The sequence below is a fragment of the Spongiactinospora sp. 9N601 genome (genome assembly GCF_044326295.1).
Classification (GTDB): domain Bacteria; phylum Actinomycetota; class Actinomycetes; order Streptosporangiales; family Streptosporangiaceae; genus Spongiactinospora; species Spongiactinospora gelatinilytica.
Map to the genome: position 1 here is coordinate 1 of NZ_JBIRBB010000020.1, position 57179 is coordinate 57179.

Sequence of the window (57179 nt, forward strand, 5' to 3'; positions counted from 1 at the left end):
GAGGACTTGACCACAACAAACACGCTTTCTTTTTGTGCTGTGTGTGGTGCTCGCGTTCACTGTGTGATTCTGAGACTGCAACCAGGTCATGGCCCGTGTGTGTGGGTTGTGTCGGGTTGGTGGTTTTACAGGGTTGCGGTGGTTATGGCGGTGGGGAGACACCCGGTTACATTCCGAACCCGGAAGTTAAGCCTGCCTGCGCTGATGGTACTGCACTGGGGACGGTGTGGGAGAGTAAGTCGCTGCCGCACAATCATTGAATAGGGTGAGAGGTCTTTGGTTGGGGTGTGTCCTTTTGGGGACGCGCTTCGACCAGGGACCTCTCACTTTTTTTATGCCCTACTACCCCACCCCCACCACCGTCTACACTGGACTCATCGACCTACGGAAGGACGCGCATGGTGGGGCGGCGAGCTAGTCGCGCCGAGCTGGGGCATTCCGAGGACCACGTCCTCGCCTGATCCCCTCGGCCGGCTCGGCGTGTGCCCGCCCACCGATCCTTTCGGACGAACGTCACCGGTCAGGTGGCGAGGAGATTCCGGTGTTCGTCCGGCTCCACCCATGTGAGGCCGTTCCATGCGTTCCCCGCAGATCCGGGACACATTCCTGGACTACTTCACCGCGCGCGAACATCGGCTCGTGCCGTCCAGCTCGCTGATCCCCTCCGAACCCACCCTGCTCCTCACCAATGCCGGAATGAACCAGTTCCAGCCCTACTATCTCGGTACGGCGGAGCCGGAGTACAGCAGGGCGACGTCGGTGCAGAAGTGCGTGCGTACCAGCGACATCGAGAACGTCGGCCGGACCACCAGGCATGCCACGTTCTTCGAGATGCTGGGCAACTTCGCGTTCGGCGACTACTTCAAGACCGAGGCGATCGACTTCGCCCACGACCTGTTCGTCAACGGCTACGGCCTCGACCCGGACCGGCTGTGGGTGACCGTGTACCTCGACGACGACGAGGCCGAGCGGCACTGGCGGTCGCTCGGTTTCCCGGCCGAGCGGATCCAGCGGCTCGGCATGAAGGACAACTACTGGTCGATGGGCGTCCCCGGACCGGCGGGGCCGTCCTCCGAGCTGTGTTATGACCGAGGTCCGGCGTTCGGCCCCGAGGGCGGGCCGGCGGTGAACGACGAGCGGTACATCGAGTTGTGGAACCTCGTCTTCATGCACACCGTGCGCGGCGAGACCCGAGGGACCGGCTCACCCAAGGAGGATTATGAGATCGTCGGCGAGTTGCCCCGCAGGAACATCGACACCGGTCTCGGTATGGACCGCCTGGCGATGATCCTCCAGGGCGTGGACACGGTGTGCCAGACCGATCTGCTCGCGCCGACGCTGCGCACGGTGGAGGAACTGGCGGGCCGCGGCTTTCCAGGGCGGGACGGGTCGCCGGAGGCGCTGTCCTTCCAGGTGGTGACGGAACACGCGCGGACGGTCGCGTTCCTGGTGGCCGATGGCGTGCTGCCGGCCAACGAGGGGCGCGGCTATGTGCTGCGCAGGCTGATGCGCCGCGCGGTACGGCACGCGCGGCTTCTCGGCATCGAGGGGCCCGTCCTGTCCGCGGTGAGCGCGAGCGTCGTCGGCAACCTCGGCGGCGTGTGGCCGGAGCTGTCCGCGCAGGCGGAGCTGATCTCCAGGGTGGTGAGCGCGGAGGAGGAGTCGTTCACGCGTACGCTGCGGGCCGGTTCGCGGCTGCTGGACGCGGCGATCGAGCGGGTTCGCGGCTCGTCGGCGTCCGTGCTGCCGGGGGAGACGGCGTTCGAGTTGCACGACACGTTCGGGTTCCCGGTCGAGCTGACCGTGGAGGCGGCGCGGGACGCGGGACTGCGCGTGGACGAGGACAGGTTCGCCGAACTGCTCACCGAGCAGCGGCGGCGGGCGCAGACGGGCGACCGGGCCAGGACGGCGGAGGCGCTGCGGCGGGTCGACCTCTACCGCTCGCTGTCCGCGCGGCACGGCCGTACCGACTTCGTGGGGTACACCGATCTGACCGCAGAGGGCACGGTCGTCGGGCTGATCGTCGGCGGCGCGGCCGTCTCCGGCGCGGGGGAGGGGCAGGAGGTGGAGCTGGTACTGGACCGTTCGCCGTTCTACGCGGAGGCGGGCGGCCAGGTCGGTGACACCGGCACGGTCCGTACGGCGGGCGGTGCGGTGCTCGCGGTCACCAGCACCCGGTACGGGCTCGACGGGCTGCACGTGCACACCGCGAAAGTGATCTCGGGCGAGGTCCGCGCGGGTGAGCCCGCGGAGGCGTCCGTGGACGGGCCGCGCCGGGCGGCGATCGCGCGTTCCCACTCCGCCACGCACGTGCTGCACGCCATGCTCCGCCGTACTCTGGGCGACCACGCCCGCCAGCACGGCTCGCTGGTGGAGGCGGGGCGGTTGCGCTTCGACTTCGCGCACTTCTCCGCGGTCGGGCCGGAGCTGCTGAACCAGGTGGAGGAACTGGTCAACGAGCGCATCCTGGACGATCCGCAGGTGCGGGTCTGGTACGCGAGCCGGGCCGAGGCCGAGGCGGCGGGCGCGATCGCGTTGTTCGGCGAGAAGTACGGAGAGACCGTGCGGATCGTGGACATCGGCGACTTCTCACGTGAACTCTGCGGCGGTACTCATGTCACCCATGGCTCGCTCGCCGGGCCCGTGAAGATCGTCGGCGAGTCGTCGATCGGCGCGAACCTGCGCCGGATCGAGGCACTGACCGGGTACGACGCGCTGCGCCGGCAGAGCGGCGAGCGTCACCTGCTGACCGAGCTGGCGGCGATCCTGGGCGTCGCGCGGCCGGAGGCGGCGCCCGAGCGGTTGCGGCAGCGGCTGGACGCGCTGGCGTCCGCACGGCGCGAACTCGGGCGGTTTCATCGGATCGAGGTCGAGCGTACGGCGGCGCGGCTGTCGGAGCAGGCCGTGCGGGTGGGCGGTGACGGCTCGCGCGGAGGGTGGCTGGTCGCGGCCCGCGTGGGCGGTGACGTGCCCGCCGACCTGCGGACACTGGCCGAGGCGGTCCTCGACCGGCGCGGGGGCCGTCCCGCGGTGGTGGTGCTCGCGAGCGGCGACGCGGACCGGGCCCGGCTCGTCGCGGCGGTGAGCGCGGACCTGTACGCGGCGGGCGTACGGGCCCGGGACATCCTCCAGGAGGCGGGCGGCACCATCGGCGGCGGCGCGGGCGGCCGTGGCGCGATCGCCAACGCGGGCGGCCCCGGCGTCCACCACCTCGACCGCGCCCTCCACACCGCGAGCGAAGCCGCCCGCGCCCATCTCCACAAGTCGATCACCCCATCCCCCTGAGCCGGTCACCTGATCCGCTCAAGCCCGATCGGGCTCCGCCTACGGTGAGCGGCGTACCCGGGAGCCGGGCACCTCGTCTGCCCGAGCCCGGCCGGGCCGTGTACGGCGAGTGGTACACCCGTGAGGCGGGGCGGTTCGGGGAGGGGGAGTTTTCCAAAGGGAAAGGGCATGAACCCGGGGGTTGGGGTTCATGCCCTTTTGGGGTGGTCCGGCTTAGCGAGCGGTGATGAAGAGGGCGTCGCCGACGGTGCGTTCGCGGCCGTCGGAGGGGCGGTTGACGACCTTGTGCTTGACGACCATGGCCGTGGAGCCGCCGCCGTCCAGGTTGATGGCCTGCTTGGCGCCGAGCCAGCGCATCAGCTTGGCCGCCTCCACCATCGACGCGCCCACCGCCTCACCCGGCTTGCGGCCGTCGATGGTGGCCAGGATGAGCCCGCCGGTGCGGGTGATGCCCGCGAGGGTGCGCGGGTGGCGGCGGAGGATCATGTTGACCGACGCGTGGCCGTCCGCCTTGGCGGTGATCTTGACATTGCCGTTGCGGACCAGGCCGACCGCGCCCCCGATGATGTGGGTGTCCGGCGTGAGCGGCACGGCCTTGCCGGTGCGCTGGTCGATGACCTTGGTGTTGCGGGTGAGCGTCCAGTCGGTCCAGGCGTGCTGGTTGATCCAGTCGGCGGTGGTGCCGCGGCCGTGCAGCACCCATGTGCCGCGCGGCACGGTGCCGCCCGCCGCGCGTACCTTGACGACCTTGCCGGTGGCGGCCTCGACGACCGCCTCCGCGCCGCCGTCCGCGGCCGTCTTCTCCCCGAACTCCTCGGTGTAGACGACCAGCTCGTCGGCCGCCGCCGCCCGGTTGATCCCCTGAACGGCGGAGCCGCCGCCCTCTCCGCCCGAGACGCTGATCTGGGTCTTCAGCTCGGTGATGCGCGCCGTGCCGCCCTTGAGGATCAGCGCGCTGCGCCCGGCCACCGCCTCGCTGAGCAGCCTGCCGCCGACCACGGAGATGCCCACGGGGTCGCCCTGAAGCTGCTTCGGCGTGTGGATGTTGAAGAACCCGCCGTTGACCCCGGCGATCGCGTTCACCTGCCGGGACATCGACGAGGTGGTCTCCCGCTTGGCCACGCTCTTGCCGACGCTCGTCACATAGGAGCCGCGGAAGCGGCGGCCGTCCACCATCAGGACCTGCATGCTCCACGGGCCGGTGGTGTCGAAGCCGTCGTCGCCGAGGTAGTCGGCCTTGGCGCGGATGTCGTCCTTCTTCAGCTTGGTGACCAGCTTGTCGGCCTTGGCGCGCTCTTTGAGGGTCCAGCGGCCGATCCGGACCGAGAAGTACTCCCGCTCGGGGTCGTCGGCCACGCCGGGGCGCACGAACCGCGTCACGATCGGTGTCTCGCCGACCGCCTGGACCTCGGCGGCCTTGGCATCGGCGTCGGCCTGGGAGCCGTGGTCGCGGCCGTTGGGCATCAGGACGGTGACCGTCCAGCCTTCGGTGGCCTTGCCGTGGCTGACCCGGAACAGGTCGATCCCCGGTGCCACTGCGCTGTGCGCGCGGGCGGGTACGCCGCGCAGCCCGAGAGGGAACTTGGCCGTGGGGAAGCCCACGGACGCGGGCGCCGCCGATGCGGCCGGTACGGCGGCGACCACGAGAACGGTGGCGGCCGACAGGCCGATGAGGATACGACGCGTCATTGTGTTGTCTCCGGCACAGGTTGGGCTGAGGGCGTTGATCGTCGGTCAACCATGGTGCCGATCTTTGACCCGGAACGTCAGTGGAACACGCCAAAAACGCCGAGAAAGGTATGGCAATTCGCCTACACCCACGGGGTTTCAGGTCAGCGGAGCTCTCGCCGGAAGGATTCGAGTGCCAGCAGCGCCACGTGGAGTGACAGGCAGGAGTCCACGTCGTCGAGGTCGGTGTCGAGGATGCGTTCCAGCCGGCGCAGCCGGTCGTAGAAGGCGGGCCGGGAAAGGTGCGCGCGCTGCGCCGCGACCGCCTTGTTGCGGCCCGCTTCGAGGTAGACGCGCAGGATGCGGGTGAGGTCGCCGCCGCGCTGGGCGTCGTGGGCGAGCAGTGGGGCCAGCTCGCGTTCGGCGAAGGTCTGGAGCCGGGCGTCGTCGCGCAGCAGGTGGAGCAGGCCGCGCAGGCGCAGGTCGGTCAGGCGGTAGAAGACCCGGCCGTCCGGCCGCCGTACCGCGACGTCGGCCACCTGCTCGGCCTCCAGGAAGCTGCGCCGGACGTCTTTGATCGACTCGACGGTCGAGCCTGCGGCCAGCACGAAGGCCGGGTTGAAGGCGATGCGCAGGCGTTCGGCGAGCGCGGTGAGCGCGGCCTCGGCGACGCCGCGCGGGGGCAGCGGGAGCAGTACCGCGACCCTGTCGTCGTCCAGGGTGCCCACCAGGGCGGGCAGGCGGACGTCGCGGCACGCGCCCGCGGCGGCCTCGGCGAGGTCGCCGAGCTGTGCCTGGCCGTCCAGGGTGGTGCCGCCGGGCTCGGTGAGCCGCAGCACCACGCTGACCAGCTTGCGGCCGGTGAGCGGCACGCCCACCGCCCGGGCGCGGGCGGCGGCCTCCTCGGGGTCGGCGTAGGCGTGCGTGAGGATGCCGGTGATGATCGAGCCGTGCGCCTGGCGCTCCAGGCTGCGCTGGTGGCGTTCCAGCAGGCGGCCGAGGGCCAGCGTGGTGGCGGCGCGCTCGGCGAGCACGATGTCGCGCGGGCCCGGACGTTCGTCGCAGAACAGGATGAGCCGGCCCCAGTCCTGGCCGCGCGCGCCCACCATGGCCACGAGCCAGCCCGAGGTGGCGTCGTAGGCGGTGCGCTCGGCGGGGGCCACGGCCCGCGAGCGCGTCTCCCAGGTCGCGAGCAGCGTGCCGGTGTCGCGACCGGCGCTCTCGCAGGCGAGCACCTGGTGGGCGAGGTTCTCCAGCAGCGCCGGCTTGCCGGAGATCCGCGCGACCTGGCCGAGTACCTCGGCGGGCGACGCGCCCTCCACCGACAGTTCGGTGAACACCTCGTGCAGGTGCTCGGAAGCGCGCAGCTCCTCCAGTTGGATGTCGATGATCCGGGCGTGCACCGACTCGGTGATCTGCACGAACGGCGTCTCGCGGGCGAGCGTGACCAGCGGCAGGCCGTGCTCCTCCGCGGCGGCGACCACCATGGCGGGCAGTTCGCCGATGAACCTGCGGCCCAGCTCGACGATCAGCCCGGACGCGCCGACCTCGGCCAGCGCGCCCACGTAGTCGATCAGCCTGCGCGGATCTTCGGGTAGCGCCACCCCGGTGGTGAGGACGAGTTCGCCGCCGCGCAGCAACTGCGCGATGTCGGTCACCTCGCCCACGTGCACCCAGCGGACCCGGGTGTCCAGCCGATCCGCGCCGGCCACGACTCGGGGGTTGCCGCGGCGCACCGGTTCCAAGGCCAGGATGTCGGCGATGGTAGGGAGCACGCGCCCGACACTATCTGATCAGGCTGTAAATCTGGATGGTGTACGGCTTACATGGTGGGGGCGAAGCGACAGGAAATCGGCCGTCAGGGCATGCGACCGGCGATGCCGTCCAGTACGCAGCGCAGGCCGAAGTCGAACCGCGCCTCCAGCGCGCTGCCCGTGTCCGGTGGGAGCCGCCGTTTTTCGTAGATCGCGCGCAGCCGGGGCAGGTCGGCCATGCCCGCCCGGAGCGCGGGCTCATGCTGCTCGGTCCACTCCTCGTAGGTGAGCCCGGAGGTGTTCACCGTGTCCCGCCAGGTGGCGTCGGCTCCGGAGATGCCGATGACGTAGGCGATCACGGTGGTGACGGTGAAGTCGATGTCCTCGTGGTCGAGGCCGGCGTCGTCGAAGATGGTCGCCATCCGGTCGGACATGCGCAGCGCGTTGGGGCCGATGTTGGGCCGCCCGCCGAGCAGGCGGGCCAGCCAGGGGTGGCGCATCAGGGCGCGGCGCAGGCTGTGCGCGAACACGGCGGTGGCCTCGCGCCAGTCGATCCCGCCGCCGACCGGGACGGCGATCTCGCCGAACGCCTCGTCGATCGCCAGGTCCAGCAGGTCGGTCTTGTTGGCGACGTACCAGTAGATGGAGGTCGCGCCCATGCCGAGCTTGGCGCCGAGGCGGCGCATGCTGAGCGCGTCCAGGCCCTCCGCGTCGAGGATCTCGATGGCGGCGCGGACGATCTGCGCGCGGCTCGGCTGACCGCGCCCTGGCCTTGCCGCGGCGGGCCGTGCCCGCTCTGCCGCCTCGCGTACCCAGACCGAGATGTACTGCGGTTTCGCGGTCACCGGGCCCTCCTTCCCCAGCGAGTATTCTAAACCCGCTCGCACAGCGTGCGAGACTTATCGTACGCTGTGCGAGTGAAATCGAACACTGTACGAGAGGCGCCCGGCGAGGCGCCGCAACGCGACCCCCGCCGCTGGTTGATCCTCGGAGTGCTCTGCCTGAGCCTGCTGGTGCTCGTGGTCGACAACACCGTGCTCAACCTCGCGATCCCCGCGCTGATGCGCGACCTCGGGGCGACCAACGGGGACATCCAGTGGATCATCGACGCGTATGTGCTGGTGTTCGCGGGCCTCCTGCTCACCTCCGGCAGCCTGTCCGACCGGTACGGCAGGCGCCGCTTCCTGATCATCGGCCTGATCGTCTTCGGCGGCGCGTCCATGGTCGCCACGCTCGCGGCCGAGCCCTGGCACCTGATCGCCGCCCGTGCGCTGATGGGCGTGGGCGGCTCCATCCTGATGCCGAGCACCCTGTCGATCCTCATCACCGTCTTCGACGCCGACGAGCGCCGCAAGGCCATCGCCGCCTGGAGCGCCGTGGCCATGATCGGCGTCATCGCCGGACCGACCCTGGGCGGTTTCCTGCTGGAGAACTACTGGTGGGGCTCGGTCTTCCTGATCAACGTGCCGGTGGCCGTCGTCGCGGTGATCGCCGCGGTGGCGCTGATGCCCGAGACACGCGGCCCGGCGCGGCCGATCGACCCGCTGGGCGTACTGCTGTCCACCGCCGGGATGACCGCGCTGGTCTATGTCGTGATCTCCGGGCCGCACGCGGGCTGGACGACTCCGGCCTCGCTGGCCGCGACCGCCGTGGCCGTGGTCGCGCTGGGCGGGTTCGTGGTCTGGGAGGCGCGCAGCCGGCATCCGATGTTGCCGCTGGAACTGTTCCGGGACAGGAACTTCAGCGGGTCGTCGTTCTCCATCGTGCTGCTCTCGTTCGGCACCGGGGCGCTGCTGCTGATGCTCACCCAGTACCTCCAGTTCGTGCTGGGGTACGGGCCGATGCAGGCGGGTGTGGCGCTGGTGCCGTACGCGGTGGCGGGCGCGGTCTTCAACGCCGTCGGCGCGGGGCTCGGGCAGCGGGTGAGCAACCGGCTGCTGATCGTCGCGGGGTTGACCGTGATGGCGGGCGGCTTCGCGGTGCTGTCCTTCACCGGTCCGGTGGACGGCTACGGCACGATGATCACCGCCCTGATCGTGATGGGCCTGGGCTCCGGGCTCGCGGGCCCGGCCGCGTACGCCACGCTGATGGGCGCGGTGCCGCCGGAGCGCGCGGGCGTGGGCTCGGCGATGAACGACACCGTGCAGCAGGTGGGCATGGCGCTGAGCGTCGCCGTCCTGGGCAGCGTGCTGGCGGGTGTGTACGCGTCCGGCATGCCGGGCGGCGCTCCCGCGCCCGCCCGGGAGTCGATCGCCGGAGCCCTCGCGCTACAGGACGCGGCGCTGGCCGAGGCCGCGCGCGAGTCCTTCGTCTCGGCGTTGTCGTTCGGTTCGTGGGTGGGGGTGGGCTCCTGCCTGGCCGCCGCACTTCTGGCCCGCCTGGTCCTCCGCCCCCCGGCACCCCCCACCCCGGCCGAACCGCCCCGGCAGGACGCCATGCAGGGCTGACCCGCCCTGGCCGGATGCCGTGCCGGGTCGAACCGCCCCGGCAGGACACCCATGCAGGGCTGACCTCGCCTTGGCTGGATGCCGTGCCAGGTCGAACGGCTCTGGCAGGACGCCATGCTGGGCTGACCCTGCCCCGGTGGGACGCCACGTGGGGCCGACCCGCCCTGGCGGGAGGCCGTGCCGGGTCGAACGGCTTTGGCAGGACACCCATGCAGGGCTGACCTCGCCTTGGCTGGATGCCGTGCCGGGTCGAACGGCCTTGGCAGGACGTGGCCCTGCCCCGGTGGGACGCCACATGGGGCCGACCCGCCCTGGTGGGAGGCCGGCCGGGTGGAACGGCTTTGGCAGGACGCCATGATGGGCTGGCCCTGCCCTGGCGGGGTGCCGGGCCGGGCTGGTCTTGCCGTGGTGGGCTGAGCCGCCTCGCGGGGGGCCGGTGCGCGGTAGGCTCCCGCACGTAGGCGGCGGAAGGGGCCCCAGGTGAGGCGTGGCAGGCGGATGGGGGCGTTCGTGTGTGCCGGTGGCGTCGCGCTCGCGGCGTGCGGCGGGGCGGGCGTGGCCACCGCCGATCCGCCCCGGGTCTCCGCCCTGTCCGCCACCCTCTCGCGTACGCCTTCGCCGTCCCCGACCCCCACTCCCACTCCCACTCCCACGACATCGCTCGGCGAGGGGGAGGGCCTGCTGGCCGTGCTCTCCTACCACGGATACACCGAGTGGGGCGGCAACGACCCGAAGGTCAACTGGGTCGCGCCGTTCGAGCGGGAGACCGGTTGCAAGGTGACCACGCTCGACCACGTGCGCACCGCCGAGGAACTGCACAAGGCGTACGACGCCGCGTCCTACGACGTGGTGGCCGCCGGTCCCGAGGCGGCCGGGCGGCTGATCGCCGAGGGCAAGGTGGGCCCGGTGAACACCGCCCTGCTGCCCGACTACCACGACATCCCCAAACGGCTGCGCACACTGCCCGCCTACAACCGCGGCGGCAAGGTCTACGGCGTGCCGTACCTGTGGGAGGCCACCCAGCTCGTCTACAACGCCGAAGGCGAGCGTCCGCGCGGCGTGGACGCGCTGTTCAAGTCCGGCGCGGCGGCCATCGAGGACGATCCGCTGAGCATCGCCGTGGCGGCGCTCGCGCTGCGCCGGACCGAGCCCGATCTCGGCGTGGACGACCCCTTCCAGCTCACGCCCGCGCAACTGGACCGGGCGCTCGCCCTGCTCGCCGACCGTGCGGACAAGGGACGGACCTACTGGACCGACCCGCTCGACGTGGTGTCCGGTTTCGCCGACGGTTCGATCTCGTTCGCGCAGACCTCGCCGTACGTGGTGAGCCTGCTGCGCAGGGCCGGACGGCCGGTACGGGCGGCTTCGGCCGATCCGGGCCCGGGCCGGGCGGACGCCTGGATGCTGGCGGCCGAGCCGCAGCACCCGAGCTGCGCCTATCAGTGGCTGCGGTGGACGAGCGCGCCCCGGGCGCAGCGCGACGCCGCCGCCTGGAACGGGCTGGCCCCCGCCAATCCCGGCGCGTGCACGGGCCGGGCGGGGCGGGTGTGCGCGGCGCTTCACGTGGGCGATGAGAAGTGGCTGGACAAGGTGGCCTTCGCCGCCCGGCCGTCGGCCGACTGCGGGCGCGGCGGCCCGGCGAAGTGCACCGACTACGCCGAATGGCAGAAGCGCTGGCAGGAACTGGTCGACTGACGCCGCTCACGACAGCGCGGCCCGGCGTCTGCCGGGAACGGGCGCGGGAAACGGGCAGGGCGCCGTCGCCGGGGCGGGCAGCAGCGCGTCGGCGCACTCGCCGCAGGCCAGTACGGCCACGCCGTCCGGCAGCCGCCCCACCCGCATGCGCGGTCTCGGCCACTTCTTGTGGCAGACCACGCACGCGTCGCCGTTCCGCTGGGCGCACGTCAGGCCGTCGGGATCGAACAGCCGTGCCGTCGCGGTAGGACCCCCGTCCATCACGCTCCCCGAGGTGATCGTCAGTGCCATACGGGAACCGTTATAACCCTGTCTCGCTCACTGATCGCCTAATCGGGCGTCAAGGTGCGGTAAATCACCGGCGTCACGCTTGGCGTAGGGCAATAAATTAGGACACCAGGTATATAAGCCTGATGTCCTAATTGCCGGGCAAACCAGGGGAGACCCGGGAAGAGTTGGGAAGACTTCGGGAAGATCAGAGGTCGCCGAAGACCTTCTCCAAAATGCCGAGCCCCTCGTCCAGCAGGTGGTCCGGGATCACCAGCGGCGGCAGGAAGCGCAGCACATTGCCATAGGTGCCGGCGGTCAGCGTGAGCAGCCCCTCGGTGTGGGCGCGCCGCAGTACCTCGCCGGTCGTGGCCGCATCCGGCTCCTTGGTGCCCGGCTTGACCAGCTCGATGGCGACCATCGCGCCCCGGCCCCTGACGTCGCCGATCACGGGGTGGCGGTCGGCCAGCGCGCGCAGCCGGGGCAGCATGATCGACCCGATCCGTCTGGCCCGCTCGACCAGCCCGTCGTTCTCGATCGTCTCCAGCACCCCCAGCGCCGCCTCGCAGGCCAGCGGGTTGCCGCCGTAGGTGCCGCCCAGCCCGCCGACGTGGACCTGGTCCATCAACTCCGCCCGGCCCGTCACCGCGGCCAGCGGCAGCCCGCCCGCGATGCCCTTGGCGGTGGTCACGATGTCCGGCACGATGCCCTCGTGCTCGCAGGCGAACAGGTCGCCGGTCCGGGCGAACCCGGTCTGCACCTCATCGGCGATGAACACGATGCCGTTGGCCTTGCAGAACTCCGCCAGCCTGGGCAGGAACCCGGGGGCCGGCTCGATGAACCCGCCCTCTCCGGCGATCGGCTCGATCACCACGGCCGCGACGTTCTCCGCGCCGATCTGCTTGTTGATCGCGTCGATGGCCTGCGCCGCGGCCTCGGCCGCGCAGTTGTCCGGGCCGGTCGGCCAGCGGAACGGGTAGGCCAGCGGCATCCGGTAGACCTCCGGCGCGAACGGCCCGAACCTGTGCTTGTAGGGCATGTTCTTGGCGGTGAGCGTCATGGTCAGCAACGTCCGCCCGTGGTAGCCGTGGTCGAAGACGACCACCGCCGGCCGGCCGGTGGCGTGCCTGGCCACCTTGACGGCGTTCTCCACGGCTTCGGCGCCGCTGTTCACCAGGAACGTGCGCTTCTCGTGGTCACCGGGGGTGATCCGGTTCAGCGCCTCGCACACCTCGACGTACGACTCGTACGGCGTGACCATGAAACACGTGTGCGTGAAGTCGCCGACCTGCTTGCGCACCCGCTCGGCCACCCGCGGATTGGCGTTGCCCACGCTGGTGACCGCGATGCCCGAGCCGAAGTCGATCAGCGAGTTGCCGTCGGCGTCCACGACGACGCCGCCGCCCGCGTGGGTGACGAAGACCGGCAGCGTGGTACCGATGCCCGCGGGCACCGCCGCCTGTTTGCGGGCCAGCAGCTCACGGGACCGGGGGCCGGGGATCTCGGTGACGACGCGGCGCTCCTGGGGAAGGGACGGGCCGCCCTGCGTGATGGTGCTCATACCCGTGACGGTACGTGTGGCCGGGCCCGGTGCCGATGCTGCACTATGGCAGACTGATACGGCCTGGGTTATCCAGATAGTACAATCCGCCCGGGCGCTCCAGGGAGAGATCGACACGTGGCACCGACACTGCGGCGCGTCGTCGCCCACGCCCCGCTTCGGCTGCGCGCCCTCGGCGACGAGGACCTGCTCGACCGGCCGGTCCGCTGGGTGGCGGTCAGCGAGCTGGAAGACCCCACGCCGTTCCTGGAGGGCGGCGAACTCGTCCTGACCACCGGGATGCGGATCAGCCCGGAGACCGCCGGATCCTACGTCACGCGGCTGGTCGAGCGCGAGGTCGCCGGGCTCGGCCTCGGCCTCGGGCTCACCCACGAGACCGTGCCCGCCGAACTCGCCGAGGCGGCGCGGCACGCCGGGCTGCCGCTCATCGAGGTGCCCCGCGAGACCGCCTTCGTGGCCATCGGCAAGGTGGTGAGCGAACTACTGGCCGCCGAGCAGTACGAGGAGCTGAGCCGGGCGTTCGCCGTACAGGGGCGGCTGACCAGGGCCGCGCTGCGCCCTGAGGGGACGCACGCGGTGCTGCGCAGGCTCGTCGCCGAGATCGGCGGCTGGGCGGCGCTGCTCGACGACGCCGGCGAGGTGATAGCCACGGCGGGCGAGCGGGCGGAGGGGCGTGTTCCGGCGCTGCGGCCCGAGCTGGCGCGGCTGCGCGGCAGGCACGCGAGTCTCACCCTGTCCACGCCGGATGAGCATGTCATCGTCCAGGCCCTCGCCGGGGCGGGCCGGGTCAGGGGCTACTTCGCGGTCGGGGCGGCGGCGGGGGAGCGGACGTTCTCCCCGGTCAGGCACACGGTGGTCAACGTGGCGGGCTCGCTGCTGACCCTCGCGCTGGAGCAGGAGGCGCGGCGACCGGCCGCCGAACGGCGGGTGCGGGCCGCGGTGCTGCGGCTGCTGCTGGCCGGCGAGGTGGACGGCGCCCGCGCCGCCCTGGCCGCGCTCGGCGATCCGCTGCCCGAACCTCCGGTCGTGGTGCTCGCCACCCGCGGCGACCGTGACGGGGTGATCGAGGCGGCCGGAGGGACGTTCGCCGCCGCGCTCGGTGAGGAGACCATCGTGCTGGCCCCGGCGGACGGGCAGGAGGCGCTGGTACGCGCGCTCGGGCCGTACGGGCCGGTCGGCGTCGGCGAGCCGGTCGGACTCGACCGCCTGGCGGCCGGTACCGAACAGGCCCGCCGCGCACTGGCCGCCGCCCACCGGATCTGCGTCCCGGTCATGCGCTATGCGGCGCTGCCCGGCCAGGGCCTGCTCGCGGTGCTCGACCCCGGCGCGGCCCAGGCGTTCGCGACCGCGCTGCTCGCCCCGATGCTGGAGTACGGCACGCGCGCCGACCTGCTGGAATCGCTGCGCGCCTACCTCGAGGCCAACGGCCACTGGGACGCCGCCGCGCAACGCCTCGGCATTCATCGGCACACGCTGCGCTACCGGATGCGCAAGGTCGCCGAACTGCTCGGCCGCGACATCGACGACCCCGCCACGCGCGCCGAACTGTGGGTGGCCTGCTCGATCATCGGCTGAGCCCGGGGCTCAGTCGGACTTGCGGACCAGGAAGCAGCAGATGGTGGCGGTGGTCACGGCGTCGAAGGTGCGCGAGTCGCGGAAGTGCCCCGCGCGCTCCAGGCTGATCGCGCCGTGCGCGGCCGCCCACAGCGCGTCGGCGATCTTGCGCGGCTGGGTCGGGATGATGTACCCGGCCGAGATGCAGTCGGCGATCACCCGGTCGATGATGTTGAGCGCGGCCCTGGCCAGGGTGCGCGCCCGCTCGCTCGGCTCGAAACCCGGGATGGCCTTCTCGAACATCAGGCTGTAGTAGGCGGGCTCGGACAGGCACGCCTCGCGGTAGACCGGGGCCAGCGCGGTGAGGTAGTCGTACGGGTCCTTGCGCGGCGGGACGGCCTCCAGCCTGCGCCGGAACCGCTCGAAGCCCTCCAGGTACAGGGCCTCGGCGAGACCTTCCTTGCTGCCGAACATGGTGTAGATGACCGTGGTGGAGCAGCCCGCCTCGGTCGCGATGCGCCGCATGGAAAGGCTGTCGGGCCCGTGGGTCAGCAACAGCTCCCCGGCGACGTCGAGCAACCGGGTGCGCAGCTCGTCGTGGGAGGTGCGCTCGCCCAAGTGGTAGGCGCCCTGGAGCCCACGAGGCGCCGACGAGGTCATGAGCTTCAGCCCTTCCACTCCGGGGCCCGCACGCGACCCACACATGACTTAACCCCGGCCGCGCAGGTTCAAACCGTCCTGCACGAAGTCATCCGGATTTATGGCCTATTTCGTTACAGGAACGCGGTCGGCCGATGTGCATTATCCGCCATGGCGTGAAAAAGCGAACCGATTGTGCGCACTGGAGTAAAGCTCTGGGCGGTTGGGTGGCATAGCGTTCAGGTATGGACGTGCGCCCCTTCTGGCTCGCCGGCCGTGCCGCCACCGGCGAGGCCGAGCTGACCGTGACCAATCCCCACGACGGCAAGGTCGTCGCGATCTGCTCCGTGCCGACCGAGGAGCAGGTCGAACAGGCCGTCGCCGCCGCCGAGGCGGTGCGCGCGCAGGCCGCGGCGCTGCCCGTGCACGTGCGCGCCGACGCGCTCGCCCACGTCTCGCGACGGCTCGCCGAGCGCGCCGACGAGCTGGCCACGCTGATCAGCAGGGAGAACGGCAAGCCCATGATGTGGGCCCGGGGCGAGGTCGCCCGCGCCGTGTCGACCTTCAGGTTCGCCGCCGAGGAGACCCGCAGGTTCAGTGGCGACGTCCAGCGGCTCGACACCGAGCCGGGCGGCACGGGCCGGATGGCCTACGTCACCCGGGTGCCGCGCGGGCCGGTGCTCGCGATCACGCCGTTCAACTTCCCGCTCAACCTGGTCGCGCACAAGGTGGCCCCGGCCATCGCGGTCGGCGCGCCGGTCGTGGTCAAGCCCGCGCCCGCGACCCCCGTCTCCTCGCTGGTGCTCGGCGACATCCTGGCCGAGACCGCGCTGCCCGAAGGCATGTTCTCGGTGCTGCCGGTGCCCAACGAGCGGGCCGCCGCGCTGGTCGACGACCCGCGCCTGCCGGTGGTGTCCTTCACCGGCTCGGGGCCGGTCGGCTACGCGCTGCTGGACCAGGTGCCCCGCAAGCACGTCACCCTCGAACTCGGCGGCAACGCGGCGGCCGTCGTGCTCGCCGACGCCGACCTGGACTGGGCGGCCTCCCGGATCGCGGTGTTCGGCAACTACCAGGCCGGGCAGAGCTGCATCGCGGTGCAGCGGGTGATCGTGGAGGACGCCGCCTACGACCGCTTCGTGGAGCGGCTGCTGCCCGCCGTCCAGGCGCTCGTCACCGGCGACCCGGGCGATGAGAAGACGCAGGTCGGGCCGCTGGTGTCGGAGGCCGCCGCGGAGCGGGTGGAGCAGTGGATCGCCGAGGCAGTGGCCGCGGGCGGGCGGCTGCTGGCCGGTGGCACCCGCGAGGGCGCCACCATCGCCCCCACCGTGCTGACCGACGTCCCCGCCGACGCCAAGGTCAACCGCGAGGAGGTCTTCGGGCCGGTGATGGTGCTGTCCCGGGTCGCGGGCGTGGACGAGGCGTTCGCCGCGGTCAACGACTCGGCGTACGGCCTGCAGGCGGGCGTTTTCACCCGGTCGCTGGACGTCGCCTTCCGGGCCAACCGGGAGCTGGAGGTCGGCGGGGTGATCGTCGGTGACGTGCCGTCCTACCGGGCCGACCAGATGCCCTACGGCGGGGTCAAGCAGTCGGGGATCGGGCGCGAGGGGCTGCGCTCGGCCATGGAGGACTTCACCTACGAGAAGACCATGGTGCTGACCGGCCTGACCCTGTGAGGTGACGGTGGGGCCGCCGCGTCAGGCGCGCTGCGCCCTCGCATACAGGTCTTTGGCGGCGGCGCCGAGGTAGGGGCCGTACATCACGGTCTCGTCGTCGGTGTACTTGAAACTGCTCACCGAGGTCAGCGTGCCGCGCCCGGTACGCGGATCGAAGCCGGACAGCCACGGGCCGCCGCTGGCCCCGGCCGTCATGTCGCACGGCAGGCCCTGGTCGTGGGTCTGGCCGTGCGGGTCGGGGCGGGGCCGCCCGGCGCAGTAGACCAGCCGCCGCCCGTCGTACGGCGGGTCGGCGGGGAAGCCGAAGATGTGCGCGGCGCCGCCGCGCCGGGCGTTGAAGGCGATCTCCTGGACGCCCGTGACATCGGCGACGTGCCTGCCCCTGCGGCGGTTGAGCGCCACCATGCCGACGTCGTGGCTGTCGTCGCCACGCTGGGACCACTGGCGTGGCACGAACATCCGGCGGGCCGTGAACGAGCCGTACGGCCCGCCGCCGTCCCGGTAGCCCGGCACGAAGATCCAGTTGTCCGCCCACTCGCCCGTGCCGTCCTTGAGACAGTGGCCGGCGGTCACCACGAGGTCACGGCTGGCGCTGCGCACGGTGCTCGCCGAGCAGACGAAGTCGCTGCCCGCCATCGTCAGGAACACCCTGCCGGTCGTGCGCCCCACCGACCCCGCTCCGCCCCTGCCGCTCCACACCGCCCCGTCGGCCCGCCGTGCGGTGGTGGGTCTCCGGATCGGGGCGCGCAGGGAGGGGAGCGGTGCGGCGGGCACGGCCGCGGCCATTCGCCGGGGCGTCCAGTAGCGCAGCACCCGGCGCCGCTCGGCCGCGCCGGGGGCGGCACTGTGCTCGGCCGCGACGGCCGGGGTCGTCTTGGGCCTTGCCGCCCGCACGGGCACGGCGGGGCCGGTGGTGGTCAGCAAGGTGGCCGAGAGGGTGGCGGCGGCGAGGAGGGGGAGACTCGGGGCCATGACCCCGAGTATGGAATGCGGATCGTGATTTCGCCACTACTTTCGGTGAATCGAACACCGCTTATTCGGCGTCCGGTTCTCGGTGGAATTACCGATGCGGATATATCAGCCCTCGGGGGGTGCCATCTCATTTTTCAGTGGTTGCGGCGCCGCATTAATCCGGTAGTGATATATCGCTTTAAGTGGATGCAATGTGTCAAATGCCACCACGCTACGCCTGGTCGTCGAGCAGCCCCGCGTCGTGGGCCAGGAGGGCGATCTGGACCCGGTTGTTGAGATCCAGCTTGGCCAGGATGCTGGACACGTGCGTCTTGATGGTCGGGACGCTCAGGTACAGCGTGGCGGCGATGTCGGCGTTGGATCGGCCCTGGCCGACGGCGATGGCGACCTCGCGTTCGCGGGCGTTCAGCAGGGCGAGGCGCTCGCGGGCCAGATCGCGGCGGCGGTCCTGCCCCGACTCGGCCACCCGGGCGATCAGCCGGCGGGTCACGGCGGGCGAGAGCACCGGATACCCCCTGGCTACCTGGCGGATGGCGGTGACGATCTCGTCCGGCGGCGTGTCCTTGAGCAGGAAGCCCGCCGCCCCGGCCCGCAGTGCCCGGAGGACGTGCTCGTCGGCGTCGAACGTGGTCAGCACGATGACCTCCGGCGCCCCGGCGCGCGCCCGCAGGGTCTCGGTGGCGGCCAGGCCGTCCATGCCCGGCATCCGGATGTCCATCAGGATCACGTCGGGCCGGTGCCGGTCGGCCATGGCCACGGCCTCGCCGCCGTCGCCCGCCTCGGCGGCCACGCGGACGTCGGAGGCCCCGCCCAGCATCATCGTCAGCCCGGCCCGTACCAGCGGATCATCGTCCACGATGAGCACGCGCACGGTGCCCGGCTCCGGTGTCGTCATGGCGGCCACGGTAGCCAGGCCGTCAGCAGCCAGCCGCCCTCGGGGGTGGGGCCGTGCGACAGCCGGCCGCCGGCCAGCGCGACCCGCTCGGCCAGCCCCGCGAGGCCCTGCCCGGCGGAGGGCGGGACGGTGGTCGCCGCCGCCGGGTCCGGCGGCGTGTTGCGCACCTCCACGGTCAGGCCCTGGCCCGGCTCACCCGTCACGCCGACCTCCACGGCGGCTCCGGGCGCGTGCTTGCGCACGTTCGTCAGCGCCTCCTGGACGATCCGGTAGGTCGTACGACCGGCCGCGTCGGACACCGGCCCCGGCGGCTCGCGCCGTAGTTCCACCGCCATCCCCGCGCGCCGGGACTCGGCCACCAGCGCCGGGAGGTCGGCCAGGGTCGGCTGCGGCAGCTCGCCCACGGGCGCGCGCAGCACCCCGATCACCTCGCGAAGGTCCTGTAGCGCCCGGTGGGCGCTCTCCCTGATCACCTTGGCCGCGCGGGCGATGTCCTCGGCAGAGGCGTCCGGACGGTACTCCAGCGCGCCCGCGTGCACGCTGAGCAGGGACAGCCGGTGGCCGAGCACGTCGTGGATCTCCCTGGCGATCTCCTCGCGGGCGTGGTGGCGGGCCTGCTCGGCGCGCAACCGGGCCTCGGTCTCCGCGCGCGCCGCGCGGTCCTGGAGCGACCACAGCAGCCTGCGGCGATGGTGGACGTACAGGCCCCAGCCCACCGCCGCCCCCTGTACGGCCAGCCCGAACAGCATGGTCACGAAGGCGGGCAGGTCCGGCTCCGGGCGCAGCACGACGTAGATCACGGTCGCCCCGAGGCTGAGCGGGAGGATCCGCCAGGTCACCGACGGCGGCCGGTGTACCGCGACCGTGAACATCGACACCAGCAGCGCGCCCGCGACCAGCTCGGAGAACGTGGACAGCGAGATCAGCACCACGACCAGGTGGACCGGGAAGCGGCGGCGCAGCCACAGCGCGGCGCACCCCAGCACGCCCACCAACTGGTCGAGGGGGAACAGCCACTCCGGGTGCGCGGGAACGGCGGCCTCCTCCACCCGCAGGATGATCTCCAGCAGGCCGAACAGCACCGCGAACAGGAACAGCGTCAGGTCCACGGCCCACTCGCGCAGGCCGCGCCGGCGGCGGGCGGCGGGCGTGCCGGGAGGGGGAGGGCCGAGGGCACCGGTCGCGGAGGGGTTCATCCTGATCGGAGCCTATGCGCAGGTCGGGCGGGCGGTGGACGGCCGGCCGGGGGTTCGGTACCGAAGTCGGCGGGTCCGGTACTTTGGTCGCGCGCCGCCCCGGCGGACGGCTCCGAGGGTCACCGGCCCCGGGCCCGACGGCCGATCCGCGCGCCCCGGCCATGTCCCTAGCGTGTCCGGTATGCGCAAAGCCTTCCAGGTCGTGGGGGCGGTGCTGGCCCTGCAGGGGATCAGCGGGGCCATCGACCACCTCGCCGTACAGCCGATCATGGGAATCTTCCTGAACGCCTTCAACCGCCTGGTCATCCCACGCCTGGGCTTTCTGACCGGCTACGAGTTGTACGCGAACCTCACCCTCGCCCTGTTCGGCGTCGCCGTATTCGTCGCGGCGACGAGGATCAACTCGTCGTGACGGCCCGCCGGGACGGGGACAATGGGGTGGTGCAGTCAGACATCACGCGTTCCGTCTCCGTGCTGGGATCGACCGGGTCGATCGGCACCCAGGCCCTCGATGTGATCCGCCGCAACCCGGGGAGGTTCACGGTGGCCGGGCTGGCCGCCGGCGGCGCCAGGGTCGGCCTGCTCGCCGAGCAGGCGGCGCGCACCGGCGCGGCGGTGGTGGCCGTCGCCGACGAGGGCGCGGTGCCCGAGCTGCGCGAGGCGCTGGCCGCGCACGGCGTCTCGCCCACCGTCCTGGCCGGGGAGCAGGGCGTGGCCGAGGTCGCCGCCTGGCCGTGCGACGTGGTGCTCAACGGCATCACCGGGGCGCTCGGGCTCACCTCGACGCTGGCCGCGCTGGAGGCCGGGCGGGTGCTGGCGCTGGCCAACAAGGAGTCGCTGATCATGGGCGGCGCCCTGGTGAAGCGGCTGGCCAAGCCGGGCGCGCTGATCCCGGTCGACTCCGAGCACTCGGCGCTGGCGCAGTGCCTGTGGGCGGCCACGCCCGGCGGAGAGGACGCCCGGGCCGTGCGCAGGCTGATCGTCACCGCGAGCGGCGGGCCGTTCCGCGGCCGAAGGCGCGCGGAGCTGGCCGACGTCACGCCGGAGCAGGCGCTGGCGCACCCCACCTGGTCGATGGGCCCGGTCATCACGATCAATTCGGCCACCCTGGTCAACAAGGGCCTTGAGGTCATCGAGGCCAATCTGCTGTTCGACATCGGCTTCGACCGGATCACGGTCGTCGTCCACCCGCAGTCGGTGATCCACTCGATGGTGGAGTTCGTGGACGGCGCGGTGGTCGCCCAGGCCAGCCCGCCGGACATGCGGCTGCCGATCGCGCTGGCCCTCGGCTGGCCCGAGCGGGTGCCCGACGCCGCGCCCACGGTGGCCTGGGACGTCGCCCAGTCCTGGACGTTCGAGCCGCTGGACGAGGAGGCGTTCCCCTCGGTGGCGCTGGCCCGGCACGTCGGCACTCAGGGCGGTACCGCACCGGCCGTTTACAACGCGGCCAACGAAGTGTGTCTGGAGGCGTTCGTGCAGGGTCGCCTGCCGTTCCTCGGCATCGTGGACACCGTGGCCAAGGTGGTCTCCGAGCACGGTGTGACTCAGGCGGGCACGGTCGAGGAGGTGCTCGCGGCCGACGCCTGGGCCCGCGTCCGGGCCGGTGAGCTGGCCGGTCGCTGAGCACAAGGCGGAAGATGATGGAGCGGTCTGAAGTGACGTATCACATCATGTGTTAGTAAATCGGACAGCCCGATATGGCGATTAGGGGATGAACGGCTATCTACGTCACAGTGACGGTTGTTACCTTCGCGGGCCGTGCGTTCACGGGACTACCTAGACTGTTGGCGTACGAATGCGGCTGCCAGGGCCCGTTGCGACGCTAACCAGTCAAGGTGCTGAGATGTCTATCGATCTTGGGATCCCCTCCGTGCGCACCCGGCCCATCGCCGAGCGCAGGAAATCACGACAGATCATGGTCGGACCGGTCCCGGTGGGCGGCGACGCCCCCGTTTCGGTCCAGTCCATGACGACGACCGTGACCGCCGACGTCAACGCCACCTTGCAGCAGATCGCGGAGCTGACCGCCTCCGGGTGCCAGATCGTGCGGGTGGCCGTGCCCTCCCAGGACGACGCGGACGCGCTGCCGACCATCGCCAGGAAGTCACAGATCCCGGTGATCGCCGACATCCACTTCCAGCCGAAGTACGTCTTCGCCGCGATCGAGGCGGGGTGCGCCGCGGTACGCGTCAACCCGGGCAACATCAAGAAGTTCGACGACAAGGTCGGCGAGATCGCCAGGGCCGCCGCCGACCACGGCGTGCCGATCCGCATCGGCGTCAACGCCGGTTCCCTCGACCCGCGCCTGATGCAGAAGTACGGCAAGGCCACCCCCGAGGCACTGGTGGAGTCCGCGCTGTGGGAGTGCTCGCTGTTCGAGGAGCACGGCTTCCGGGACATCAAGATCTCCGTCAAGCACCATGACCCCGTCGTGATGATCCAGGCGTACCGGCAGCTCGCCGAGAAGTGCGACTACCCGCTGCACCTCGGTGTCACCGAGGCGGGCCCGGCCTTCCAGGGCACGATCAAGTCGGCGGTCGCCTTCGGCGCGCTGCTCGCCGAGGGCATCGGCGACACCATCCGGGTGTCGCTGTCGGCCCCGCCGGTGGAGGAGGTCAAGGTCGGCATCGGCATCCTGGAGTCGCTCAACCTCCGCGAGCGCGGCCTGGAGATCGTCTCCTGCCCGTCCTGCGGGCGCGCCCAGGTGGACGTCTACACCCTGGCCGACCAGGTGCACGCCGGGCTCGACGGGCTCAAGGTCCCGCTCCGGGTCGCCGTGATGGGCTGCGTCGTCAACGGCCCGGGGGAGGCGCGCGAGGCCGACCTCGGGGTGGCCTCCGGCAACGGCAAGGGTCAGATCTTCGTCAAGGGCGAGGTCATCAAGACCGTGCCGGAGTCGCAGATCGTGGAGACCCTGATCGAGGAGGCCCTGCGGCTGGCCGAGGAGATGGGCGTCGACGTCGATCTCGACGACGAGTCCGCCACCGGCCCCGAGGTCACCGTCCACTGATCGTTTCTGGGGCGCCCCGCCACCGCACGCAGAGCAATGGATCGTTTACAGGTTGGCAATCATCGGGCATGACTCCATGTGAGCGCACGGTGACTTAGGGGAACATCTCCTCTGTCGCATGAACAGAGGAGAGCTGTCGAGTGAAGCGCGTCGTCGGAGTTGTCGCGGGCGTTGCGGTACTTACCTTGGGGATGGGAGGCGTGCCCGGCGGAGCGGCCGGCGCCGACGGCGATCCCACGGGCGTGGACGACGGCCGGGCCGGGCCGGTCGGGCTGCCGGGCTCCGGCTCCTCCGCCGGGCCGGACGATCCGATCTGGCCGGCGCGGGTTCCGGTGGGCAAGGGCGCCCCGAAGCCGTCCACCCTCGTCTGGCGGCCCTGCCCGGAGCCGGCCAAGCGGCACACCGCCGCCCGGCTTCCCGGCCACTCCGCGTTCCCCGGTCTGGCCGCCGCCGGTGTGCGGGCGGCTCCGGAACAGAAGGTGGAGTGCGCGACCCTGCGGGTGCCGCTCGACCACCGCGAGCCGTACGGCCAGACCGTCGAGCTGGCGCTCAACCGGGTGAAGGGCACCGCCTCGCGCGACCACAACCACCTGGGCGCGCTGCTGGTCAACCCGGGCGGTCCCGGGGCGTCCGGGCGCGACCTGGCCAGGCACGTCGCGGCGGGGCTGCCCGCCGCGATCTCCGCCCGGTTCGATGTGATCGGGTTCGACCCGCGCGGCGTCGGGGCCAGCAAGCCCGCGCTGACCTGCGTGGACGCCAAGACCTACTATGCGCCGCCGCGCCTTGACCACGTGCCGCGCGGCGCGGCCCAGGAGCAGCGGCTGCTCGCCCAGGCCAGGGAGTACGCCACGGCGTGCGGCAACCGCTGGTCGTGGATGCTGCCGCACATGACCACGGAAAACTCCGCCCGCGACATCGAGGCGATCAGGGTGGCGCTCGGCGAGGAGAAGATCAGCTACCTCGGCTACTCCTACGGCACCTACCTCGGGGCCGTCTACGCCACCCTCTACCCCGCGAGGATCAGACGGCTGGTGCTGGACAGCTCGGTCGATCCCCAAGGCGTCTGGTACAAGGCCAACCTCGCCCAGAACTACGCCTTCGACCAGCGCCACCGCGACTTCCTGGCCTGGGTCGCCCGGCACAACCGGGTCTACCGGCTCGGCGCGAAGGCGGCCGACGTCCGCTTCGCCTGGTACTCCATGCGCGACCGGCTGCGCGGCCGTCCGGCCGGCGGGCTGGTCGGCCCGAGCGAGCTGGACGACATATACACCGTGGCCGGATACTCCGACCGGGTGTGGCCGTCGCTCGCCGACGCGTTCTCCGCGTACGTCCGCAAGGGCGGCACCAAGGGCCTGATCGACGCCTACCACCGGCACGGCGAGAACGACGCCGCCGCCGAGAACAACTACGCGGTCTACCTGAGCGTGCAGTGCCGCGACGCGGCCTGGCCCCGTGAGTGGAGCGCCTGGCGCGCCGACGCCACCGAGATCCACGCCAAGGCGCCCTTCCTGGCCTGGCCGAACACCTGGTACAACGCGCCGTGCGCGTCCTGGGCGGTGCCCGCCGCAGGTCCCGTGCGAGTCAGGTCCAGCGGGGCGCTGCCGCCGATCCTGATGCTCCAGACCCGGCACGACGCCGCCACGCCGTACGCGGGGGCCCTGCGCCTGCGCCGCGCGCTCGGCACGGCCAGCATGGTCGTGGAGGGCGGCGGCAACCACGGCGCCGGACTCGCCGGAAACGCCTGCGTCGATCGGCACCTGGTCGCCTACCTGCGCGAAGGCACTCTGCCCGCCCGCAGGGGCGCGGGGCCCGACGCCAGATGCCCGGCGAACGCCGCTCCCACGCCCACTTCCGCCGCGGGCTGACCCAGGAGGTTTCAGGCGACCGGAAGGGGCGCGAGAGGGCGGCATCGATCTGGGGGTCTGCGTCGGTTCCTGCCAAATTCGGGGAGGTCGCGTACGCTTGGCGCGTGATGCTGCGAACATCGGCGTCGCGCGTGCTCGACGACAACGATCGTGAAGAAGTGCTGGCCCTTCTCGACCTCGATCCTGTCGCCAACGTCTTCGTCGCCTCCAGGGTGCGCTCGGTGGGCCTGAACTCGGCCAGGCTCGGCGGGCAGATGTGGGGTTTCGGCCCGCGCGGCGGACTGACCTCACTGTGCTACGCCGGCGCCAACCTGGTGCCCGTCAACGCGGGCCTGGAGGCCGTACAGGCTTTCGCCGAGCGCGCCCGCAGGCAGGGCAGGCGCTGCTCGTCGATCGTCGGCCCGGTGCAGGCGGTGGAGCCGATGTGGGAGATCCTGCAACCGTACTGGGGGCCGGCCCGCGCGATCCGCCGGCAGCAGCCGGTGATGCGGATCGCCTCCGCCCCGCTGGCCGCCCCCGACCCACTGGTGCGCCGGGTGCGGCCGGACGAGTTCGAGGCGCTGCTGCCCGCGTGCGTGGCGATGTTCACCGAGGAGGTCGGCGTCTCCCCGGACACCGGCGACGGCGGCGCCCTGTACCGCACCCGGGTGGCCGAGCTGATCCGGATCGGCCGCTCCTACGCCCGGCTGGACGGCCGGCAGGTGGTGTTCAAGGCGGAGATCGGGGCGGTGACCCCGCAGGCGTGCCAGATCCAGGGGGTGTGGGTGCACCCCGAGCGGCGCGGCCAAGGGCACGCGGTGGCCGGGATGGCCGCGGTGGTGGACCAGGCGCTGAGATACTTCGCGCCGATCGTCACCCTCTACGTCAACGACTTCAACCATGCGGCCAGGGCGGTGTACCGCAAGGTGGGATTCACCGAGGTCGGCACCTTCATGTCGGTGCTCTTCTGATCCTCTGCCGCCTTTTCGGTCTCGCCTGGTGGATACATGCAGGTGATGGCCGTTGACGGCGGCTGGTCCACCCCCTTGAGTAGAGGGGCGACCATTGGGGGGCGGCGAGGGGAGGCTGCCGGTGCCGCAGGCGCAGCCGCTCAAGACGGGGGACCCGCTGAGACTGGGCGACTACGAGCTGTCCGGGCGCCTTGGTGAGGGCGGCCAGGGCGTGGTGTTCCTCGCCACCCGTCCCGCGGACGGCGACGCCGAGCGCTATGCCGTCAAGCTGCTGTACGCGCCGCTCGGCGATGAGGAGGCGGCGTTCCTGCGCGAGGCCGAGCTGGCCAAGCAGGTCGCCAGGTTCTGCACCGCGCAGGTGATCGACGCGGGGGTCGAGGCGGGGCGTCCGTTCATCGTCAGCGAGTACGTGGACGGGCCGTCCCTGCAACGCGAGGTCGTCCTGGCCGGGCCGCGTACGGGCGGGGCGCTGGAGCGGCTGGCGGTCGGTACGGCGACCGCGCTCGCCGCGATCCACCGGGCCGGAATCGTGCACCGCGACTTCAAGCCCCAGAACGTGCTGCTCGGCCCGGACGGGCCGCGCGTGATCGACTTCGGCCTCGCCCGGGCCCTCGACGCCGCGGCGACCCTCAGCGGGCGCGGCATGGGCACTCCCGCGTACATGTCGCCCGAGCAGATCGGCGCGGAGGACCTGACCCCGGCGGTGGACGTGTTCGCCTGGGGGGCGACGATCTGCTTCGCCGCGACCGGGCAGGCGCCGTTCGGGCAGGATTCGGTGGCGGCGGTGCTGCACCGGATCCTCACCGCGCATCCGGAGACCGGGCGCATCCCCGGGCATCTGCGCGGCCTGGTGGAACAGTGCCTGGACAAGACGCCGCGCAACCGGCCGGCGAGCCGGGAACTGGTGCTCGCGCTGCTGGGGGAGGCGCCCTCCGGTTCTGGCTCGTACTACCTGGGGGCGGCTGCGGCGGGCGTCGCGCCCGAGCGCCCGGAGGAGGACATCGAGCACACCGGCCCGGTAGGGGGTGAAAGCGGTGACCCTCCGGATGGAAGATCGCGCAGGGCCGTCGCCAGGATGTCGGTGGCGGCCTTCGGCGCGATCCTGGTGAGCGCGATCGTGCTCGCGGTGGTGCTGGTACCCGCGCTGTTCACCCAGGGGGGCGCCCGATCCGGGCCGTCCCCGGCCACGACCGGCACCCTCGGCGTCACCCCGCAGAAGGCGGACAAGCCCGCCACCGAGGCCCCCGCGACCATGACCGACAAGGTCGCACCGCCCGCGGCGGCGTCCACCGCGCCCGTGGCGGTCACGGTCGTGGTCCCTGAGGTGGCCGGGCTGGACCGGGCGGCGGCGGTCCGCTCGATCCGCCGGGCCGGGCTGCGGCCCGGCGAGATCACCGAGGCCGACTCCCCGGAGAGGATCGGCCGCGTGCTGTCCGCGACCCCGGCGGCGGGCACGTCCGTGCGCAAGGGGTCCAAGGTACGGCTGCGCGTGTCGGCGGGGATCGAGGTGCCCGCCGTCGCGGGCCTGCGCCGGGCCGCCGCCGAGTCGGCGCTGTCGGCCGCCGGGCTGTCGGCGGGCAAGGTGAGCCGGGCCTGCTCCGAACTCCCGGGCGGCCAGGTCATCGCGAGCCATCCGGCCGCGGGCGCCAGGGTGGCGGGCGGCACGGCGGTTTCGCTGGTGGTGTCCCGGCGCGGTAAGGAGGTGCCGGGCGTGGTCGGCATGCCGGAGGCGGACGCCGGTACCGCCCTTGCGGCACTGGGCTTCACCGTGGACCGGCGGACCCGGGTCACCGGCTCCGCGGACCTGGGCAAGGTACTCGCGCAGAGCCTCCCGCCCGGCTCGTGCGCCGCCCCGGGCGCGAAGATCACCATCACCGTGGGCGTCGAGGGCGCCGACGACCCCTCCGAAGACCCCGGCCCCGGCCCGCGCGGCGACGACCGGGACCCGACCGATCAACCGGACGTCTTCGAGCCCGCTACCGCCGTCAGTCCTCCCCGGACGGATCGCGGAGGTGGCTCAGTACCTCGTCGAGGGTGAGGTCGGTGGCGTTCTTGTCAGGGTCCCAGCGGTGGAGTATCTCCTCGGCGGCCAGGGCGAGATCCGCGGGGAGGTTCGCCGCGCGCAAGGCATGGGCGACCTCGGCCATCTCCGGCGCCCACCGCCAGGCCCGCGAGGCCACGCCCGGCAGGTGCCCGGGCTCGGCCAGGGCGGAGGGCGTCATCCGTTCGGCCTCGGCCAGCAGCTCGCGCTCCACCCCGTGATGGGCGGCGAGGGCGTGCGAGACCGCGGCGAGCGCGCGGCTCGTCTTCTGGTAGGAGCCGTAGGCCATCTTCAGCGCCGACGCGCCGCCGACCGTCTCGTCCAGCGCGACGGTCTCAACGGCGCTCTGGTGGAAGAGGTCGCCGATGGCCTCGACGGCGTCCTGCGGGCCCGACAGGTAGAGCCGCACGCTGACGCGGTCGCCCGGCGGCGGGCCGATGACGCAGCCGTCCACGAAGCCCTGCCGCGGAAACAGCGCGGCGATCCGCTCGGCGCGCCGCGGACTGATCGCGTTCGCCTCCAGGTAGATCCGGGGGACGCCCGCGGCGGCCACCCGCTCCGCGGTCTCCTCCGCGGCGGCCGGCGGCACGATCGACACGACGACATCGGCCGCCGCCACCGCCTGCCCCAGGTCGGGCGCGGGCTCGAAGCCCGCCTCCGCGGCACGCCGGGCGGTCGCCCGGCCTCGGTCGTCGGGACACCACAGCACGCGCACGCCGCCGCGGCGCGCCTGCGCGCCGATCGCGGCTCCCATCTGGCCCGGGTGCAGCACCAATACGGTCTTCACCACACCGATTCTCCCGCATCCGGGGGTTCATGGCCTTGAGCGCGGTGGCGTGTCGGCCACGCTTACCTCGTCCCGCGACGGAACAGGCCCCCGCGAACCACGGGGCCTTTGATCGGTCAGAATGGCACCATAGGCGTAAGAACAGGCCGATCGAGACGAGCACTGAGCCGGGCGCGCCATCGCCTTCTCGCCCCTGATCGCCTCCGCCCGGCCTGGCATCGAAACTTCGTTCCGGCGGGCACATGTCGTCGGCGGGCGGTCCTGCGGGCCGCACACGGGCCCGTGTCGTGGACTCCTTATCTCGCGAGCGGTGACGCCAGGCCAGAGCCGGGCCGCGCCTTCTGGGCGGAGGTGTGGTGAGTCATGGTCGTGTGACAGGCCGCTCGGGTGTGTCCAGCCACACCTGCTGCCCTTCCGGGGTGACCGTCATGCCGAACCGGTCGCGGCCGGGCTCGCCCCAGCTCACCCAGCGGAAGTAGGCGTCCACGGCTTCCTCCCACAGTGGACGGTCGCCCGCCTGCCGCACGGTGTACTCGTCACGGCCGGGCCGCCAGGTGGCGACCGACCAGTTGCCGGTCGGTGGATCCGTGACCACGACCCGATAGGTGTCGTCCTCGCGGTAGGAGTAGCAGCCCAGGCCGGTGATGGCGGCCATGGCAAGGTTCGCGCCGGCGGGGGCGGCGGCGATCGTCCGGGGATCGACGGTCGTGGTGTGTTCGCTGCGCCGGTCGCCGGGAGTGGTGGCCGGGCGCTGGGAGCGCATCATCATGTAGGAGGCGAACCGGGGGAACCGCCCGTGCGCGATACCGTCCAGGGTGACGACGAGACGGACGGCGTGGCCGCCGCCGAAGTTCGGACACCACGGCGCGACGATGATCCCGCCGGGCCGGGACTGCTCGACCCAGGCGTACGGCACCTGCCGGATGCCGCAGGTGACGTGTACCCGATCGTACAGCGCGCGGTCCGGACAGCCGTCTGCGCCGTCGCCGACGATCAGATACGGCGTGACACCGGCCTCGCCCAGGTTCTTGGCGGCCTGCCCGCCGACTTCGGGGTCCACTTCGATGGAGGTGACATTGTGCTCGCCGACGAGGTGGGACAGCAGGGCGGCGGTCCAGCCGGTACCGGTGCCCACCTCCAGCACCCGGTGCCCGGGGGCAGGGTCGAGCAGGACGAGGAGATCGGCCACCGTCGCGGGGGCGGAGTTGGAGGAGGTGTAGTCGGCCGCGGGGGGGAGGCGCAGGCTGCCGTCGTCCGAGATGGTGTCGCGTATGGGGACCGCGCCGTCGGCCAGTTGGGTCACGATCGGCATGTCGGAGTAGACCGCGTTCATCCAGGCGGCGGGGTCGGCGTGACGGTCGATGCCCGCGGTCATATCAGCCCCGCCCACCAGGGCCACCGGAGGGATGAACAGGTGGCGTGGCATCGCCTGGAACGCAGCCCTGACCGGTCCGGGGATGTCGCCGACAAGGGCGGTGATGTCGCTGATCATCCGCTCGATACGGCCGGCGGTGCCGGTCACTTCTTGTCGTCCGGCTTGCCCGCGGGCTGCTCGGGACGCTGGTCGGGGTTGTACGGCTGTGGCGTCGGGTCCTTGTCGCCGCTGTTGGGGTCTTCGTGCTTGCCCCATCGTGGGCCGCTCATCGTGCTCTCCCTCGCCGGACGGCTTCTCAGGGTGACGGTATGGCTACGCGTCGGGCGCGACAAGGGGGACGGAAGATTTCTCACCGGTGCCTCATGCCGAGGCAGAACTCTATGTGCGGTTATCGGTCGTGTGGTGTGGCAGGCCGGGGGAGCGCGAGGGGGCCGGGAGGCCCCCTCGCAGGGAGCTCGGGGGCGAAGCCCCCAAGGGGGCACAGTCCGAGCTTGGTCCGCGCGAAGCGCGGTGTTGGCGAGGGCTGTGCCCTTGGCTTTGTCAGGGGCGGGCGTGGCGGCCTCGGCGGGTGGCGTGAGGGGGGTCGTGGAGGGGGTGCGACGGGCGGTTGGGGGGTGCCGTGGTGGCCGGGTGGAACCAGTTCCACTCGGAGTGCCGGTCGGCGGGGAGCGGGGAGCGCTGGCTTGGTACGGGACGGTGGCGGCGGCCCCTGGGCCTCTGCTCGGGCACGGCCGGGGACGCATGCTCGTCGGACGACGGCACGATCCTGCGCCGCCGTCCCCGGTATGGGGTGTGACGCTCCCCTTCCGTCGGGGCCTGCCCGGCCGCGTGCCTGCCCAGTGACCGCGCCTTGATCTCGGGGGCGATGATCAGGTCGGGGTGGGCGGCGTGGCGGCCCCGGGTGCGGGATGTACGGGTGGCGCGTGTGCCCGACGTGCCTGTGGCGGAGGCGTGCCGCGCCGCGGAAGGGGCGTGCCGCAGGATAGGTGCCGCCGCCAAGGCCGGCTCGGGCCCTTCCGGCGGCGTGGCGGCGCTCTCGACCGGGCGAACGGCGAGCCCGGTAGCGGCCTGTGCCCGGAGCCGGCGGGATCGGGCGTGGGCGAGCAGGCCGATGGCGGCCAGGAGGACCGGGGCGAGGAGTACCGGGCTGCTCAGGTCAGGCAGGGGCGACTGGAGCGCGCCCGGGGCCGAGAGCGGCGAGCCGGTGAGCGGGGCCGTGTCGGGAAGGACCTTGGCCCGCGGCGCGGGCTCGGGCGCGGACGAGCGTGCGGGCGCCGCGCGGTCGTCGTCGGCCGGAGCGTCGTCGCCCTTCCGCGACCGTGGCGAGGCGGCCGGAACGGGCTTTTCCATGGCCGCCTTGTGCTCGTCGCTCTTGACGGGCTTGGCGGGCTCGCTGGGCGCGCTGGACTTCCGAGCCGCGGAATCGCCGCGCGCCGGTTCGAGCGGCCGGGGCGAGATGAGCCGGGCCGCGATGTCGGGCGCGACGTTCACCTGTGGCCCTTGCGGCATCGCCGTGCCCTGTCCCGCCTGGCCGAGTACGGAGTCCGGCGGCATCACCGGGGCCTCCAGGGCCTCCCTGACCTTCTCCGGGTACCCGTACCCGACGACCTTGTCCTGGTCGCGCTTCTTGCGCTTGGCGACCCCGCCGTCGATGTTGCCCTCGATGGTGAGGATCTTGCGGCCCTTGACCCCGGTGACCACACCCACGTGGTCGATCCCGCCGATCTTCTTCCCGCCGCTCCAGTCGTAGAAGACGAGGGCACCCCGCTCCGGCTGGGTGCCGAACGCGCCCTGCTTCTCGAACCACCGCGCGTGCGAGGGGGTCCACGCGAACTGCCCGACCCACTCCTCGTAGCCGAGTTTCTCGGCCGCCCAGGAGATGTACATGTCGCACCAGGGCTGGGTGCTGTAGTCGGCGTCGGATTCGACGGAGTTGTACCAGGCGCCGAACTTGGTGTGGCCGCCCTTCTTCTCGGCGTAACCGAGCTGTTTCTCAAGGAGCTTGATGAACTTTTCGGTCTCAGGGCTCATCTATGTATGGGGGACCTGCCGGACAGCCCGTGGGCATGGTCGCGCCGCCTCGCGACCGGGCCGTACGGAGGTGGGGTCGATCGATGGCGCGTTCGCGCGGGCCGATCGCGGGGGAACCGATCGGTACGCGCGTGGCGGCACCACAGGTCAGAGTCTTCCGTGACGACGGAGACTACCTGCGAGTAACGGGAGGTCAAACCACCGCAAAGGAACCGTCAAGCGACGGTCGATCCCCGCGAGCCGCGTAGCCGCAGGTCGAACGGCGTTCCCCTTTGCCCAAACTTGAGGGATATGTGATGTAAATCAACCTTTGAGGTGACTTAGTGGATCATGTCCGCTATCGGGATCGCCGCGAAGGTGATCGTGGCGTAGGGCCCGGAATCGCCGGTCTCGTACAGCAATCCGACCGTCTCCCGGTCCACCGCCACGAGGTCGGAGTAGGCCGCGGGCAGGCTGGAGAGCGTGTGCGCGTCCCGCCAGGTCCGGCCGGCGTCCTCGCTGGCGCGGATCGTCATCCGCGCCCGCGAATCGGGGTCGGCCGGGCCGGAGAAGAGCAGCACCTCGGGGTCGGGCCATTGCAGCACGCTGCCCTCCACCACCGGGCCGACCAGCCCTTCCTGCGCTTGGAAGGGGGCTTCGAGGGTCTGCCCGCCGTCGGCGGAGTAGGCGTCGGCGCGGGTGCCGGGCGCGGTCGAGTCGGTACGGGTGTTCAGGTAGATCCGGCCGTCGGGGAGTTCGGCCGCGGTGGTCTCGTTGACGTTGATGCGGCCGTCCGGATCATCGTCCAGGTAGCCGAGCGTCCACGTTTCGCCGCCGTCGTCGCTGAGCAGGCCGTGGCCGCCGTCGTACTTGCCCTCGGCCCCGGTGTCGCCCTTCGCGGGCGGCAGGGAGTGGTTGCCGGGGACCACGATCCGCCCGGCGTGCGTCCCGGCCCGGAGTTCGAGCGCGTGGCCCGGCGTGGTCGCGTACCACCGCCACTCCCGGCGCTTGACGCTCGCGGTGATCTCCCGGGGCGGCGACCACGTCACGCCGTCGTCCTCGCTGCGCTGGACGTAGACGCGGCGGCCCTCCTCGGCCTTGACCTGGCCCCTGCGGATCTTCTGCTCGGTGGCGGAGGCCGCGTTCTGGACGGTGACGAGCACGATCGGGCCGCCCGCGGTCACCACCGGCGCGGGGTTGCCCGCCGTACCGCCGCCGTCGCGGGTGGCGACCACCTGCAACGCACCCCAGGTCCGCCCGCCGTCGCCGGACCGTTTGAGCACCAGGTCGATCCGGCCCGTGTCGCCGGCCGAGTCGCGCCGGCCCTCGGCGAACGCGAGCAGCGTCCCCGAGCCGGTCGCGACGATCGCCGGAATGCGGTAGGTGTGATAACCCTCGGTACCCGCCCGGAACGGGACAGAGTCAACGACCGCCATCAGGGCCTCCGTACGCGTATGGACGGCTGCTTCGGCGTTTCGACGCTAACGCCGACCGGCGGGAGGTGCGACGGCTTTCGCCGAACTCTCATCGTCGCCGGGCGGTTCGTCCACCGGGCGCTGATCGGTGGGCGTGGGCTCGCCGGCGCACGGCGGCCCGGTGAGCAGGGCCTCCCGCACCTCGGGGCCGCCCGTGGCCGCCCGGTCGGTGGACACCAGGACGCCGAGATGGGCGCGTTCGCCGCAGGGCACGTCGCCGGGCGGGTTCTTGATCTCCACGGTGTACTCGGTCCGCCCGCGCAGGATCCGGCGGTCCGTGTGCAGGGTGCGGGCCGCGTCTTCGCCGTCGCGGCGGGTGTAGGCGACGGTCAGCCGTACCGGGCCGGGACCGTTGGTCGTGACCCGGAGACTGCCCGCCGAACCGTCCCAGGCGACCACCTGCGCCTCGCGTACGGCGGGCGGCGGGCACGCCTGCCCTCGTACGGCGGTCGTCCGGGAAGCGGTGCCCCCGCCCGGCACGGCGGTGACGGTCAGCCGCCGGTAGACCGTCGTGTCACACGCCGGCGGGGCGAACGGATGGGTGAGGACGCGAGTGTAGGCGCTCGCCCCGGCGAGGGTGAACGTGCGCGGCGGGGCCGTGGTCAGCCGGTCGGGGGCCGGGCCTTCGGCGAACATCGCGGCCACGGTCACGCTGCCCCGGGTGGACGCGGAAAGGCTCAGCGTTCCCCGGCCGCCGTCGAAGGCGGCGATGCGTAACTCCCTGACCGTGTGCGCGGCGGCCGGGGTGCCGCTGGCGACCACGGGGCGCGGTTCGTTGCGTGCGGGCGTCCGTACGGCCTGCGGGCTCCGCTCGCCCTGGCCGGCGGTGGGCGTGGCCATGGCGCGCGGCTCTTCACCGGGCGGACGCTCGGGGGACTGGCCGCGCGGCTCGCGCGGCGGCGTGGCCAGGAAGGTGTCGGGGGTGCCGTCGGCGGCCAGCAGGATCACGGTGACCGCCGCCGCGGCCATCGCGGCGGCGATGACGAGCCGCGGCCGGGCCCCGGGCACCTGGGGGACCCGGCGCATACGCCGCCGCCCGCCGGCCCCGCCACGGGGCGAAGCGTGCGGGCCGTCGTCGCGGCGCCGGTCGCCGGGTGCGTGCGAGTCGTGCGGTGGCCCGCCGTCGCGGGGGTGTGGGGCCGCCCCAGTGAGCCTGCCGAACAGCCGTGCGGTTCGTGATGGCCGCCGGCCGGTGGCGGCGTGGGAGCCGTGCGCTGGCCGGTCGTCGCGGGGGTGTGGGGATGCGATGGTGTCCGAGCCGTCGTCGTGGGGCTGCGGGGCGGGGCGCGTGAGTTCGCCGAGGAACAGTGCGATTCGCGATGGCCGGCGGCGGTCGGTGGCGGCGTGGGAGCCGGCGGCGCGGGGGAGCGGGCCCGCCAGGGGGAAGCGCAGGGCTAGCGTCGTCGCCAGTTCGGCCAGGTGCCGCCGTCCCCGTTTGTCCCACTCGGGGCCGTAGGCGGCGCGTGCGGCGGTGTCCAGTGCCATGGCGTAGCCGACGGCGCTCGCCGGGCGCTGTTCCGGGTCCGCCGAGAGCCCGGCGGTGACCGCTTCCCGGACCGAGCCGGGGACCTTCCGCAGGGTCTCGTCCTGCGGCGGGCCGCCGGTCAGGCACTCCACCAGCGTGCAGGTGAGGGCGTGCAGGTCCGCGGCGGCCTCCCCGGCCGCCAGGCCGTCCGGCAGGGGGTACGGCGGAGCACCACGGGGCGGCGTCAGCCCGAAGTCGGCGATCTTGACGGTTCCGTCCGCCTGGACCAGGACGTTCTCCGGCTTGAACGAGCGGTGCGCGATCCCGAGGTCGTGGGTCGTGGCCAGACCCGCGAGGCAGCCGTTGACCAGAGAGAGCGCGGCCTCAGGGCTCATCGTGCGGTGCTCGTCCAAGATCGCGCGCAGCGAGACCCCGTCGACCAGTTCCGTCACCAGGGCCGCGCTCGTCCGCGTCTCGACGTACTCGTGCATCCGCACCACATGCGGGTCGTCCAGCTCGACCAGGTGGCGTGCCTCCTCGCGGAAGCGGGCCAGGAACGCGGGGTCCGCCCACAGCAGCGGACGCAGGTACCTGATCGCGACATAAGCCCCGGTCGCCGTATATGTCGCCAGAACGACACGTCCGGCCCCGCCACTGCCCAACTGGCGTACTTCCTCATACCCGGATACCATCCGCCCCCCAATCGAGTACTGCGCCACAATTTCGACGGTCTCACCCCGGGGGTCGGTTGTCACGGAAGCCGATATTTAGCTATTTGTCGCTAGACCTAATCGGCGCCCGGCGGCTCTCAGACGTGACCCACAACAGAACCGCCGCCGCCCGCGGGTACGGCGAGCGGCGGCGATTAAAGTGATATGAGTGATCTAAGTGATCCGAGTGATGAGAACCGATCGCCCGATCAGCGGCCCAGGTCGTACTCCCCGCTCTTGACGCCCGCGACGAACGCCCCCCACTCCGCAGGGGTGAACCGCAGCTCACCGCCACCGGGACGCTTGGAGTCGCGGACGCCGACGGCGCCGCTCGCGACGGAAACCTCCACGCAGTTTCCGCCACCGCTGTAGGAGCTCTTGACCCAGCCTTCTCTCGCGAACTCGTTCACGTGTGCCCTTTCCCAAACGGTTAGACGAGACTGTCTGTCATATCGCGGATCAGATTCGCCGAGTCGCCCGTGTTGAGCGCGGACGCCCGCAGGTGGTCGAACACCAGCGTGGCGCGCCGCGTCTCCTCGGGCTCCTCCAGGTACACGCATCCCATGAGGTGCTCCAGGTAGAGCACGTCCGGGTATCCGTCGAACGTCAGCAGTACGAACGAGCCGTCGATCGCCGCGTGCACCCCCGCGGTGAACGGGAGCACCTGGAGCGAAACGTTGGCCAGTTCGCCCAGTTCGAGCAGCCGCCGAAGCTGGGCGCGCATGATGGCCGGGCCGCCGACGACGCGGCGCAGCGCCGCCTCCTCGACGATCTGCCAGACGTTCAGCGGACTGGTGCCGGCGGTCAGCCGTGCCTGCCGCCCGAGCCGTACCCGCACGGCCCGGTCCGCCTCCTCCGAACTCACCTGCCGCGATCCGAGCAGCACGGCGCGGGCGTAGTCCCCGGTCTGGAACAGGCCGGGGATCACTTGCGCGTCGTAGCCGCGATATGTCGCCGCCTCCGCCTCGAAGCCCAGGAACTGGGTGAACCCCGTTTTGAGCACTGCGCGGTAAGGGTGCCACCACCCCTGCCTGCGAGCCTCACGCGCGAGCCGTACCAGTTCGGTGCGCTCTTCGGCGGTGACGGTGTAGATCTCGCACAGCTCCATCACCTCGCCCGAGGTGATGCGCATGCGCGCGTTCTCCATCCGGCTGATCTTGGACTGGTCCCAGCCTGCCAGGCGGGCCGCCTGTTCGCCGCTGAGCCCGGCCGCCTCCCGGATGCGCCGGATCTCATGCGCGAGTCGCCTGCCACGAACCGTGGGTACGTAGGCCATTGCTTCTCCGCATAATGTTCCGATTTCCCTTGCGGCACCCGAGCTGCCGCGACAAGGTGTAACCATACGACTACGGAACCTGTACGGGGGCGGGTTTCGACGAGTCCGAGGGGGAGGCCATGTCCAGGGCAAGGTTGCTGGGGTCACTAGACATCCCGGGTACGGCCGCCGCCCCTGCGCACGCGCGGAGCTACCTGCGCACCATCCTCGACCCCACCATGCACGCGCTCGACGCGATCGCCGACGTCACGCTGCTGACCAGCGAACTGGTCACCAACGCGGTCGTCCACACCGCGTCCGGCGACGGTGGCAAGGTGACCGTCAGCGTGATGGAGTTCCCCGGCGGCGGCATCCTGGTCCAGGTCGCCGACGAGGGCGGGCCGACACGCCCGACCCCGAGGGTGCCCGACGACGAGTTCGACCTGCACGGCCGGGGCCTGCGGCTGGTCGACGCGCTGGCCGTGACCTGGGGTCACCAGCGCGACGGCGTCGGCACCACCACGTGGTTCATGGTCGACGCGAGCGAGGTGCGGGCCGAGCAGCGCGACGCCTCGTAGGGGTCGATCCGGTCACTCAGAGTGACCGCCGGCCGCCCGTGAAGGGCCGAGCAGCCTGCTCGACTCCGACTCCTGGGCCAGCCGGCGCAGTACGTCGAACAGCCGCCCGTACAGCACCGTGCCGATCACCAGATGCTCGACCGCGGCGTCGCGCGGCCCCTCGAACGGCACCCCGGCCAGCTCGTGCTCGGCCAGCTCGTGGGCGGCCCGCGCGTAGGGCCGCAGCGCCTCCGGGTCCGCGGCCATGCCGAGCCGTTCCAGCGTCAGCAGGCTCTGGGCCAGCTCGTCGAGGGCGGGCGCGTTCGGGTTGATCGCCCAGCCGAGGTCGCCGGCCAGTGCGCGGGCCCGGTCGGCGGCGTCGCGCCAGGCGGCCTCGTCGGGGTCGGGCTCGACCTCCGGGCCGAGCGCGTAGTGCGCGGTGCCGAGCATGTCGTGTACCGGCAGGTCCTCGTCCTGCACGGCATCGACGACCTTGCGGATGGCGGCCACCGGTAGCCGGCCCACCTCGATCAGCGCCCGGATCAGCCGGAGCCTGCGCAGGTGGTCCTCGCCGTAGACGGCCCGGGTGGCGGACGTCTGCTCGCCCTGCGGGAGCAGGCCCTCGCGCAGGTAGTACTTGATCGTCGGGATGGGCACCTGCGACCGTGCGCTCAGTTCTGATATCCGCATTGTTGGATAGTAGCGCTAACCAATCTCTGTGTCGCCGGTGAAGACGTCGTGCGCGGGCGCGTCGCGTTCGCCCAGGACGTCCAGCGCGGCGAGCCAGGCCGCCGCGCCCGCGCCGTCGCCGGCGACCGTGACCGGGGCGTCCCAGCGTTCGCGCAGCAGGGCGAGCACGGCCCGCCGTACCGGACCCTGGCTGGTCAGCACGCTTCCCGCCAGGACGATCGGGGTGCGCGCGCCGGCCGGGCGCACGCTCGCCACCGTGCCGGTGAGCAGCCGCGCCGCCTCCGCCACGATCTCCAGCGCCAGTTCGTCGCCCGCCTCCGCCGCCCGGCTCACCAGCGGGGCCAGCCTGGCCAGCTCGATCGGCGGGCGGGCCTGCGCGGCGGCGATCACCCGGGCCGCCTGCCGCCGGCCGGCGCCGTCGAGCCCGGTGCCGAGGATCGCACGGGTGATCTCGTCGGCCAGCGCCCCGAGCGGGGCGCGCACGGCCACGGCGTGCACGACCCGCTTGGCGGCCTGGTGGCCGATCCAGTAGGCCGAGCCGTGGTCGCCGAACAGCCAGCCGAGGCCGTCCGCGGCGGCCGTCATCCGGCGGTCGCCGACGGCCGCGGCGATCGCGCCGGTGCCCGCCAGCAGCACGTGACCGTCCGGCTCCGGGGTGCCCGCGGCGAACGCCACCAGGACGTCGTGGATCGCGGTCACCGGGGTGACCGTGCCCAGCGCCTCCCAGATCCCGGCGAAGGCCGCCCGCCCCGCGCCCCGCAGCAGCGGGCCGATCCCGGAGACCCCGGCCACGCCGCCGAGCACCCGCGGCCTGCCGTACTCCCGCGCGTAGGCGTCCAGCGCCTCGCCCGCCGCGGCGGCCATGGCGGCGCAGGCCACGGAGACCCCGTGCGCGCTGGGGTTGCCGGGGCCCGAAACCCCGCGCGCGAGCCGGGAGCCGTCGAGCGCGGCGGCCACCGCCCGGGTGTTGGAGCCGCCCACGTCCAGGCCGAGCACCACACCTTCTCCGGCGCCGTCCGCAGCGCCTTCCACTGCGCCTTCCACTGGGCCTACTTCAGACATGACCACATCCTGGGACTTGACTCCTGGCGAACGCAAGAATAATTTTCATCCAATCGCCCGAACAGTGAAAGGAATGCTTGTGGCCGGAGGGGTGCTCGGACGCATCCAGACCGAGCTGCCCGGTCTGCCCGAGGCGCTGCGGCGCGTCGGGGAGCTGATCCTCGCCGATCCGGGGGAGGCGGCGCGCTCGACGATCATCACGCTCGCCGAGCGGAGTGGCAGCTCTCCCGCGACCGTGACCAGATTTTGCCGGGTGTTCGGCTTCGCCGGATACGCCGAGCTGCGGGTCAGCCTGGCCACCGAGACCGGCAGGGCGGCCCAGGCCAACTGGGGCAGGGGCGTGGGCCGCGACATCGGTCCCACCGACCCGCTGGACACCGCGATCGAGACGATGGCCGCCTCCGACTCGCGGCTGATCCAGGAGACCGCCGCGCAGCTCGACACCGACATGGTGGCCAAGGTGGCCGAGGCCATCGTGGCCGCCCGCCGGGTGGTGCTGTTCGGGGTGTCCATCAGCGGCGCGGTCGCGGGCATGCTGGAGGCGCGGCTGCGCCGGATCAGCATCCCGTGCTGGAGCCACACCGACGCGCACGAGGCACTGGCCGACGCCTCGCTGCTCGCCGCCCAGGACGTCGCCATCGGCATCTCGCACCGGGGCCGCACCCGGGAGGTGCTGGAGGCCCTGGCCGAGGCGGGCGCGCACGGCGCGACGCTGGTCGCGGTGACGTCGTTCGCCAGATCGCCGCTCGCCGAGCTGTCGGACCTGGTGCTCACCACCGCGGGCCGGGACATCAAGACCTTCCGCCCGGGCGGGCTGGCCGCCGTCCACTCCCAGCTCTTCGTGCTCGACGCGGTCTACGTCGCGGTGGCCCAGCGCACCTACGAGCGGTCCAGGGACGCCTACGAGCTGACCATCAACGCGGTCGAGAGCCACCGTGTCGAAAGGGGTTGAGAAGATCGTGGACATCGGCGCCGCCGCCTACGTCGAGCAGGTCGAGAACCTGGTGGGCGAGGTCGCACGGAGCCAGGCCGAGCCGGTACGCCGGGCCGCCGCCGCCGTCACCGCCGCACTGCGCGCGGGAGGCGTGGTCAACGCCTTCGGCTCCGGCCACTCCGAGGCCATCGCCATGGAGATCGCCGGCCGCGCGGGCGGGCTCGTCCCGGCCAACCGGCTCGCGCTGCGCGACGTCGTCGTCTACGGCGGCGAACCGGTGAGCCTGCTGACCGCCGCCAACGCCCGAGAGCTCGAACGCGACCCCGCCATCGCCCGGCGGATCTACGACCTGGCGCCGGTGCGGCCGGAGGACGTGTTCGTGCTGATCTCCAGCTCGGGGGTCAACGGCTCGATCGTCGAGCTGGCCGGCATCGTCAAACGGCACGGCCACGAACTGATCGCGATCACCTCCGTGCGGCACAGCACGGCGATGCCCTCGCGCCACCCGTCCGGGCACAAGCTGCTCGACCTCGCCGACGTGGTGCTCGACAACGGCGCGCCGTACGGCGACGCGGTCATGCCGCTGCCCGGCGGCTCCTCCACCGGCGCGGTCTCCACGATCACCTCGGCGCTGCTCGCGCAGATGGTGGTCGCCGAGGTCGTCAGAGAACTGCTGGAGGCCGGGGAGACGCCGCCCATGTACCGGTCGGTCAACGTGGCCGGCGGCGACGAGCACAACCGCGCGCTGGAGGCCCGCTACGCCGGGCGGATCCGCCGGGGCGCCTGAACCACCAGGTCACATCACCACAGGAGGGACCCCACCATGGCACCGACCCCCTTCACCCGGCGCGAGCTGCTGAAGAACGCCGCCCTCGCGGGCATGTTGCTGCCCGCCGCCGGCGCGCTGGCCTCCTGCGCCACCCCCGCGGGCGACTCGGGCCCGGCCCAGGCCCCCACCGCTGGCGCCAAGAGCGCGAACAACCCGCTGGGCATCCCCCAGGACAAGCCCGTCGAGGTCGTCATCTTCGACGGCGGCTTCGGCGACAAGTACTTCACCGACATCCACAAGCCGCTGTTCCGCACCAAGCACCCCAAGGTCGAGATCAAGGAGACCGCGACCAAGGAGGTCGCCAAGACCCTCCAGCCGAGGCTGGCCGGCGGCGCCCCGCCCGAGGTCATCCACAACTCCGGCGCCAACGCGATGGACGTCGGCGCGCTGGTCCAGGACGGCCAGCTCTACGACCTGCGGACCCTGCTGGACGCGCCGAGCTGGGACGACCCCAACGTCAAGGTCCGCGACACGATCTCGCCCAACGTGATCGAGTGGGGCACGTTCGAGGGCAAGTTCCAGGTCATGGCCTACACGAACGGCGTCTGGGGGATGTGGTACTCGCAGAAGTTGTTCAAGGAGGAGGGCTGGCCGACCGCGCCCAAGACCTGGGAGGAGTTCACCGGGCTGCTGGAGACCATCAAGAAGTCCGGGAAGATGGCCCCGTTCACCTACGCGGGCAAGCACCCCTTCTACGTCTACGAGGCCATCCTCACCCTCGCCGCCAAGATCGGCGGCAAGGACGTGCTGAAGAACATCGACAACCTTGAGGACGGCGCCTGGTCGGCCGAGCCGGTCAAGCAGGCCGCCGCCGCGTTCCAGGAGATCGGCGCGAAGTACCTGCTGCCCGGCACGGCGGGCCTGGACCACGTCCAGACCCAGACCGCCCAGAACAAGGGCAAGGTCGCCATCCTGCCGTGCGGGGTGTGGCTGGAGAACGAGCAGAAGGGCACCGCGCCTGCGGACTTCGACTACGGGGTCTTCCCGCTGCCCGACTTCACCTCCTCCGACGCCCTGCCGTACGGGACGGTCCACGCGCGGCCCGGCGAGGACTTCATGGTCGGGGCCAAGTCGCCCAACCCGCTGGGCGGCGTGGAGGTCCTGCGGGCCATGCTGTCCAAGGAGGCGTCGGCCAAGTTCGTGCAGGCCGTCAGCACGCCGTCCATCGTCAAGGGCGCGGCCGAGGGCGTGCCGCTCAGCCCCGGCCTGAAGTCGGCCATCGCCATGCTGGAGGCGGCCGGGGACAACACCACCTTCTTCCGCCTGCGCCAGTGGTACCTGCCCATGCACGACGAGGTGGCCGCGGCCACCGGCCAGCTCATGAACGGCCGGCTGACCGTGGACAAGTGGGCCGAGCGCATCCAGAAGAAGGCGGCCGGCATCAAGGCCGACTCCTCCGTCACGAAGTACACGCGCGACTGAGCGCGCCCCGACCCGATGTGAGCTACCAATGAGATACGGCAGGACGGGATTCGTCGTCGGATTCCTCGCGGCGCCAGTGCTCCTCTACGTGATCTACGTGATCGCGCCCTACGCGCAGGCGTTCTACATCGCGCTGACCAACTGGAGAGGGGTCAACGCCAGCCCCGAGTTCATCGGGCTGGAGAATTTCCGGCGCCTGTTCGAGGACTCCGTCTTCTGGAAGGCCGTCGGGCACAACCTGCTGCTGCTGATCCTCATGCCGGTGCTGACGCTCGGGATCGCGCTGTTCTTCGCCTTCCTGCTGAACGTCGGCGGGAAGTCGGGCATGACCGGGATCTGGGGGGCGAAGTTCTACCGGGTGGTGTTCTTCTTTCCCCAGGTCCTGGCGGTCGCCATCGTGGCGGTGCTGTTCCAGCAGGTGTTCCGCCCGGACCGCAGCGGCATGCTGAACGCGCCGCTGATCGCGGCCGGGGCGGAGCCCATCGGGTTCCTGTCGAACCCGGACGTCGCGTTCTGGTCCGTGCTCGGCGTGCTGGTGTGGCAGGCCGTCGGGTTCTATGTGGTGCTGTTCTCCGCGGGCATGGCCTCGGTGCCCAAGGACATGTTCGAGGCGGCGGCCATCGACGGCGCCGGACGCCTCTCGCTGTTCTTCCGCGTGACGCTGCCGCTGCTGTGGGACACCATCCAGGTCGGCTGGGTCTACCTCGGCATCGCCGCGCTGGACGTCTTCGCCGTGGTGTGGGTGATGACCGCCGAGCACGGCGGTCCCGACTCCTCCACCACCGTCATGGCCGCGGAGATCTACCGCAACGCGTTCCAGTACTTCAGGTTCGGCTACGCCTCGGCCATGGGCGTGGTCCTGTTCTTCTTCACCGTTGGTTTCGCGGCGCTGTCCCTGCGGCTGTCGCGGCGCGAGCGGATCGAGTTCTAGGGGATCTCCAGTGGCTTCTCAGAGTCTGCCGTTCTCGCGGTCCGAGGCCAGGGAGCAGCGCAAGGCGCGGCTCGGGCCGATGGCCATGCTCTCGCACGTGGCGCTGGCGCTGTGGGCGATCCTCGTCGCGGTACCGCTCATCTGGACGTTCCTGGCCTCGGTCAAGAGCGAGGATGAGATCTTCGGTGACGCCTGGTCGCTGCCGGCGGCGCTGCGCCTGGACAACTGGGCGCGGGCCTGGGAACAGGCGCACATCGGCCAGTACATGCTGAACAGCATCGTGGTCGTCTTCTTCGGCGTGTCCGGCACCATGCTGCTCGGGGCGATGGCCGCCTACGTGCTGTCGCGGTATGAGTTCCGCGGGAGCAAGGCGCTGTACCTGCTGTTCGTCTCCGGTCTGGCCTTCCCGGTGTACCTGGCGCTCACGCCGCTGTTCTTCGTGGTGCAGAACATGGGCAGGGTGCCGCTGATCGGCCCGTTCATCGGGCTCAACAGCCACGCCGGGCTGGTGCTGGTCTACATCGCCTACTCGCTGCCCTTCACGGTGTTCTTCCTGGCCGCGTTCTTCCGCACGCTGCCCACGGCGGTGGCCGAGGCGGCCTTCGTGGACGGCGCCTCGCACACCCGGGTCTTCTTCCAGATCATGCTGCCGATGGCCAGGCCGGGGATCGTGAGCATCACGGTGTTCAACATCCTCGGCCAGTGGAACCAGTACCAGATCCCGCTGGTGCTGCTGGCCGGGGCCAAGGACAAGTGGGTGCTCACGCAGGGCATCGCCGACATCTCCACGGCGGCGGGCTACGACGCCGACTGGTCGGCGCTGTTCGCCGCGCTGAGCATGGCGATCTTGCCGATGCTGGTGGTCTACACGGTCTTCCAGCGGCAGATCCAGGCCGGGCTGACCGCCGGGGCGCTCAAGTAGCCGCGATCAGGCGCCGGGTACGTTGCGCAGCGCCTCGCGGCGGCTGAGCCCGCTGATGCCCTTGTGCTCGACGTAGCGGACCACCTCGCGGGGATCGACCTTGGCGTACTCGCGCAGCGCCCAGCCGATGGCCTTGCGGGCGAAGAAGTCGGTGTCGGACAGGCTGGGCTCGATGCAGGCGTAGAGCAGACCCAGGTCGGTGCCGTGGCGGAAGCGGTTCTGGGACAGGATGGCCGCGCGGCGCTTCCACAGGTCGTCGGCGCGTGACCAGTCGAGCATCAGCGGGCGCATGGTGTCGGGAAAGGCGGCGAGCAGGCCGCCGATGCGGTGGACGGCGAGGTCATCGACGTAGTCCCACCACGCGCCGGTGACGATCATCTCTTCGTACATCGGCAGCGTGTAGAGGGTCTGCCAGGGCCGGTAGTAGCGGTAGCCGGTCAGCTCGATCGCCGCGTAGCGCTCCTCGCGGTACTCGGCCGCGCGCCAGATGGCCAGTGAGGTCTTGCGCCACTCGGGGGCGGCCAGGATGCGGTGGTGGGCGAAGACCTTCTTCAGCGCCGCCCGGCGCGGGACGGCCTGCACGCCGAGGAACGGCATGTCGGACTTCATGTAGGCCCGCATGGCCTCGGCCTTGGTGGGCTCGGCGGCGACGGTGAGCGCCTGCCGGATCGCCTCGCGCAGCGCGTTCATGCGCGCTGGCTGGTGCGCTCGCCCGTGGAAAGGCCGTCGAACAGCACCGTGATGTAGTGCTCGGCCAGGGCTGCGGTGTCGAGCGGGCCGTCGGACCGGAACCAGCGCACGGTCACCCAGATCGTGTCGCGGATGGTGCGGTAGGCGAGCTTGGGATCGATGTCGGTGCGCAACTGCCCTCTGGCCTGGCCGCTCCTGATCTGGTCGACCCACATGCGCTCGACCTCGTCTTCGGCCTTGACCAGGTAGTCGAACCGGTCGCCGGGCAGCGAGCGCAGGTAGCTCCAGTCGTTCTGCATGACGGTGATCGCGGCCCGGTGCGGCTCCAGGGTGGCGAACCCGATGCGGATCATGTCGGAGAGCGCGGCGCGCGGCTCGCCGCGGCCGGCCAGGGCGGTGCGGTAGCGGCCGATCAGGTCGTCGAGAAAGCTGGAGAGCACCTCATCGACGATGCTCTCCTTGGAGTCGAAGTGGTGGTAGAGGCTGCCCGAGTGGATCCCGGCCTCCTGCGCGATCTCGCGGACCGTGGTCGCCTGGAAGCCCTTGCGCGCGAAGATCTCGGCGGCCAGCCGGACGAGATGATCGCGGCGGTCCGAGACAGGGGTCGCCTTACCCGTGTTCACGCCCACCATTATGGGCCCTCGCCCAATCGCTTGTTGACGATACGGGTTCGCAAGCTCTCACCCTCAGTACCCTCATATTCCACTATTTCCTCACTTATCCCTCCAAACCAAACACTCCGCCCGAACCGGGTACATCGGGTATCTCACTACGCGACGATCGTGTCATGGCGAAGATCGGATATCCCTTCACCCTTGGCGTGGCGTCCGGCGAGCCGACATCCGGTGGCGTGATCATCTGGACCCGGCTCGCGCCCGACCCGGTCGGGCTCGACCCCGGCCGGCCGGGCGGGATGCCCGCCGAGACGGTCCCGGTGCGCTGGCAGGTGGCCGAGGACGAGCGGTTCACCAAGATCGTCGCGACCGGCACGGCGCAGGCCCGGCAGGCGTGGGCGCACAGCGTGCACGTGAAGGTGGACGGCCTGCGCCCGGCCGCCGACTACCACTACCGCTTCTCGGTTCCGGCCGCGTTCGGCGGGGCCACCAGCCCGGCCGGCCGTACCAGGACCGCCCCGGCCCGCGAGTCGGGCGACCCGGTGCGGTTCGCGGTCGCCTCCTGCCAGCGCTACGAGCACGGCCATTTCTCCGCGCTCGGCCACATCGCGGACGAACGGCCCGATGTCATCTTCCATGTGGGCGACTACATCTACGAAGGGGGCAAACCCGCCGATCCGGCGCCCGGCCGCTACATCCGGCCACTGGAAAGTCCCGAGCGCACCTGCCGCACGCTGCACGACTACCGCAACCGGTACGCCCGCTACCGCACCGACGCCGCCCTGCGGGCCGCGCACGCGGCGGCCCCCTGGGCGCCGATCTGGGACGACCACGAGGTGCGCGACAACTATGCGGGAGCACGGCCCGGCGACGGCTCGGACCCCGAGGCGTTCCTGCGCCGCCGCACGGCCGCCTACCAGGCGTACTACGAGCACTTCCCGCTGCGGGTCCGGCCGGTCGGCACCGGGCTGCACATGTACCGCTGGCGGCCCTACGGCCGGGTCGCCGACTTCCTGATCCTGGACGCGCGGCAGTACCGGGAGCCGGGGGACATGCTCGGGCGCGCCCAGGAGGAGTGGCTGGTCGGGCGGCTGGAAGGTTCGACGGCCCGATGGAAGGTGCTCGTCCAGCCGATGTTCTTCGCCCGCAGGCAGTTCCCCGACGGGTCGCTCAGCACGGACGCCTGGGACGCCTTCCCGGCCCAGCGGGCCCGCGTGCTCTCCGCGGTGGACGGCGGCCTGGTCGTGCTGAGCGGCGACGTGCACAACAACTGGGCCTGTGACCTCGCCGACGACGCCGGGCGGCCGGTGGGCGTGGAGTTCGTGGGCACCGCGATCACCAGCGCGCCGCCCGGTACGGACAACGCGGCGATCCTGGCGGCCAACCCGCACATCCGCTTCCACGACGGCCATCGCGGCTACATGTCCGGCACGGCGGGACCGGACGGCCTGGAACTCGCCTATCGCGTCGTGGACTTCGTCGACCGGCCCGGCTCCCCGGTGCGGACCGTGGCGCTGTTCGGCGTGGAAGGGGATCGCCTGAAAAGGCTTGACGTCTGACGCCGGGCTGAAATCGCGTGATCAGCCCCTTGGCAATTAGGAAACTTTCCTATTAGATTGTCGGCATGCCCATGAGCGGTGACGCATGAGCCGACGCGACCACGAGCTGTTGCGCCTGGCCGATGAGGTCCTTCTTCCGGGATTCACTGGAACCACGCCCCCCGACTGGCTGAGACGCCGGCTCGGCGACGGACTGGCGGGGGTGGTGCTGTTCTCCAGGAACATCCGCGACCCCGAGCAGGTCGCCGGCCTCACCGCCGCGCTACGGGCGGAGAAACCCGACCTGCTCGTCGGCATCGACGAGGAGTCCGGGGAGGTCACCCGGCTGGAGGTCACCGGCGGCAGCAGCAGGCCGGGCAGCTTCGCCCTCGGCGTCGTGGACGACGTCGAGCTGAGCGAGGCGATCGCCCGGGGTCTCGGGCTGGACCTCGCCGCCGCGGGCGTGACGATCAACTTCGCGCCCTCCGCCGACGTCAACTCCAACCCGGACAACCCGGTCATCGGGCTGCGCTCGTTCGGCGCCGATCCCGAACTGGTGGCGCGGCACACCGTCGCCGCGGTCCGCGGGATGCAGTCGGCGGGCGTCGCGGCGTGCGTCAAGCACTACCCAGGACACGGCGACACCGCCATCGACTCCCACCACGCCGTGCCGTACGTGGACGCCACGGAGGAGGAGCTGTGGAAGGTGCCGCTGCTGCCCTTCCGCGCCGCCATCGAGGCGGGCGTGCGCGCGGTCATGACCGGGCACCTGCTCGTCCCGGCCCTGGACGAGGACCGGCCCGCCACGCTCAGCCCCAGGGTGCTCACCGGGCTGCTCCGTGAGGAGATGGGCTTCACCGGGCTGGTCGTCACCGACGCGATCGAGATGTCGGCGGTTTCCGGCCCGTACGGCATCGGCGGCGCGTCGGCCCTGGCCATCGCGGCCGGGGCCGACGCCATCTGCATCGGCGGCGAGCACGCCGACGAGAAGACCGCCGCGGCGGCCAGGGACGCCATCGCCGACGCGGTGACCGGCGGACGGCTGAGCGAGGAACGCCTGGCCGAGGCCGCGGGCCGGGTCCGCGAACTGGCGACCTGGACCGTCGCCGCGAACCGTGAAGGCGACCCCGGCGCGGGACTGGACAGCGCGCCGCTCGGCCTGCGGGCCGCCCGCCGCGCGCTGCGGGTCACCCGCCGCTCGGCCGACGCCCGCTTCCCGCTGGGCGGGCCCGCGTACGTGCTGGAGTTCGCGCCGGAGATGAACCTGGCGATCGACAAGGGCACCCCGTGGGGGCTCGGCGGCCCGCTCGCCGAGCTGATCCCCGGCACCACCACGACCAGGCTGACGGCCTCCGCCGCCACCGGAGGGGCCGTGGAGGCGGTGCTTTCCGCGGCCGACGACCGGCCGCTCGTCCTGGTGGTCAGGGACGCGCACCGGCACGCCTGGCAGATGTCCGCCCTGGACCACCTGCTCGCCGCCCGCCCGGACGCCGTCGTGGTCGAGATGGGCCTGCCCGGCCGGCGCGACCTCGGCGCGGTCCACATCGCCACGCACGGCTCGGCCCGCGTCTGCGGCCTGGCCGCCGCCGAAGTCCTCAGCGGCCGTGTCGACGGGCGGTTCTCCGGGGAGGCCGGCGACCTGCACCCGCAGGTCCCCTGAGCCGGGGCGGGTTCTTGTCGGTGGGGGCTGGTTGAATCGCGGTATGGAGTTCGAGTCGGAGGATCTTTCCAACGCGTCCCTTGCGGAGCGGCTGCGTGACGGCGGCCCGCACGTCTTCCGGGAGTGCGACCTCACGCAGGCGGACCTGCGGGGTCTTTCCCTGTTCGAGGCGGTCTTCGAGGCGTGCGTGCTCGACCGCGCCGACTTCCGGCGGGCCGACCTCGACGGAGCCCGCTTCTCCGGCGGCGGCGGGTCCGGCCCGCGCTTCGAGGACGCCGAGCTGGTCGACGCCGTCTTCACCGACGTCGACCTGACCTCGGCCAAGTTCGGCAACGCGCTGCTGACCGACGCGGTGTTCACCGGCTGCCGGATGATCGGCGCCGTGCTGTCCGGGTGCCGGGGCACCGGCTACCGGTTCACCGGCGGCAACCTGAGCCTCGCCGACCTGACCGGCTGCACGCTGCGCGGGGAGACGATCGAGGACGTCCGGTTCGACGAGGCCAACCTGTCCGGCTGCGACCTCACCAAGGCGGTGTTCCTGCGCTCGCGGCTGATCGGCGCCCGGCTGGTGGAGACCCGCTTCGAGGGCGCCGACCTGCGCGGCGCCGACCTCGGTGAGGTCGACGACACCCGGCTGCGGGCGCTGCGGGGCGCGGTCGTCTCGGCCGAGCAGGCCGCGCGGATCCTGTCGGAGCGCGGCCTCACGGTGCTGTAGTGACGCCGGGTACAGAAGATAATTCTGATCACTCTGGGCTATGATCTCGTCACTGTCGGCTATAGCATCGGGATGCAATTGACCTTGAGGTCAACGGACGGTCGATCGGGGGGTCAAGGCCGGGTGTGGTGGCCTTCGGGTCCTCGCCGCGGCCGTCCGGCGTCCAACCGCGAAGGAGATCAAGTGATCAAGAAGCTGTGCGTCGCCGGTGCCGTCCTGGCCGCTGCGACGACCGCCGTGCTGGTCGCGGCGCCCGCGCAGGCGGAGTCCGCGGACTCGTGGTCCAACTGGGCGACCAACCACCGCTCGGCCCAGTCCGGCAACCTGTTCGGCCAGCTCGCGACCACCGCGGCCGGCGGCGCCGGATCGACCAACGTCAACAACATCAACGGCACCGTGGCCAACGCCACCAACGGCAGCGTCACGGTGTTCTACTCGTTCCGCTGATCCCCGCTCGACGTGCGGGCCGGGAGTCCTCGAAGCGGACCCGGCCCGCGCCGCTCTTTCCCCGACGCCTGATCCAGGCCCGCGCCCCGCGCCACGTTCCGTGACCGCGGTGGCGCTTTTTCGCGTTCGGCCCCTGTTCGCCCCGCCCGCTGCGGGCGGGAGGGTGTCCTGGCGGGCGTGGGGGACCCGCCAGGACACCTCCCTTTCCGGTCGCGACGGCGTTAGAACCCCGGCGAGGGATGAGGTCCTAGGCCGATTGGCCGCGACCGGAGCCGGTGGGGGGAGCGGCTCTCGGTGGAGCCTCCCGGGCGTCGGTACCGGACGGTGCCGAGGCGTGCCGCCCCGGCGGGGCCGTCCGCAGGATGAACGACCATGTGTCCGCCTTCGCTCCTGACGGACACCCGTCCCCATCGCTCTGGTAGGTGTGGGTGACCCCGTGGCGTCGCAATGCGTAGCGCAGTAGACGCGTCGCGTCGCCGGGATCGCGCCGGGACGGTGTTGGCGCGCCCGCACGGACCGACAGCACCGGCCGTCACCCCCTCGCCGACCTTTCGATGGTTTTGTACCAACGTTTGGATGATGAGGCTCAAAGGGGGGCGCGGTCAAGGGCTGAGTTTCAAACTAGAACCAGATCGTCTAGATTCGTTGGCACAAAAGGGGTGAATGTGGCGCGGTCGACGCTGTACCAGCAGGTGGCCTCAGAACTACGGAGGGCCATCTACTCCGGTGACCTCGGTCCCGGGGACCAGCTTCCGACCGAGGCCGACCTCATGAGCTCCTATGGAGTCAGTCGCAATACGGTCAGGCTCGCCCTCGGCGAGCTGGTCAACGAGGGTCTGATCAGCCGGACCCCGCGGCGCGGCAGCATCGTCCGCGACCGCCGCCCGCTGCTGATGTACCCCCAGCGCGAGCTGACGCCGCAGCCGGCCAGCGCGCCGCGGGAGGCGTTCGGCTTCGCGGTGTCCCAGGAGGGCCGCGAGCCGAGCCAGGTCATCGAGGTGTCGATCGTCGAGCCTCCCGAGGAGATCGCGATCCGGCTCGAACTGCCCGACGGCGGGCTCGCCGTGGTGCGGCGGCGGCTGCGGTTCGTGGACGGCCAGCCCTACAACACCAACGACTCCTACTTCCCGCACGCCCTGGTGGGCGATTCGGAGATCGTGCGGCCCGGCGACATCGTGCGCGGCGCCAACCGCGTCCTTGAGGAACTCGGGCACCCCCAGGTGCGCGTGGTGGACGACATCTCCGCGCGGATGCCGACTCCGACCGAGAGCGCCCGGCTCGAACTGGAGCCGGGCACGCCTGTCGTGGAATACGTCAGGGTCGGTTACGACTCTGACGACGTGCCGGTCCGTGTGGCCGTGTCGGTGCTGCCGGCGGACAAGCACCTGATCCGGTACGAGCTGGAACGCCGCTGACCTATCGCGGCATGCGACACCGGCCGGTGATCTTGCCGGCGCGGTGCTAGATACTTCCCCAAAAATCCGGATTTGTACCGACATTTCCGTGTGCCTTGACTCAGGCACGATTCGTGTTCATTCAAACACATATCGCAACGAAGGGAAGTACCATGCAATCCAACCTCGTGCTGTCCCCCCAGACGCTCACCCTCCGCCGGGCCGGCGTCGGCGACCTCCCCGCCGCCCTCGGGCTGCTCGCCGAGGCCGCCGAGTGGCTGCACCGCCAGGGGGTCCGCCAGTGGCCGCGCGGCGGCTTCGGCCCCGAGCGGATCGAGCCGCTGATCGAGCAGGGCGTGCTCTACGTCGCCGACATCGCCGGACGTCCCGGACGGCGGGCGCAGATGGCGGTCGTGGCCGTCGACGGGTTCGCCGACCCGGAGTTCTGGACCGCCGCCGACCACCCCGGCGACGCCCTGTACGTCCACAAGCTCGCCGTCTCCCGGGAGATCGCGGGCATGGGCGTCGGCGACGCACTGCTCGACTGGGCGAGCGAGACCGCCCGCGACCACGGCCGCCGGTGGCTGCGCCTGGACTGCTCCAAGGAGAACCAGCGGCTTCAGTCCTACTACCGCGGGCGGGCGTTCGCCCACCTGCGCACGGTGGACCTGCCGCACCGCGCCTCCGGCGCGCTGTTCCAGCGCCCGGCGGGCCTCACCACGGGCGCGCCGCGCGTCCACCTGCTCGACCGTACGGCCCGCCGCGACCCCTCACCGGCCCTGGTGTAGCCCGCGGCGTTCCCCGCCGGGACCTGCGACAGGGGCCCGGCGGGGGGCCTGCGCCCCGATTTCGGGATGCATGCCGTACTGACCGCGAAACACAGCCGATAGCCTCGATCCATGACCGGAGCCCTGCTTGAGGTGATCGCGCTGGACGTGCGCGACGCCGTCGCCGCCGAGCAAGGCGGCGCCGACCGCCTGGAGGTCGTCGCCGACATGGCGGCCGACGGGCTCACACCGGCGGCCGAGACGGTCGCGGACATCGCCAAGGAGTGCTCGCTCCCGCAGATGGTGATGCTCCGGCCCGGACCGGGCTTCACGGTGACGGACGAACAACTGGCGAGGCTGCGCGCGAGCGCGCGGGCCCTCGCCGACGCCGGCGCGGCCGGGTTCGTGTTCGGCTTCCTCGACGCCGAGGGCGCCGTGGACCTGGCCGCGACGGAGGCGATGATCCACGCCGTCGCGCCGCTCCCATGGACGTTCCACCGCGCGGTCGACCACGCCGCCGACGTCCAGGCGGCATGGCGTGCCGTGCGGCTGCTGCCCAACCTGGCCACCGTCCTCACCGCGGGGTCCCCCGAGGGCGTCGCAGGCGGCCTCGGCGTACTACGCGCCCGCGCCGGTGCCGGCGACGCGGGCCTGATCCTCGCCGGTGGCGGCCTGGCCCCCGAACACGTCCCCCCACTCCTCGACTACGGCGTCCGAGCCTTCCACGTGGGCAGCGCCGTCCGCCCCTCCTGGCGCGACCCGGTCGACACCACCCTGGTCCGCCACTGGCGAGCCCTCGCCGACCAGACCTGACCCAGGCGCGCCGGAGCCCTGAGCGGTGCCGGGGATCGTCAGTCGCCGAGGGCGTGGTGGGCTCGGGCCAGGGCGGTGGTCAGGGATGTGAGGGCCGGGCCGGTGGGGGCCGCGGCCTTGGCGGTGTAGGCGGGGCGGTGTGCCAGGTGGAAGGTGTAGGTGGCCACGTAGCGGCTCACCAGGTGTGCCGGGTGGGTGTCGCCGCCCTGGTAGTAGCCGTGGGACAGGGAGTGGGCGACCAGGGCCGCGTGGCGGCGCCACAGGGCGCGTACGTCGGCGGCGGAGGCGGTGGCCGGGGCGAGGGCCGGGGAGCCGTCCGCCAGTTCCACACCGGTGCCCGCGAAGGCCGTCTGCATGACGTGGCGGGCGTGGTCGCAGGCCGGGTGGTCCGGGCGCTGTTCGTGTGGGGCCAGCCCGCAGGCCGCCGTGTAGCCGGACACGCCGAAGCGGGCCGCGGCAAGCCTCCCGCCCGCCGTCTCAACCAGGCCGGGCCGCAGGAAGCGCAGCGTACGCGGGTCGTCCACCTGCATCTCGAAGCGCAGCGTGCCGTCCGCCGGCCCGAGGCCGCGCTCCAGCGCCGCCAGGCAGTCGGCGAACTGGCCGAGATACGCCTCCTGAAGCACCCTGGGGAAGGTGATGACGAGTCCGGGTGGCAGACCCCCGGCGAGGTCGCTCACGGCCGTCAGGAAGCCGTCCAGCGTCCGCAGGGAGCGCACCGGGTCTCCGGCGGCGAACGACCCGACCCGCGGCCCCCAGCGCCGCGGCAGCCTCCCGGCGGCGTGCATCTGCGCCACATGGCGGGCGGCGGACTCGGCGCGGGCGTCCTCGGCAGCCGCATCGCCCCCGCCGCCGTCCCCGAAGTCGATCCGCAGGTCCTCCACCGGCTCTGTGGCCAGCTTGGCGGTGACCCGCCGGTGGACGTCGGCGGCGAGCGCGGGGGAGGAGACGCCGAACACCCCGGCGAGCGCGCCGGGGGAGCGCAGGTGCGCGGCCAGCATCGACGCCGCCGTACGGCCCCACTCGGCGATCGTCCCGGCGCGGAAGACGCCGGCGGGCACGTAGACGGTGTGGACCGGCTGCCAGGCGGGCTCGGCCCCCGCCCGTTCAGCGGCCCGCTGCGCGGCGTACGCGGCGGCGAAGCCCGGGATCAGCGCGGCCGGGTCGGGCAGCGTCACCCGCATCAGGCCGGCGCCTGCTCCCTGCCACAGGCGGCCAGCATGGCGGCCAGCCCCACCAGCTTGACCCGCTCGCCGCGGCCGAGCGAACGGGCCCGTTCGGCCTCGGCGGCCTCGATGGACAGCCACTCGGCGTAGGTGATCGGCCGGACGCCGCGCTCGGCGAGCAGGTCGTCCAGCCGCACGGCCGGGGGCGCGGCGGGCTCGGCGGCCAGGTCGGCCAGCAGGGTGCGCACGGTCTCGGCCGCGTCGGACTTGTTGGTGCCGATCACGCCGGTCGGTCCGCGTTTGAGCCACCCCGCGACGTACTGGCCCGGGGCGATCCGGCCCGCCGTGTTGGGCACCGTCGCCGAGCGCTCGTCGAACGGCACTCCGGGCAGCGGCACGCTCTGGTAGCCCACCGAGCGCAGCACCATCCCGGCCGGGATGGTCTCGAACACGCCGGTGCCCACCACCTTGCCGTCCGACAGCGCGGTGCGCTCCAGCCGGATGCCCTCCACCCGGTCGGTGCCGATGATCTCGACGGGACGCAGCCAGAACCGGACGTCCAGCCGCCGGGGGCGGCCCGCAGGAGTGCGCGCCGCCCAGCCGCGCAGCACCTCGACGTTGCCCCTGATCTGCCGGGACAGCTCGCTGACATCGTTGTCGCCGGCCTCGTCGGGCCGCACGGAGACGTCGGCGTTGGCCAGCTCGCCCAGCTCGCGCAGCTCCTTGAGGGTGAACTTCGCGTGCTCGGGCCCACGCCTGCCGATCATGTGGATGGCCTTGACCTGGCTGTCCGCCAGCGCGCCGAGCACCTCCTCGGGCACGTCGGTCGTGCGCAGCTCGGCCGCGGTCTTGGCCAGGATGCGGACCACGTCGACCGCGACGTTGCCGACCCCGATCACCGCGACCTCGGTGCTGTCCAGGGTGAAGGCGTCGGCGGGCACGTCGGGGTGCCCGCAGTACCAGTTGACGAAGTCGGTGGCGGCCACGCTGCCGGGGAGGTCCTCGCCGGGGATGTTCATCCGCCGGTCGACCATCGCGCCCGTGCAGTAGACCACCGCGTCGTAGGCGGCGCGCAGGTCGTCGACGCTGATGTGGGGGCCCAGCTCCACGCCGCCCAGGAACCGGATGCCCGGCTGCTCAAGGACCCGGCGCAGGTAGCCGGCGATCGACTTGATCGAGGTGTGGTCGGGGGCCACGCCGTACCGGACCAGCCCGTACGGCGTCGGCAGCCGTTCGAGGACATCGACCTCGACGGGCTCCGCGGACTGCTTGGTCAGTGCCTCGGCCGTATAGATCCCCGCGGGACCCGACCCAACGATCGCCACACGCAGCGGCACGTCCGCCTCCCTCGTCTCGGGGTCCACCGCCCCCCATTACACACCCAGGACGAACAGCCGGGCATCTGGGTTCCATCCCGCCCCCCGGGCGCGACTCGCGGGAAACCAAAGCCGGACGTCCGCCAACGCGGCCGACAATTCCGAAGCCACCCCCGAATACGGCCAGAGGCTTGCGGGAAGCCGACCTACCCGATCACAGTTGGACCTCGTGGGCGCAGGGGCGAACAAACGGCTAAGAGGTCGCGGGCGGCGGCCGGAGGACGGCACCGCCGCGAGCGCGCGCGAACCGCGTCACGGACCTCCCCGCGGCCCGGCCGCCCTGCCGGGCATCGACGAAGACCTCATCGCGCCCGCCGCGCGCCGCTACGAGGCGCTCGGGCGGGTGATGGCGGCGCTGGCCGCCCAGACCGAGATCATCGAGTCCTGCCGCGACCTCGCCTGGTGGCGCGGGACCGACCATAGCTGGCACATCGAGTGGCGCGACGGCCTGTTCGCCTTCGAGGTCGCCGCGCTGCTCGCCGAGCAGATGCGCGACAGCGCCATCGCGGGTCCGCTGGCCGCCGCCGCGGGCCCGGCCTCGCGGGGTTCGGCCGCCATCGACGTGCTGGGCGTCCGGTTCGCGCTGCGCGCGCTCGATCCCCTCGGCCGGGCCCGGCTGCGCGCCCGGCCGGGCCTGTGGCGGCTCACCGAGGCCCTTGACACCTCCCGGCCGGGTGACACCCGCCGCGCCTGGGAGGAACTGCTCGGCGGTTAGCCCTCCCGGAGGGGGGCAGCTTTCGACCACATGGGGGAGAAACGGGACAGGCCGGGGTACGCGCCCGTTCCCGGAGCGGGTGGCGACCCCGGTTACGAGGGGTTCGCCGAGTACGACCGCAGGCAGGAGCGCATCGGCCGGCACGTGGTGGTGGCCTTCGCGCTCGGCCTGCTGTTCGGCGGCTTCGGCGTGGTCGCCACGCACGTCCTGCCCCGCGGCGTGACGGCCGTCTTCAACCCCTACGGCTACTTCCTCCTGGCCGTCTACGTGGGCGGCACGGCCGCGGGGATCGGCTGGGCGGCGCTGTCCAGCCTGCTCGCGGCGCTGGCCCCCCTGGTGGCCTCGATGGCCGGGACGCTGGTCTTCGAGGGCTTCGACGCCCAGGCGTGGGGCGCCGGCAGCGCCATCCAGACCAACGTCCTGCTGGTCGCCATCTTCGGGTACGGCCTGGCCGCCTACGTCGCCCGCCGCGCCGGGATCGCCGGGGACGTCACCGCCGGGCTGCTCGGCGGAGTGCTGCTGGCCGACGCCGCGGACAAGGCCGCGCCGGGGTGGGTGGAGTACGTGCCGGGCTTTTGGCCCTGGCCCGCGGCGGTGGTCACCATGCTGGTCGTGGCCACGGTCGCGCTGCTGCGCGAGACCACCGCGGGGCGCGCCCGCGCGCTGGTGTCGGCGCTCGTCATCCCGGCCGCCGTCATTCTCCTCGCGCCGCCCTGGTGAGCCGATAGCCTGGAGGTCTCCGCGGGCCCCTTCGGCGGGGGCCGAAATCTCGATCCGGGAGTGGCCGTGCTGCTGCGCATGTCGTCGTTGTTCCTTCGCACCCTGCGGGACGACCCGGTGGACGCGGAGGTCCCCAGCCACAAGCTGCTGGTCCGGGCCGGATACGTGCGCAGGGTCGCCCCCGGCATCTACTCCTGGCTGCCGCTCGGCAAGAAGGTGCTGGACAACGTCACCCGCGTGATCCGCGAGGAGATGGACCGCATGGGCGGGCAGGAGGTCCTGTTCCCCGCCCTGCTGCCGCGCGACTACTACGAGGCCACCGGCCGCTGGACGGAGTACGGCGAGGCGCTGTTCCGGCTGAAGGACCGCAAGGGGGCCGACTACCTGCTCGGTCCCACCCACGAGGAGATGTTCGCCGACATGGTCAGGGGCGAGCTGTCCTCCTACAAGGACTTCCCGGTCACCCTGTACCAGATCCAGACCAAGTACCGCGACGAGGCGCGGCCCCGGGCGGGCATCCTGCGCGGGCGCGAGTTCGTGATGAAGGACTCCTACTCCTTCGACCTCGACGACGACGGCCTCAAGCGCTCTTATGAGCAGCACCGCGAGACCTACATCAGGACCTTCGAGCGGCTCGGCATCGACTACCGCATCTGCTTCGCGACCTCGGG

Annotated in this window: 50 protein-coding genes and 1 rRNA gene (1 of these 51 running past the window's edge); 28 read left to right on the plus strand and 23 right to left on the minus strand. The window is 72.0% G+C overall.

Features of this window, described 5'->3' with window-relative positions; translation table 11 throughout:
* The first annotated feature begins 134 nt into the window (after positions 1–134).
* Both rrf and alaS read left to right on the plus strand, forming a co-directional pair.
* Positions 135–251: ribosomal RNA gene (gene rrf / locus ACH34R_RS36140) — 5S ribosomal RNA — on the plus strand.
* A gap of 325 nt (positions 252–576) precedes the next feature.
* Positions 577–3285 (plus strand): alanine--tRNA ligase, encoded by a 2709-nt coding sequence (gene alaS / locus ACH34R_RS36145; protein ID WP_397566091.1) that lies wholly within the window; start codon positions 577–579, stop codon positions 3283–3285.
* Positions 3286–3498: 213 nt separating this feature from the next.
* On the opposite strand, the gene ACH34R_RS36150 is transcribed toward alaS, so the two are convergent.
* The 3 genes from ACH34R_RS36150 to ACH34R_RS36160 all read right to left on the minus strand — a co-directional run bounded on the left by ACH34R_RS36150 (position 3499) and on the right by ACH34R_RS36160 (position 7552).
* Positions 3499–4974 (minus strand): phosphodiester glycosidase family protein, encoded by a 1476-nt coding sequence (locus ACH34R_RS36150; protein WP_397566092.1) that lies wholly within the window; start codon positions 4972–4974, stop codon positions 3499–3501.
* Positions 4975–5117: 143 nt separating this feature from the next.
* Positions 5118–6728 carry a PucR family transcriptional regulator gene (locus tag ACH34R_RS36155; protein ID WP_397566093.1) on the minus strand — a complete coding sequence of 537 codons (1611 nt, stop codon included), beginning with the start codon at positions 6726–6728 and terminating at the stop codon, positions 5118–5120.
* A gap of 83 nt (positions 6729–6811) precedes the next feature.
* Positions 6812–7552, minus strand: a complete 741-nt coding sequence (locus tag ACH34R_RS36160) for a TetR/AcrR family transcriptional regulator (RefSeq protein WP_397566094.1) — start codon at positions 7550–7552, stop codon at positions 6812–6814.
* Between the two features lie 72 nt (positions 7553–7624).
* Here ACH34R_RS36160 and ACH34R_RS36165 point away from each other — a divergent pair, with 72 nt between their 5' ends.
* The gene (locus tag ACH34R_RS36165) at positions 7625–9154 is read left to right on the plus strand and encodes an MFS transporter (RefSeq protein ID WP_397566095.1); all 1530 of its coding nucleotides are present in this window, start codon (positions 7625–7627) and stop codon (positions 9152–9154) included.
* Positions 9155–9634: 480 nt separating this feature from the next.
* Positions 9635–10849, plus strand: a complete 1215-nt coding sequence (locus tag ACH34R_RS36170) for an extracellular solute-binding protein (protein WP_397566096.1) — start codon at positions 9635–9637, stop codon at positions 10847–10849.
* 6 nt (positions 10850–10855) lie between these two features.
* Here the strand turns inward: ACH34R_RS36170 and ACH34R_RS36175 are convergent, their stop codons facing one another.
* Positions 10856–11140 (minus strand): hypothetical protein, encoded by a 285-nt coding sequence (locus ACH34R_RS36175; RefSeq protein ID WP_233508525.1) that lies wholly within the window; start codon positions 11138–11140, stop codon positions 10856–10858.
* 184 nt (positions 11141–11324) lie between these two features.
* Positions 11325–12677 carry a 4-aminobutyrate--2-oxoglutarate transaminase gene (gene gabT, locus ACH34R_RS36180; protein WP_397566097.1) on the minus strand — a complete coding sequence of 451 codons (1353 nt, stop codon included), beginning with the start codon at positions 12675–12677 and terminating at the stop codon, positions 11325–11327.
* A 117-nt stretch (positions 12678–12794) separates the two neighbouring features.
* Between gabT and ACH34R_RS36185 the strand changes: the two genes are divergently transcribed.
* A complete protein-coding gene (locus ACH34R_RS36185; protein WP_397566098.1) occupies positions 12795–14252 on the plus strand; it encodes a PucR family transcriptional regulator in 1458 nt (485 codons plus the stop codon).
* Positions 14253–14261: 9 nt separating this feature from the next.
* On the opposite strand, the gene ACH34R_RS36190 is transcribed toward ACH34R_RS36185, so the two are convergent.
* The gene (locus ACH34R_RS36190) at positions 14262–14891 is read right to left on the minus strand and encodes a TetR/AcrR family transcriptional regulator (protein ID WP_397566099.1); all 630 of its coding nucleotides are present in this window, start codon (positions 14889–14891) and stop codon (positions 14262–14264) included.
* Positions 14892–15115: 224 nt separating this feature from the next.
* On the opposite strand from ACH34R_RS36190, the gene ACH34R_RS36195 reads away from it, so the two are divergent.
* The gene (locus ACH34R_RS36195) at positions 15116–16543 is read left to right on the plus strand and encodes an aldehyde dehydrogenase family protein (protein ID WP_397566100.1); all 1428 of its coding nucleotides are present in this window, start codon (positions 15116–15118) and stop codon (positions 16541–16543) included.
* 21 nt (positions 16544–16564) lie between these two features.
* Here ACH34R_RS36195 and ACH34R_RS36200 read toward each other — a convergent pair whose 3' ends face one another.
* The 3 genes from ACH34R_RS36200 to ACH34R_RS36210 all read right to left on the minus strand — a co-directional run bounded on the left by ACH34R_RS36200 (position 16565) and on the right by ACH34R_RS36210 (position 19606).
* Positions 16565–17515 (minus strand): trypsin-like serine peptidase, encoded by a 951-nt coding sequence (locus tag ACH34R_RS36200; RefSeq protein ID WP_397566101.1) that lies wholly within the window; start codon positions 17513–17515, stop codon positions 16565–16567.
* Between the two features lie 211 nt (positions 17516–17726).
* A complete protein-coding gene (locus ACH34R_RS36205) occupies positions 17727–18410 on the minus strand; it encodes a response regulator (protein WP_397566102.1) in 684 nt (227 codons plus the stop codon).
* Positions 18407–19606, minus strand: a complete 1200-nt coding sequence (locus ACH34R_RS36210; RefSeq protein WP_397566103.1) for a sensor histidine kinase — start codon at positions 19604–19606, stop codon at positions 18407–18409. Before ACH34R_RS36210 ends, ACH34R_RS36205 begins: the two co-directional genes overlap by 4 nt.
* A gap of 181 nt (positions 19607–19787) precedes the next feature.
* On the opposite strand from ACH34R_RS36210, the gene ACH34R_RS36215 reads away from it, so the two are divergent.
* The 6 genes from ACH34R_RS36215 (at position 19788) to ACH34R_RS36240 (ending at position 27469) form a co-directional block, all read left to right on the plus strand.
* Positions 19788–20018: a hypothetical protein gene (locus tag ACH34R_RS36215; RefSeq protein ID WP_397566104.1), complete on the plus strand. Its 231-nt coding sequence runs from the start codon at positions 19788–19790 to the stop codon at positions 20016–20018.
* Positions 20019–20047: 29 nt separating this feature from the next.
* Positions 20048–21229 carry a 1-deoxy-D-xylulose-5-phosphate reductoisomerase gene (dxr, locus tag ACH34R_RS36220; RefSeq protein WP_397566105.1) on the plus strand — a complete coding sequence of 394 codons (1182 nt, stop codon included), beginning with the start codon at positions 20048–20050 and terminating at the stop codon, positions 21227–21229.
* Between the two features lie 220 nt (positions 21230–21449).
* Positions 21450–22616, plus strand: a complete 1167-nt coding sequence (gene ispG / locus ACH34R_RS36225; RefSeq protein ID WP_397566106.1) for a flavodoxin-dependent (E)-4-hydroxy-3-methylbut-2-enyl-diphosphate synthase — start codon at positions 21450–21452, stop codon at positions 22614–22616.
* A gap of 191 nt (positions 22617–22807) precedes the next feature.
* Positions 22808–24481 (plus strand): alpha/beta hydrolase, encoded by a 1674-nt coding sequence (locus ACH34R_RS36230; protein WP_397566219.1) that lies wholly within the window; start codon positions 22808–22810, stop codon positions 24479–24481.
* A gap of 107 nt (positions 24482–24588) precedes the next feature.
* Entirely contained in the window at positions 24589–25431 is an 843-nt protein-coding gene (locus ACH34R_RS36235) for a GNAT family N-acetyltransferase (RefSeq protein WP_397566220.1), read from the plus strand.
* Positions 25432–25552: 121 nt separating this feature from the next.
* Positions 25553–27469 (plus strand): PASTA domain-containing protein, encoded by a 1917-nt coding sequence (locus ACH34R_RS36240; RefSeq protein WP_397566107.1) that lies wholly within the window; start codon positions 25553–25555, stop codon positions 27467–27469.
* Here the strand turns inward: ACH34R_RS36240 and ACH34R_RS36245 are convergent.
* The 8 genes from ACH34R_RS36245 to ACH34R_RS36280 form a co-directional block, all read right to left on the minus strand.
* Entirely contained in the window at positions 27417–28259 is an 843-nt protein-coding gene (locus ACH34R_RS36245; protein WP_397566108.1) for a DUF1932 domain-containing protein, read from the minus strand. The genes ACH34R_RS36240 and ACH34R_RS36245 overlap by 53 nt on opposite strands.
* A gap of 361 nt (positions 28260–28620) precedes the next feature.
* Positions 28621–29781 carry a methyltransferase domain-containing protein gene (locus ACH34R_RS36250; protein WP_397566109.1) on the minus strand — a complete coding sequence of 387 codons (1161 nt, stop codon included), beginning with the start codon at positions 29779–29781 and terminating at the stop codon, positions 28621–28623.
* Positions 29778–29903, minus strand: a complete 126-nt coding sequence (locus ACH34R_RS36255) for a hypothetical protein (protein ID WP_397566110.1) — start codon at positions 29901–29903, stop codon at positions 29778–29780. Before ACH34R_RS36255 ends, ACH34R_RS36250 begins: the two co-directional genes overlap by 4 nt.
* A gap of 271 nt (positions 29904–30174) precedes the next feature.
* Complete coding sequence (locus tag ACH34R_RS36260; protein WP_397566111.1) at positions 30175–31665, minus strand: CHAP domain-containing protein; 1491 nt, start codon at positions 31663–31665, stop codon at positions 30175–30177.
* 320 nt (positions 31666–31985) lie between these two features.
* Positions 31986–33080 carry an exo-alpha-sialidase gene (locus ACH34R_RS36265; protein ID WP_397566112.1) on the minus strand — a complete coding sequence of 365 codons (1095 nt, stop codon included), beginning with the start codon at positions 33078–33080 and terminating at the stop codon, positions 31986–31988.
* A gap of 45 nt (positions 33081–33125) precedes the next feature.
* Entirely contained in the window at positions 33126–35276 is a 2151-nt protein-coding gene (locus ACH34R_RS36270) for a protein kinase (protein ID WP_397566113.1), read from the minus strand.
* Between the two features lie 227 nt (positions 35277–35503).
* Entirely contained in the window at positions 35504–35704 is a 201-nt protein-coding gene (locus ACH34R_RS36275) for a DUF397 domain-containing protein (protein ID WP_225878804.1), read from the minus strand.
* 20 nt (positions 35705–35724) lie between these two features.
* Positions 35725–36570 carry a helix-turn-helix transcriptional regulator gene (locus ACH34R_RS36280; protein ID WP_158558215.1) on the minus strand — a complete coding sequence of 282 codons (846 nt, stop codon included), beginning with the start codon at positions 36568–36570 and terminating at the stop codon, positions 35725–35727.
* A gap of 119 nt (positions 36571–36689) precedes the next feature.
* Between ACH34R_RS36280 and ACH34R_RS36285 the strand changes: the two genes are divergently transcribed.
* Complete coding sequence (locus ACH34R_RS36285) at positions 36690–37127, plus strand: ATP-binding protein (protein WP_397566114.1); 438 nt, start codon at positions 36690–36692, stop codon at positions 37125–37127.
* Between the two features lie 12 nt (positions 37128–37139).
* Here ACH34R_RS36285 and ACH34R_RS36290 read toward each other — a convergent pair whose 3' ends face one another.
* Together ACH34R_RS36290 and ACH34R_RS36295 are read right to left on the minus strand one after the other, a co-directional pair.
* A complete protein-coding gene (locus tag ACH34R_RS36290; protein ID WP_397566115.1) occupies positions 37140–37796 on the minus strand; it encodes a MerR family transcriptional regulator in 657 nt (218 codons plus the stop codon).
* Positions 37797–37811: 15 nt separating this feature from the next.
* The gene (locus ACH34R_RS36295) at positions 37812–38828 is read right to left on the minus strand and encodes an N-acetylglucosamine kinase (protein WP_397566116.1); all 1017 of its coding nucleotides are present in this window, start codon (positions 38826–38828) and stop codon (positions 37812–37814) included.
* Positions 38829–38931: 103 nt separating this feature from the next.
* On the opposite strand from ACH34R_RS36295, the gene ACH34R_RS36300 reads away from it, so the two are divergent.
* The 5 genes from ACH34R_RS36300 to ACH34R_RS36320 are packed head-to-tail and all read left to right on the plus strand — an operon-like array spanning position 38932 to position 43896.
* A complete protein-coding gene (locus ACH34R_RS36300; protein WP_397566117.1) occupies positions 38932–39810 on the plus strand; it encodes a MurR/RpiR family transcriptional regulator in 879 nt (292 codons plus the stop codon).
* A complete protein-coding gene (locus ACH34R_RS36305) occupies positions 39794–40579 on the plus strand; it encodes a sugar isomerase domain-containing protein (protein WP_397566118.1) in 786 nt (261 codons plus the stop codon). Before ACH34R_RS36300 ends, ACH34R_RS36305 begins: the two co-directional genes overlap by 17 nt.
* A 36-nt stretch (positions 40580–40615) precedes the next feature.
* Entirely contained in the window at positions 40616–42043 is a 1428-nt protein-coding gene (gene ngcE, locus ACH34R_RS36310) for an N-acetylglucosamine/diacetylchitobiose ABC transporter substrate-binding protein (protein WP_397566119.1), read from the plus strand.
* Positions 42044–42071: 28 nt separating this feature from the next.
* A complete protein-coding gene (locus tag ACH34R_RS36315) occupies positions 42072–42974 on the plus strand; it encodes a carbohydrate ABC transporter permease (protein ID WP_397566120.1) in 903 nt (300 codons plus the stop codon).
* A gap of 10 nt (positions 42975–42984) precedes the next feature.
* Complete coding sequence (locus ACH34R_RS36320; protein WP_397566121.1) at positions 42985–43896, plus strand: carbohydrate ABC transporter permease; 912 nt, start codon at positions 42985–42987, stop codon at positions 43894–43896.
* Between the two features lie 6 nt (positions 43897–43902).
* Here the strand turns inward: ACH34R_RS36320 and ACH34R_RS36325 are convergent, their stop codons facing one another.
* On the minus strand, positions 43903–44586 hold the full coding sequence (locus ACH34R_RS36325; protein ID WP_397566122.1) for a DNA alkylation repair protein: 684 nt from the start codon (positions 44584–44586) through the stop codon (positions 43903–43905).
* Positions 44583–45209 carry a TetR/AcrR family transcriptional regulator gene (locus ACH34R_RS36330; protein WP_397566123.1) on the minus strand — a complete coding sequence of 209 codons (627 nt, stop codon included), beginning with the start codon at positions 45207–45209 and terminating at the stop codon, positions 44583–44585. Before ACH34R_RS36330 ends, ACH34R_RS36325 begins: the two co-directional genes overlap by 4 nt.
* A 164-nt stretch (positions 45210–45373) precedes the next feature.
* On the opposite strand from ACH34R_RS36330, the gene ACH34R_RS36335 reads away from it, so the two are divergent.
* From ACH34R_RS36335 to ACH34R_RS36365, 7 genes are all read left to right on the plus strand, one after another.
* Entirely contained in the window at positions 45374–46759 is a 1386-nt protein-coding gene (locus ACH34R_RS36335) for an alkaline phosphatase D family protein (protein WP_397566124.1), read from the plus strand.
* 85 nt (positions 46760–46844) lie between these two features.
* Positions 46845–48398 carry a glycoside hydrolase family 3 N-terminal domain-containing protein gene (locus ACH34R_RS36340; protein WP_397566125.1) on the plus strand — a complete coding sequence of 518 codons (1554 nt, stop codon included), beginning with the start codon at positions 46845–46847 and terminating at the stop codon, positions 48396–48398.
* Positions 48399–48441: 43 nt separating this feature from the next.
* Entirely contained in the window at positions 48442–49113 is a 672-nt protein-coding gene (locus ACH34R_RS36345) for a pentapeptide repeat-containing protein (protein ID WP_397566126.1), read from the plus strand.
* Positions 49114–49296: 183 nt separating this feature from the next.
* Entirely contained in the window at positions 49297–49560 is a 264-nt protein-coding gene (locus ACH34R_RS36350) for a hypothetical protein (protein WP_397566127.1), read from the plus strand.
* Between the two features lie 665 nt (positions 49561–50225).
* Positions 50226–50975 carry a GntR family transcriptional regulator gene (locus tag ACH34R_RS36355; RefSeq protein ID WP_397566128.1) on the plus strand — a complete coding sequence of 250 codons (750 nt, stop codon included), beginning with the start codon at positions 50226–50228 and terminating at the stop codon, positions 50973–50975.
* Positions 50976–51127: 152 nt separating this feature from the next.
* The gene (locus tag ACH34R_RS36360; protein ID WP_397566129.1) at positions 51128–51742 is read left to right on the plus strand and encodes a GNAT family N-acetyltransferase; all 615 of its coding nucleotides are present in this window, start codon (positions 51128–51130) and stop codon (positions 51740–51742) included.
* A 111-nt stretch (positions 51743–51853) separates the two neighbouring features.
* The gene (locus ACH34R_RS36365; RefSeq protein WP_397566130.1) at positions 51854–52534 is read left to right on the plus strand and encodes a copper homeostasis protein CutC; all 681 of its coding nucleotides are present in this window, start codon (positions 51854–51856) and stop codon (positions 52532–52534) included.
* 38 nt (positions 52535–52572) lie between these two features.
* On the opposite strand, the gene ACH34R_RS36370 is transcribed toward ACH34R_RS36365, so the two are convergent.
* Together ACH34R_RS36370 and ACH34R_RS36375 are read right to left on the minus strand one after the other, a co-directional pair.
* Positions 52573–53715, minus strand: a complete 1143-nt coding sequence (locus ACH34R_RS36370; RefSeq protein ID WP_397566131.1) for a DUF6986 family protein — start codon at positions 53713–53715, stop codon at positions 52573–52575.
* Positions 53715–55061, minus strand: coding sequence for an FAD-dependent oxidoreductase (locus ACH34R_RS36375; RefSeq protein ID WP_397566132.1), 1347 nt, complete (start codon positions 55059–55061; stop codon positions 53715–53717). Before ACH34R_RS36375 ends, ACH34R_RS36370 begins: the two co-directional genes overlap by 1 nt.
* A 181-nt stretch (positions 55062–55242) precedes the next feature.
* On the opposite strand from ACH34R_RS36375, the gene ACH34R_RS36380 reads away from it, so the two are divergent.
* The 3 genes from ACH34R_RS36380 to ACH34R_RS36390 all read left to right on the plus strand — a co-directional run.
* A complete protein-coding gene (locus tag ACH34R_RS36380) occupies positions 55243–55788 on the plus strand; it encodes a hypothetical protein (RefSeq protein ID WP_397566133.1) in 546 nt (181 codons plus the stop codon).
* Between the two features lie 30 nt (positions 55789–55818).
* Complete coding sequence (locus tag ACH34R_RS36385) at positions 55819–56508, plus strand: hypothetical protein (RefSeq protein WP_397566134.1); 690 nt, start codon at positions 55819–55821, stop codon at positions 56506–56508.
* Between the two features lie 66 nt (positions 56509–56574).
* Positions 56575–57179: the 5' portion of a proline--tRNA ligase gene (locus ACH34R_RS36390; protein WP_397566135.1), read on the plus strand. 1135 nt of this gene lie beyond the right edge of the window; 605 of the gene's 1740 nt are visible here — the first part of the coding sequence; it begins with the start codon at positions 56575–56577; its stop codon lies off the right edge, out of view.

Coding starts and splice junctions, on each gene's coding strand:
- ACH34R_RS36255 (WP_397566110.1), bottom strand. CDS start 29,903: ATGAGCGGCCCACGATGGGGCAAGCACGAAGACCCCAACAGCGGCGAC.
- ACH34R_RS36215 (WP_397566104.1), top strand. CDS start 19,788: ATGCGCAAAGCCTTCCAGGTCGTGGGGGCGGTGCTGGCCCTGCAGGGG.
- gabT (WP_397566097.1), bottom strand. CDS start 12,677: ATGAGCACCATCACGCAGGGCGGCCCGTCCCTTCCCCAGGAGCGCCGC.
- ACH34R_RS36325 (WP_397566122.1), bottom strand. CDS start 44,586: ATGAACGCGCTGCGCGAGGCGATCCGGCAGGCGCTCACCGTCGCCGCC.
- ACH34R_RS36315 (WP_397566120.1), top strand. CDS start 42,072: ATGAGATACGGCAGGACGGGATTCGTCGTCGGATTCCTCGCGGCGCCA.
- ACH34R_RS36280 (WP_158558215.1), bottom strand. CDS start 36,570: ATGGCCTACGTACCCACGGTTCGTGGCAGGCGACTCGCGCATGAGATC.
- ACH34R_RS36290 (WP_397566115.1), bottom strand. CDS start 37,796: ATGCGGATATCAGAACTGAGCGCACGGTCGCAGGTGCCCATCCCGACG.
- ACH34R_RS36190 (WP_397566099.1), bottom strand. CDS start 14,891: ATGACCTCGTCGGCGCCTCGTGGGCTCCAGGGCGCCTACCACTTGGGC.
- ACH34R_RS36200 (WP_397566101.1), bottom strand. CDS start 17,515: ATGGCCCCGAGTCTCCCCCTCCTCGCCGCCGCCACCCTCTCGGCCACC.
- ACH34R_RS36385 (WP_397566134.1), top strand. CDS start 55,819: ATGGGGGAGAAACGGGACAGGCCGGGGTACGCGCCCGTTCCCGGAGCG.
- ACH34R_RS36265 (WP_397566112.1), bottom strand. CDS start 33,080: ATGGCGGTCGTTGACTCTGTCCCGTTCCGGGCGGGTACCGAGGGTTAT.
- ACH34R_RS36195 (WP_397566100.1), top strand. CDS start 15,116: ATGGACGTGCGCCCCTTCTGGCTCGCCGGCCGTGCCGCCACCGGCGAG.
- alaS (WP_397566091.1), top strand. CDS start 577: ATGCGTTCCCCGCAGATCCGGGACACATTCCTGGACTACTTCACCGCG.
- ACH34R_RS36365 (WP_397566130.1), top strand. CDS start 51,854: ATGACCGGAGCCCTGCTTGAGGTGATCGCGCTGGACGTGCGCGACGCC.
- ACH34R_RS36300 (WP_397566117.1), top strand. CDS start 38,932: ATGCTTGTGGCCGGAGGGGTGCTCGGACGCATCCAGACCGAGCTGCCC.
- ACH34R_RS36210 (WP_397566103.1), bottom strand. CDS start 19,606: ATGAACCCCTCCGCGACCGGTGCCCTCGGCCCTCCCCCTCCCGGCACG.
- ACH34R_RS36230 (WP_397566219.1), top strand. CDS start 22,808: ATGGGAGGCGTGCCCGGCGGAGCGGCCGGCGCCGACGGCGATCCCACG.
- ACH34R_RS36370 (WP_397566131.1), bottom strand. CDS start 53,715: ATGCGGGTGACGCTGCCCGACCCGGCCGCGCTGATCCCGGGCTTCGCC.
- ACH34R_RS36150 (WP_397566092.1), bottom strand. CDS start 4,974: ATGACGCGTCGTATCCTCATCGGCCTGTCGGCCGCCACCGTTCTCGTG.
- ACH34R_RS36335 (WP_397566124.1), top strand. CDS start 45,374: ATGGCGAAGATCGGATATCCCTTCACCCTTGGCGTGGCGTCCGGCGAG.
- ACH34R_RS36285 (WP_397566114.1), top strand. CDS start 36,690: ATGTCCAGGGCAAGGTTGCTGGGGTCACTAGACATCCCGGGTACGGCC.
- ACH34R_RS36270 (WP_397566113.1), bottom strand. CDS start 35,276: ATGGTATCCGGGTATGAGGAAGTACGCCAGTTGGGCAGTGGCGGGGCC.
- ACH34R_RS36340 (WP_397566125.1), top strand. CDS start 46,845: ATGAGCCGACGCGACCACGAGCTGTTGCGCCTGGCCGATGAGGTCCTT.
- ACH34R_RS36175 (WP_233508525.1), bottom strand. CDS start 11,140: ATGGCACTGACGATCACCTCGGGGAGCGTGATGGACGGGGGTCCTACC.
- ACH34R_RS36205 (WP_397566102.1), bottom strand. CDS start 18,410: ATGACGACACCGGAGCCGGGCACCGTGCGCGTGCTCATCGTGGACGAT.
- ACH34R_RS36260 (WP_397566111.1), bottom strand. CDS start 31,665: ATGAGCCCTGAGACCGAAAAGTTCATCAAGCTCCTTGAGAAACAGCTC.
- ngcE (WP_397566119.1), top strand. CDS start 40,616: ATGGCACCGACCCCCTTCACCCGGCGCGAGCTGCTGAAGAACGCCGCC.
- ispG (WP_397566106.1), top strand. CDS start 21,450: ATGTCTATCGATCTTGGGATCCCCTCCGTGCGCACCCGGCCCATCGCC.
- ACH34R_RS36360 (WP_397566129.1), top strand. CDS start 51,128: ATGCAATCCAACCTCGTGCTGTCCCCCCAGACGCTCACCCTCCGCCGG.
- ACH34R_RS36235 (WP_397566220.1), top strand. CDS start 24,589: ATGCTGCGAACATCGGCGTCGCGCGTGCTCGACGACAACGATCGTGAA.
- ACH34R_RS36345 (WP_397566126.1), top strand. CDS start 48,442: ATGGAGTTCGAGTCGGAGGATCTTTCCAACGCGTCCCTTGCGGAGCGG.